Raw genomic sequence first — 44,816 nt, forward strand, 5'->3', positions numbered from 1 at the left:
GGGCGTGCCGGGTTGGTGGCCAGCGAATGCTGAACGCGCCTATTACGAAGACGTGAATGTCTTTCGTCCCAAGCGCGAGACCGTTGCCAAAACCGCGCATGACTTTGCCTAGTTTTCGTGTGGTTTTTAGAAGTCTAGCCATTGAATTGCACGAATTCGCCCCTACCATCCGCCAGAGCGGACTTCTTCATTCCCCGCTGAAAAGGAAATCATGAAACGCATTCTTCTGTTCGTCCTCACCAACCTCGCCGTCATGGTGGTGCTGGGGGTCGTCGCCAGTTTGCTTGGCGTCAATCGCTACCTCACCGCCAACGGTTTGAACCTGTCTGCCTTGCTGGGTTTCTCGCTCATCATGGGTTTTGGCGGCGCCATCATTTCGCTCTTGATGAGCAAGCCCATGGCCAAGTGGAGCACCGGCGCACACGTCATCAACCAACCTAGCAACCAAGACGAAGCTTGGTTGGTCAGCGTGGTGCAACGCTTGTCTGAACGCGCGGGCATTGCCATGCCCGAAGTCGCTATCTATGAAGGCGAGCCCAACGCGTTTGCCACCGGCGCCTTTAAAAACTCGGCCTTGGTGGCGGTGTCCACGGGCTTGCTGCAAGGCATGACCAAAGAAGAAATTGAAGCCGTGTTGGGCCACGAGATTGCCCACGTCGCGAACGGCGACATGGTCACATTGACGCTCATCCAAGGCGTGCTCAACACCTTTGTGGTGTTCTTGAGCCGCGTCATCGGCTACTTTGTCGACAACATGCTGCGCAGCAAAGACGACGAGTCCACCGGCCCTGGCATGGGCTACTACATCACCAGCTTCGTGCTGGACATCGTGCTGGGCTTTGTAGCAAGCATGATCGTGGCGTGGTTCAGCCGCCACCGCGAGTTCCGTGCAGACGAAGGTTCGGCCCAGCTCTTGGGCAACAAGCAACCCATGATCAACGCCTTGGCCCGTTTGAACAGCATGCAAGCCGGCAACTTGCCGCCTAGCGTGGCAGCCATGGGCATCACGGGTGGCTTGGGCAAGTTGTTTGCCTCGCACCCGCCGCTGGAAGAGCGCATTGCCGCGTTGCAAGCGGCGCGCTAATTTTTGAACGCGCCTAACTCCCCCTGGACGGTCGCCCCTGTGCAAGCAGTGGCGACCGTTGCCATTCAGCCTGCTGCTGAACTCACACCTGCGCAAAAACGCTTCAACACCTTGTTGGCGCGTGTGTCGGCGTTGTCGGATTCCATCGCCACGCTAGAGGCTTTGTCTACACAACACCGCAGCAGTCACTTGAGTGCGATGAGCGCTTTGAAGAGCCAAGAAGACGCAGCGCGTAAAAACCTCTTGTTATTTTTAGATGCGCGGTTGCACGAAGCAGAGCTAACCGCCACACACCGACGCAGCGCTATGCAACTCATCCTTGCTTTGTGTGAAGCGCTGGAGCACAAACAAGATCCGCAAGTTCAAGCCGTGTTCAACCAGCACCACAGCGAAGAAGACGCACAAGCCTTGGCCGAAGAAGCCCGCGCCGGTGCCGAGCATGCCAAAGCCGTGTTTGAAGATTTATTCGGCAAGCCCTTGCATGGCGCGGATGACTTACATACGGCAGAGGCCGTGTTTGAAGCCGGCCTGCGCCAATACCGCGAACAGCAACAACGCCTCGAAGACAAGCGCCAAGCCAAGAAGGCCAAGAAGAAACCAGCAGCCCGTCAGCTCAAAGACGCACAACAAAAGATGGATGCCAACACCGCGCTGCGCACCGTGTATCGCCAGCTCGCCAGTGCCTTGCACCCCGACCGCGAGCCCGATGAGGCCGAGCGCTTGCGCAAGACCGCGTTGATGAGCGAAGTCAATGCTGCGTATGACCGCAAGAATTTGTCGGAGTTGCTCAAGCTGCAATTGCAGCTTGCACAGATCGACAGCGCGGCTTTGAGCCGCATCGCCGACGACAAACTCAACGCCATGTGTCTGCTGCTCAAAGAACAAGTGGAAGCGCTGGAAGAAGACGAAGCCCAAGCCCAGTTTGAAATTCGCCACTACCTGGGCGTGAACGAGCTTGACCACATCAGCGCCGAGAGCTTGGCGCGCGCACTGGCCATTCAGTTGCGCGACAAAGAGCACGAGGTAGACACGCTAGAGCGTGACCTGCGCCGCATTCAAAACGAAGCCGAGCTGAAACGCTGGCTCAAAGAGCAAGCGCAGTTGGCCAAAGAAGCGCGGGCTGAGCTGACGGATTTGGACCGCTTGCTGTACCGATAAAAAGAAACAGCGCCCAAGATGGGCGCTGTGAAGCGTTAAGTTGCTGAGTGCTTAACCCGGAATATTGGGCTCAACCAGCCTAGCCAATTGCTCCAGCGACTCCTGCCATCCGAGGTAACACATCTCCAAAGGAATGACATCTGGAATGCCTGCTTGGGTGACGTTCAACGCCGTGCCGCAAATCACGGGTGTCAGCGAAACCGTGACCTCCATGGTGCCTGGCAAGTTGGCATCGTCAAACTTGTCGTTGTAGCGAATGCGTTGGTTGGGCACAAGCTCAAGGTACTCGCCACCAAACGAATGGCCGTTGCCGCTGCCGAAGTTGTGAAACGACATCCGGAATGTGCCACCTACTTTTGCGTCGAGATGATGCACGGTGCAAGTAAAGCCATAGGGTGGCAGCCACTTGGCCAAAGCGCCGCCTTCTAGAAAAGCGCGATAGACCTTGTCGGGTGACGTTTTCAGAACGCGGTGAAGGTGAATGGTGCGGCTGGACATGTCAGACTTTCTTCAAAGATGGATGTATGCGTTCAGCGCTTCAACGCTCAAACAGGCAAATAACCTTCCACCGACAAGTACCGCTCACCCGTGTCGTAGTTAAAGCCAAGCACAGTCGCGCCTGCTGGAATTGCAGGCAGCTTCTGCGCAATCGCGGCCAGCGTCGCGCCCGAAGAAATGCCGACCAACAAACCTTCTTCCGCAGCGCTACGGCGGCCCATTTCGCGGGCAGCGTCAGCCTCCACTTGAATCACGCCGTCAAGCAACGCGGTGTCCAAGTTTTTAGGAATGAAGCCAGCGCCAATGCCTTGGAGGGGTGGGGCGCTGGTGCACCACCTGAGATGACGGGCGAGGCCGTGGGCTCCACCGCATACACCTTCAAGTTAGGCCACTTGGCTTTGAGCACTTTGGCCGCACCTGTTAAGTGGCCGCCCGTGCCCACGCCGGTGATGAGCACGTCTACGCCTTCAGGAAAGTCCGCGATGATTTCTTGTGCGGTGGTGCGTGTGTGCACCTCGATGTTGGCGGGGTTTTCAAACTGTTGTGGAATCCACGCGCCGGGTGTTTGTGCGGCCAGTTCTTCGGCGCGGGCGATGGCACCTTTCATGCCTTTTTCGCGTGGCGTCAAATCAAACGATGCGCCGTAGGCCAGCATCAAGCGGCGGCGCTCGATGCTCATGCTGTCGGGCATGACCAAGATGAGTTTGTAGCCTTTCACAGCAGCCACCATCGCCAAGCCCACGCCTGTGTTGCCCGAGGTGGGCTCGATGATGGTGCCGCCTGCTTTGAGCGCGCCCGATTTTTCAGCGGCTTCGACCATGGCCAACGCGATGCGGTCTTTGATGGAGCCACCGGGGTTGGTGCGCTCGGACTTGATCCACACCTGATGTGTGTTGCCAAACAGGCGGTTGATGCGGATGTGGGGCGTGTTGCCGATGGTGTCTAAAACGCTGTTGGCTTTCATGGGTTGCTCCTAGAAGAAATGAGTTGTCGTGCGACGGCTTCACCGACTTTAATGCCATCCACGCCCGCCGACAAAATGCCGCCCGCATAACCCGCGCCTTCACCAGCTGGGTAAAGGCCAAAGAGCGTTGGGCTTTGCAGTGTGTCGTCTTCACGGGCAATGCGCAGGGGCGATGAGGTGCGTGTTTCCACGCCCGTCATCACCGCGTCGTGCATGTCAAAGCCTTTGATTTTTTGGCCGAACACCGGCAGCGCTTCGCGCATGGCGGTGATGGCGTACTCGGGCAGGGCGCTGTTGAGGCTGACCATCTTCACGCCCGGTTTGTACGAAGGCTCGACGTTGCCCAAGGCGGTGGAGGCGCGGTCGGCCACAAAGTCGCCCACCAACTGCGCGGGCGCTTCGTAGCTGCTGCCACCTAGTGTGTAGGCGTGGGCTTCGAGTTGGCGTTGCAGCACGAGGCCTGCGAGTGGGTGGTAGCCGCCGGGTGCATCGTGTGTGGTGTGGCGCACGGCGTTGCCAAGCTCTTGGCCCAGCTCGGCTTCAAAGGCGGCGGGGTCGGTGGGGTAGTCGCTGGGGTCAATGCCCACCACGATGCCTGCGTTGGCGTTGCGCTCGGCGCGTGAGTATTGGCTCATGCCGTTGGTCACCACGCGGCCTGCTTCGCTGGTGGCGGCCACCACGGTGCCACCGGGGCACATGCAAAAGCTGTACACGGCGCGGCCGTTTTCGGCGTGGTGCACCAGCTTGTAGTCGGCTGCGCCCAGCAGCGGGTGGCCCGCGTGTTGGCCCCAACGTGCGCGGTCAATCACGCCTTGTGGATGCTCAATGCGCACGCCCACTGAGAACGGTTTGGCCTCCATCGCCACCGCATGGCGATGCAGCATGGTGAACGTGTCACGCGAGCTGTGGCCCAGCGCCATCACCACATGGTGGGTGGGTAGGGTGTAAGTCTCGCCGGTGGCGTGGTTGTGAATACGCAGGGCTCGGATGGCTCGGGGTGCAGGCGCGTTGCGTGCGTTGTACGCATGGCTCGGGTTGTCTTCATAGTCGATATCCACCACGCGTTGCTCAAAGCGCACCTCACCACCGAGGCGGATGATTTCTTCGCGCAAGCCTTCCACCACTTTCACCAGCTTGAAGGTGCCGATGTGCGGGTGCGCGGTGAACAAAATTTCTTCGGGCGCGCCAAAGCGCACAAACTCGTGCATCACCTTGCGGCCCAAGTGGCGCGGGTCTTTGATTTGGCTGTACAGCTTGCCGTCCGAGAACGTGCCTGCACCGCCTTCGCCAAACTGCACATTGCTCTCGACGTTCAAAATCTTTTTGCGCCACAAGCCCCACGTGTCTTTGGTGCGTTGACGCACGGTGGTGCCGCGCTCAATCACGATGGGCTTGAAGCCCATTTGCGCCAACACCAGCGCCGCAAAAATACCGCAGGGTCCAAAGCCCACCACCACGGGGCGTTCGCCCTCGTTCTTACCCCAGTCGCCCGGTGCATGGGCAGGCGCGTGCCACGACATGTCAGGCGTGGGTTGGATGTGTGAGTTCTTTTCGTACTTGGCCAGCAGTGCAGCTTCTTGCGATGCGTCAGCCAAGATGATGTCCACGATGTAGACCACCAGCAAGTTTTGCTTGCGTGCGTCAAAGCTGCGTTTGAAAACATCCAGCGTGGCGATGGCGTCTGTTGAAAGCCCCAATGCTTCAGCAGCGAGCGTGCGAAGTGCATCAATCGGGTGAGGTGGAAGCTGGCGGTCTGCCTCGGTTTCAGCGGGCGCATCGGCGGCGCGGCGTTCTTCTACGGGAAGGGCAGACAGCGGGAGTTTGAGTTCGGAGAGTCGAATCACAAGCGTGTGGCCCGTGGTGATCGGGCAAGTTATGTCGAGGGGCTTGATTATCTCTTGATCTCAAAGACGCACAGCCAAAATAAAAACCCCACCACTCTTGCGAGTGATGGGGTCTTAGACTTTTAAATCCTTAACTGGCTAAGCCAGTTTGGGAATTAGAAGTTGTAGCGAACGCCGACAGCTGTACGTGTACGTGTATCGTTACCTGCTGCTTTAGTAAAGTTACCGTTACCTGCGGCAGAGATCACACCTGCTTCGTCTTTGATCGACTCGTAACGAGCGTACAAAGCAGTCATCTTGCTCAAGTTGTAGTCAGCACCCAAACCAGTAATGGTTGACTTCTTGCCATTGAAATCACCAGCTTTGGCTTTCAACGAACCTGTAGTCGCCATCAACACGGTTTGACCCATGGTGTAAGTTGCTGACAACGCTGTGTAAGCTGTGTCGACAGTTGTTGCTGTTGTCGCTGCGCCAGTGTTTTTGTTTGTTTGGTTCAAGAACATGAACTTCGCTGCGCCCATGGTGTAGTTGGCACCCAAAGTGTTAACTGTGGACTCTGTTACGCCAGCGCCGACAGATTTGCTATCTTGCTTCAAGCTGCTGTAAGAAGCGGCCAATGGACCATTTGCATAGTTCACGCCGATTTCTTGCGAACCCAATTTGTCGTAGGCACCCAATGCAGCGTTGAAGTTGGTGTCAGCGGCAACGCCTGTACCTGTTTTAGTTTGCTTGTTCGATTTGTAGAAAGAACCTGTAAAGCCGCTGAATGTCGGTGTCAAGTAGCGGAATGCATTGTCGTCACGAACCAACGATGCCGCAGCGTTCACACGGTAGATGGAGCCGTATCCGCCACCAATCGCTGTGCCGAAAGGTTGGCCTGTGCCTGTTGTCGTCAATGTGTTGAATGCCAAATGACCGATCGTCACAGCACCAAATTTGCCAGACAAACCAGTGCTCAGCTCGCCGTTACCGAAAGTACCAGTAGTAGCAGATGCGTCACCAGCAGTAGTAGCAGTGGCTGCACCAGTGTTTGCAGAACGGCTGACCACGTTCCAGTCTGTACCGACGATGAAGCTAGCTTTCAAGCCGCCGCCTAGGTCTTCTGTGCCCAAGAATTTGAAGCCAGAGGTGCTAGAGCCGTTACCGTTGAAGCCGGTAACTGATGTACCTTTGTAATCGATGGCTTGATAGCCAGCGTCCATAGTACCGATGATCTGAACGGAAGATTGAGCTTGTGCGCCGAATGCGGCCAAAGCGGCGATAGCAACGAGGGTTTTTTTCATTTCAAGGTTCTCCAAGGTTTGAACAGGGGCTCCAGACTTTCCAGAGCCAACCTCCGTTTTCGGGAAGTTGGCGCTATTGAACCAGACAGCTCGGCAAGATTCCACGACAAAGTCTAAAAATAGGGTTTCCATGTTGCTTTGATGCAACAAAGCGGGTCTCTCTACATGGCAAACCCTAGGAAATACGCCACAAATACAGAAACCCTTAAACAACGTCATTAGGTATTGACGGATTTAAACTCAATGACATGGATGCTCTTCTTATTGCCGCTGACAGTGCCCTGCGCACCGTGTTTGCCCACCATCACGCTAAACGCGCAAACCCAAGCCACGCAACAGGCTCACCCTTGAGCGGCGCCATGGCCGCGCTCATGTCTGAAACCGAAAAGCGCGAAGCTGCCGCATTGATGCGGGTCAACCATGTCGGCGAGGTCTGTGCACAAGCCTTGTATACAGCCCAAGCACTGGCCACACGCGATGGCGCGTTGCGCCAGCACCTCACCGAGGCTTGTGATGAAGAAACCGACCATTTGGCGTGGACCGAAGAGCGCCTGAAGGAGCTAGGCGGGCGCACCAGCTGGCTGAACCCGCTTTGGTATTTGGGTGCATTCGGTATTGGCTATGCGGCAGCCAAGCTGGGCGGCGATCGCATTAGCCTTGGTTTTGTGGTCGAAACCGAGCGCCAAGTCGAAGCGCATTTGCAAAGCCATCTGCACCGATTGCCCGAGAAAGACAGCGCCTCACGCGCCATCGTGGCCACCATGAAGGCCGATGAAGCGCGTCACGCACAAGAAGCGCTGGCGGCAGGCGCCGCCGAATTGCCCGCCCCCGTCAAAGGCCTGATGAAGTTGGCCGCCAAAGTGATGACGGGCGTGGCACATCGGGTTTAAAGTAGTGGCATGCGACTCAATAGCGATCAAGTCCAAGCCATCAAACAAGCAGCACAACAGGTGTTGGGTGAGGATGCGCGCGTCACCCTGTTTGGCTCACGCACCAACGACGCACTACGTGGCGGTGACATTGATTTGCTGTTTGAAACATCACGTCAACTTGACAACCGCGTGACCGCTACAGGAAGCCTTTACGTCGCACTGATTCGCCGTTTAGGGGACCGCAAAATTGATGTGGTGCTGAAAGATGGCGCAACGCCAGACGCACCCGTGATGCGCGTTGCACGCGAGACTGGCGTGTTGCTATGAGCTTGTTGTATCTGCCTGAGCACGCCCAAGCAATGAAGAGGGCTTCGCAACGCGCTGGTGCACGAGTACATGCACGATGCGCATATCTTTTTAGAAAACCTGCTGGCCGCCAACCCAGCTTGCGAGTTGTTCTTCAACACCATTGAGCTGATGGACAAAGAACTTCGCCGTCTGGGTTTACTTTCTTCTTAGACCTCCACCACCTCAAAACTGGTGGTGATCTCGGCTGTTTTGCCCAGCATGATGCTGGCGGAGCAGTATTTGTCATGGCTCATGGCGATGGCGCGTTCCACGGCCAAGGCGGGAATGGCTTTACCGGTCACGGTGAAGTGCATGTTAATTTGGGTGAACACCTTGGGGTCGACGTCAGCGCGCTCGCTGCTGATTTTCACGCTACAGCCGCGCACGTCATGGCGACCCCGCTTCAAAATGAGCACCACGTCGTAAGCGGTACAGCCGCCTGTGCCCGCTAACAACATTTCCATGGGGCGCGGTGCCAAGTTTTGGCCACCGTTTTCGGGTTTGACCGCATCAGGCGCGCCATCCATCGCCACAACGTGGCCGCTGCCAGTTTCTGCCACAAAACCCATGCCTGAGCGGGTGCCTGAGTTGCCGGTCCAGCTGACGGTGCATTCCATGTTTTTCTCCTAAAAATTGATGCGCAATTGTCTGACAAATGTTGCACTGCAACAGAAAATGTATACACTAGAGGCTTGTCTCCTCCACCCTCAAAAGTGGATTCAGCCCCGAGTTGCAAAACTCGGGGTTTTTTTTCGCCTGCGTGCATTCGCAAGCCTGATTTTTTCATAAGAGACAATTAGGGCATGTCTACCCGCACCCCCAAGCCCCGCGCCCTGCAGCCCGCCGATTACCTGAAAAAAATCTTGACCGCCCGCGTGTACGACGTGGCCGTTGAGTCAGCGCTGGAAGTGGCGAAAAACCTCAGTCGCCGTTTGCACAACACCGTGCTCCTCAAGCGCGAAGACCAGCAACCTGTGCACAGCTTCAAGCTGCGCGGCGCCTACAACAAGATGGCGCACCTCACGCCCGCCCAGCTGAAGAAAGGCGTCATTTGCGCCTCAGCGGGCAACCACGCCCAAGGCGTGGCGTTGGGGGCCAGCCGCTTGGGCACCAAGGCCGTGATCGTCATGCCCACCACCACGCCCAGCGTGAAGATTGAAGCCGTTAAGGCTTTGGGTGGCGAGGTGGTGTTGGCGGGCGAGAGCTATTCCGACGCCTACCAACACGCGGCCATGTTGGAAAAGAAAAACGGCATGACCTTTGTGCACCCCTTTGACGACCCCGATGTCATCGCCGGCCAAGGCACGATTGCCATGGAAATGCTGCGCCAGCTGCAAGGCTTGAACATTCACAACCTAGATGCCGTGTTTGTCGCCATCGGCGGCGGCGGCCTGATTGCGGGCGTGGCCAACTACATCAAGGCCGTGCGCCCCGAAATCAAAGTGATTGGCGTGCAAATGGACGACTCGTCGGCCATGATGCAGTCGGTGGCCAAAGGCAAGCGCGTCACGCTCAGCGACGTGGGCTTGTTCTCTGACGGCACTGCCGTGAAGTTGGTGGGCGAAGAGACCTTCCGAGTGTCCAAAAACTTGGTCGACAGCTACATCACGGTGGACACCGATGCCGTGTGCGCCGCCATCAAAGACGTGTTTGTGGACACCCGCAGCATCGTCGAGCCGGCAGGCGCGTTGGCCGTCGCCGCGATCAAACAATACGTGGCCGAGCACAAGACCAAGGGCGAAACCTACGCCGCCATTTTGTGCGGCGCGAACATGAACTTCGACCGCCTGCGCTTTGTGGCCGAGCGCGCCGAAGTGGGTGAAGAACGCGAAGCCTTGTTTGCCGTGACCATTCCCGAGCAACCTGGCAGCCTGCGCCGCTTTTGCGAGCTGATTGGCAAGCTGCCCAGCTTTGGCGGCAGCAAATCGCCCCGCAATGTGACCGAGTTCAATTACCGTATGAGCGACCAAGCCAAGGCTCACGTTTTTGTGGGTTTGACGACGGGCGTGAAAGGCGAAAGCAGCAAGATTGCGAGCCATTTCACCAAAAGCGGGTTCGATTCGATTGACCTCACGCACGACGAACTGGCCAAAGAGCACATCCGCCACATGGTGGGCGGCCACTCGTCGCTCGCGCACGAAGAACGCATCTTGCGTTTTGAGTTCCCCGAACGCCCCGGCGCGTTGATGAAGTTCTTGCTGGCCATGCGCCCGGGCTGGAACATCAGCCTCTTCCATTACCGCAACCAAGGCGCGGACTACGGCCGCATCTTGATGGGCTTGCAGGTGCCCAAAGCGGACAACAAGGTATTCACCAAATTCTTGGGCGAATTGGGCTACCCCTTTGTGGAAGAAACCCTCAACCCCGCTTATCGCTTGTTTTTACAGCGCTAGACGCAGTCCCAATTTGGGACTATTATTCACCTATGCGTGTCATTGCTGTCAAAACTTTGCGAGACTTCAGCGTCAAACATCCACAAGCGAAGCAAGCCTTGCTAGCTTGGCACGATGAGGCGAGCAAAGCCAGTTGGCAAACGCCCGCTGACATCAAGCGACATTTCGCCAGCGCCAGTTTTGTGGGCAACAACCGCGTGGTGTTCAACATCAAAGGCAATGACTTTCGATTGATTGTGGCGATGGCCTACAAACTGGGCGTGATTTACATCAAATTCGTTGGCACACACGCGCAATACGACACGGTAGATGCAAATACCGTCGACATGAATTGAAGGAGCACGACATGGACATCAAACCCATTCGCACCGAAGAAGACTACAAGGCAACACTCAAGGAAGTAGCCGCACTGATGGAAAGCGACCCTGCACTGGGAACGCCTGACGGTGACCGCCTTGATGTATTGGTGACGCTCGTTCAAGCATTCGAAGCGCGTCACTACGCCATCGATTTGCCAGATCCCATTGAAGCCATCAAATTTCGAATGGAGCAGCAAGACCTTAAGCCTAAAGATCTTGAGCCCATGATCGGAAGGATCAATCGTGTTTACGAAATTTTGAACCGCAAGCGTCCTTTGACCATGGGCATGGTTCGCAAATTACATGCGGGTTTGGGAATTTCAGCCGAATGCCTGATCGGCTGATTACTTCTTAGCTGGCAAATCCAGTGTCAACGCAGGCGGGCCATCGATCCCCGCACCCAAGCTAACGCGCTTGGCTTCGGTGCGTTGCAACACCAAGCCATCGGCCACCGCAGCCCCCACACGAAAGGGTTTGGCAGGTTTACCGTCGACCGCGATAAGGGCAGCGCCTGCATTGGGTCCGCCATCCAAAACGCCGAGCAACTGAAAACGACTCGCTAAGCTGGGCGCTGCCGCTGCTTGCACAGACACAGCGCCTAAGCTGCGCGCGGCTGCCGTGGTGTCCACCTCAGGCAAAGCTTGCGGGGCGGCCATGGCGGAGCTGTGCACTTGCCCGCCCGCTGACCAGCGCAAGCCCCAGCTCACTGCGCTGAACGCCACACCAGCCCACACGGCGACGGTCAAGGCCTTCAACAGCCAAGCATTGGACAAACCACGCCCGAATGAGCGCGAGGACACAGCAGCAAAGGAGAGGCGTTGGCGAAGCATGCGCGGATTATGATTCATGCTTGACCGTGAACTTGTGAGCCCCTTGATGACCACCCTCCCCCACCCAACACCCACCCAACACCCACGTCAAAGCCAACGCGGCTTCACGCTGATTGAGTTGATGGTGGTGCTCGCCATCATTGGCGTGCTCGCCGCGCTCGTGGTGCCCAACGTGCTCAACCGCGCAGACGACGCCCGCGTGACCGCCGCCAAAACCGACGTGGGCAACCTGATGCAAGCCCTCAAGCTCTACCGCTTGGACAACCAGCGCTACCCCGCCCCCGAACAAGGTTTGCAAGCCCTGGTGGTGCAGCCCACCACCGGCCCAGCGCCGCTGAACTGGAAGCCTTACATCGACAAGCTGCCCAACGACCCTTGGGGCCGTCCTTACCAATACATGAACCCAGGCGTGAAAGGCGAGATCGACGTGCTCTCCTTGGGTGCCGATGGCCAACCCGGCGGCGAAGGCAAAAACGCCGACATCGGCAGCTGGCAATAAAGCACGCGGCCCAGTCCGTCATGCAACGCCAACGCGGCCTGACCCTGTTGGAGCTGTTGGTGGTGCTGGCCATCATCGGTTTCGCCATGGCGGGCGTGAGTTTGGCCATGCGCGACAGCGTCCAAACCCAACTCGAACGTGAGGCGCAACGCCTCACCGCCCAGCTCGAAGCCGCCCGCGCCCAATCGCGCACCAGCGGCGTGGCGCTGATTTGGCGCACCACCGCCGAGGGCTACGACATCACCAGCGCCGTCGCCAGCAGTGGCTTGACCACCCGCCAAGAAACGTGGCTCAGCCCCACCACCCAAGCGCACGTCAACACCAGCGCGTCAAACCTCACGGCCGCAGCAACCGCCGCCCCTCTGGTCGTGCTCGGGCCTGAGCCCATCATCGCGCCTGCGAGCATCACGCTGTCGGTGCTCGCCGAACCTCGCAACACGGCCAAGGTGCAGCAATTGCGGATAGCCACCGACGGGCTGCGCCCCTTCCAGGTGATGCCATGACACCAAGCAGAGCCACGCGACATCAGCAACGCAAACAACCACAGCGCCAAGACCCCCCAACCCATCAAGGTCAACAAGGTTTCACGCTGATTGAAGTCTTGGTCGCCCTCGCCATCGTCGCGCTGGCGTTGATGACCGGCACCAAAGTCAGCGGCGCCCTCACCCGCAATGCACAACGCCAAACGGATGTGTTGCTGGGGCAAATCTGCGCGGACAACGCCATTCAACAACTGCGCTTGGCCCAACAAATGCCGGGGGTGGGCGACACGCGTGTGCCCTGCGTGCAAGCCGAACGCAACTTCGACGTGGCACTGACCGTGCGCACCACGCCCAACCCCGCCTTTCGCCGCGTGGACGCCCAAGTATTCAGCGAAGCCACACCTATTCTTCGGGTCACCACCGTGTTGGGGCGCTACTGATGGCGCGCAACCACCGACCACCTGGCATGGCGCCTGACCGCCCGTTTGGCTCGCACCGCCACAACACCAACACACAACGCGGCTTCACGCTGATTGAGTTGCTCATCGCCATCACCTTGATGGCCATCATGGCCGGCATGAGTTGGCGCGGCTTGGATGGGCTTGTGCGCACCCGCAACACCACCCAAACCCATGTGGACCAAATCGCCGTGGTGCAAACCGTGCTGGCCCAATGGCAAGCCGACCTCGACGCCTTGCAGCCTGTGCCCAACCTGAATGAAGCAGGCGTCACTTGGGACGGCCAAACCCTGCGCCTGACCCGCCGCGCCAGCACTTGGCGCGCCGACGGCAGCGACGCAGGCCTGTGGGTGGTCGCTTGGACGCGCCGCGACACCCCACAAGCAGGCACCAACCAAGGCGTGTGGATGCGCTGGCAATCGCCCGCCCTGCAAACCCGCGCCAACCTGCAACAAGCGTGGACCCAAGCCCAGCGCTGGGGCCAAAACCCCAGCAGCGAAGACCAAGCCTTTGAAACCACCTTGTTCCCCTTGAACCTCTGGCAAATCAGCTATTTCAGGGGCAATGCATGGAGCAACCCACTGTCCAGCGGCGACGGTGGCAGCGCATCCACAACCGGCGCTTCGTCCAACGGCGGTGCTTTGCCCAACACCAGTGCGACGCCCGTCACCCCAGACGCCATTCGCCTGATGTTGGAGTTACCCGCCCAAACCGGCCTGCGCGGGCGCCTCACCCTCGACTGGGTTCGCCCCAACTTCAGCAACACCAAAACATGATGCGCACCGTCGGTCAACCCCTTGCTCCTCAGCGCGGCGCCGCCTTGTTAGCCGCCATGCTCACCGTGGCCTTGGTCGCCACCTTGGCAGCAGGCGCCATGTGGCAACAGTGGCGCTCCATCGAAGTTGAAAGTGCGGAACGCCAGCGCTCGCAAGCGCGCTGGTTGCTCACAGGCGCACTCGATTGGGCCCGCGTCATCCTGCGCGAAGATGCCCGCGCCGACAACCCCAACACGCCCACCGACAGCTTGGCCGAGCCGTGGGCGGTGCCACTGCAAGAAGCGCGTTTGTCCAGCTTTTTGGCAGCCCTGCCCGACGGCAGCGTGACCACCGGCAACAGCGGCGAAGACGACAACCTCGCCCAAAACGTGTTCTTGTCCGGCCAAATCAGCGACTTGCAAGGCCGCCTCAACATCACCAACTTGATGAAGGGCGATCAACCCGACCCAACCGCCCTCGCGGCCTTTGGGCGCTTGTTTGACGCCTTGGGCGTGCCGCCCAGCCAGCTCAGCCTGTTGGTGCAAGGCCTGCAAGCCGCGCAACGCAAGCCGTCCGACAGCGGCAACACCAGCACGCCCCTCATGCCACAGCGCGTGGCACAACTGACATGGCTAGGTCTCTCGCCCGCATCCTTGAAAACCTTGGCCCCTCACCTCACGCTGCTGCCCACGCCCACCACGGTCAACGTCAACACCGCCAGCCAACAGGTGCTGTACGCCAGCGTGCCCGGCTTGGGCATGAGCGACGCGCAGCGCTTGGTACAACAACGCGAACGCACGCCGTGGTCCACGTTGGATGACTTTGTCAAAGCCTTAGGACGCCCCGCCGACTTGCAAAACAGCCACAACGTGAACACACAGTTTTTTGAAGTCTTAGGTCGCTTGCGCATGTCGCAAACCACGCTGCAAGAACGCTCGTTGGTCAAGCGCGAGCAGCGTAACTTAACTGTCATATGGCGTGAGTCTGGCTCTCTACAATGACCGTTCTCATGTTGATCATCGCCCTGCCTCACACCTCTGCCCACGCCGCCACCGGTTATGCCCATGTGCACTCCGACGGCCACAGCGTGACGCGCAGCGCCACCGGCGCAGCCGCCACGTTATCGGCACATGCAGGCGAGGTGGTGGCCGTGGTGCCCCACAGCCGACTGTCTTGGCTCAGCGTCCAACTGCCCCCTGCCAGCCACGGCCCCCGTTTGACAAGCGTGCTGCACGGTTTGCTGGAAGACCGTTTGCTGGACGATCCGCAACAACTGCACCTTGTGCTGCCGCACGACAGCCAAGCCTTGGCCCGCACGGGCGGCACCACTTGGGTGGCGGTGTGCGACAAAACCTGGCTGCGCGACGCACTGGCGCCGCTGCAAGCCGCCGGTTTGACCGTGCAACGCTTGGTGCCCGAGTTGCAGCCCACCGACACACCGGCGCTGCACGTCATGGGCGAACCTGACCAAACCTGCAGCGTGTTGACCCAGTCCGAAGGCGTTAGCCTGCTGCCATCCAACGCCGCGTCTTGGCGCGCTTTTCACGCACTGAATGACGTGCAAAACGACACCGCGCTGCACATCTACGCCGAACCCGCCATGGTGGCCCGCGTACAAAGCCTGTTGCAGCGCCAACCCGTGCTGCAAAGTGCGGCCCAACGCTGGGTGGCAGCCAGCCAGTCCGCGTGGGATTTGGCCCAAGGCGAATGGGCCCAAGGCCGCAGCCAGCGCCTGCAACGTGGCCTGCAAAGTGCGTGGCAAACCTTGGCGCATGCCCCCTCGTGGCGTGCTGTGCGCATTGGCGTCGCCGCTTTGGCTGTGCTGCAAATCGTGGGGCTGAATGCTTTGGCGTGGCGCGAAAAATCAGCGCTGGATCAACAGCAATTGGCGCTGCAACGTATTTTGAAAACCAGCTTTCCAGCCGTCAGTTTGGTCATCGACGCGCCCTTGCAAATGCAGCGCGAAGTGGATGCCCTGCAACAAAAGTCGGGCCACGTCAGCCGCACCGATTTAGAGCCGTTGTTGGCCACCCTCGCAGCGGCGTTGCCCACGGGCCAAGTGCCCACGCAGCTGCACTTTGCCAACGCGTCTCTGCGCGTGCAAGGCCTCACCTTGGATGACAAAGCCAGCCAAAACGCACAAGCGGCACTGAAAGCCCAACACTTGAGCTTGCGCCAAGACAGCGACAACACATGGGTGTTGCAAGCGGAGGCCACCCCATGAGCTCGGCCTTCAAGCACTTCAAAGCCTCGACGGCATCGCGCTGGCAAGCCTTGTCCTCGCGCGAACAACGCGGCTTGGCTTGGCTGGGTCTGCTGCTCGCCGGCGCGCTGATCTGGAGCCTGGCCATCGCGCCCGCGCTGCACACCTTGCGCGACAGCGAAACACGCCGCGCCCAAATCAGCGTGCAGCAAGGCCACATGCTGGCCTTGCAAGCGCAGGCGAAAGCACTGCAGCAGCGCACGCCGCTGTCACGCGATGAGGCCTTGCGCACGCTGCAAAGCCTCAGCACCCCTTCCTCCTTTCAACTGACGGTGCAAGGCGAACGCGTGTCGGTGCAACTCAAAGCCGTGCCCGCACAAACCTTGGCCAATTGGCTGGCCCAAGTGCGCAGCCAAGCTCAAACCCTGCCCATCGAAGCGCACTTGACGCGCGGCAATGGCAACGGCAGCGAGGCCAACAAAAACAACACCACGTGGGACGGCAGTTTGGTTCTGCGCTTGCCCGACAACACGGCGAGGGCGCAGTGAACACCCGCCGCTGGGCATGGACGGGCGCGGCCATCGGCGCCGTGCTGGCTTTGGTCACCCAAGCACCGGCCTATTGGTTAGCCAAAATCGTGGCCCAAGCCAGTGGCGAACATGTGCTGCTGCAAGATGCACAAGGCACCGTTTGGCACGGCTCGGCGCAAGCGGTGCTGAGCGCCGGACCGCAATCTGACGCCTCCAACACCGCCCTGCCCACCCGCCTGCAATGGCAGTTGGGGCCGCATCTGGATATCTCGGCTGTGCGCTTGGGGTTGCGCCTCAGCCTGTCGTCCGCGTGCTGCACCACACAGCCCATGTCGCTCGATGTCACGCCGCAATGGCGCGGGGTGCGCGTGCAGCTCAACGACCAACGCTCGACATGGCCCGCCTCTTGGTTGACCGGCTTAGGTGCCCCGTGGAACACCCTGCAACCCGAAGGCGAGCTGCAACTCAGCACGCAACAATTGGCATGGCAACACCTCGCAGGCCAAGCCCAGTTGCAGGGCCAAGCCCAATTGAACCTGCAGCACATGTCCACCCGCCTGTCCACCCTCAAGCCTTTGGGCAGCTACCGCGTGATGCTGCAGGGCACAGGCGATGTGGCAACGGGCGCTGAGGCGGGTGACACAATGCAGCTCACCCTCGACACCGTGGAAGGCAGCTTGCAGCTGCAAGGCACGGGCCAATGGCGCAACGGGCGCTTGCAATTCAATGGCGAAGCATCGAGCGAACCCGATGCCGAGGCCGCACTCTCTAATTTGTTGAACATCCTCGGCCAACGCCGAGGTGCCAAGTCGATCTTGAAACTGGGTTAACGCGTATGCCAAAGCAACACACATTTTTCAAAGCCAACGCACTGCAAAAGGCACGGCCCAGGGCATTGCCATTCGCTTTGAGCCTTTGCCTCAGTCTCTTGCCAGCTGTCAGCGGTGTGACCCTCACGCATGCCGCCCCACCCACGAAAAAAGCCAACGCGGCAGAGCCCATCACGCTGAACTTTGTGAACGCCGACATCGAATCGGTGGCGCGCACCTTGGCCACGCTGTCAAACCGCAACTTGGTGGTGGACCCCCGCGTCAAAGGCACGATCAACCTCAGCACCGAGTTGCCCGTTTCGCCCAACGAAGCTTGGAACCAATTCTTAGCGGCGTTGCGCTTGCAAGGTTTTGCGATGGTCGAAACCAAAGGGCTTTACAAAATCGTGCCCGAAGCTGACGCGAAGTTGCAAGGCGGCAGCGTGCAGCAAATCGACAACGCGGGCTCGGGCGCAGGCAACGGCCAAATCGTCACCCACATCTTCAAGCTCAACTTTGAGCAAGCCAACAACGTGCTACCCGTGTTGCGCCCGCTCATCAGCCCCAACAACACCATCAACGTCAACCCCGGCAACAACTCGCTGGTCATCACCGATTACGCCGACAACCTGCAGCGCATGGCCCGCATCATTGCGGCGCTCGACGTGTCCAACGCCAGCGACATCGAGGTGATTCAGCTCAAAAACGCCATCGCCATCGACTTGGCGCCGCTGGTGTTGCGCTTGATCGAATCGGGTGGTGCTGGTGCGGCCAGCGCCACACCCGGCCAAACCGGTGCCGAATTCAAAACCACCTTGGTGGCTGAGCCGCGCGGCAACACCCTCATCTTGCGTGCCGCCAACCCCGCCCGCGTGGCGCTGGTGCGCGCCTTGGTCGAGAAGCTCGACCAACCTGGCAGCAGCAGCCCCAGCGGCAACATCCATGTGGTGTATTTGAAAAATGCCGATGCCACCAAACTGGCAGCCACCTTGCGTGCCGCCGTCAGCGGTGAAGTGCGCACCGCCACAGGCGCGGCCAGCACAGGCACCTCGCCCCTCGCCAACTCACCCACCGGCGGCGCCACATCTGGCAGTACCTTGGGCGGCACCAACACCGCCAGCGGCCCCACCACGGGCGGACAAATTCAAGCCGACACGGCCACCAACTCACTCATCATCACCGCGCCCGAGCCGCAATACCGTCAACTGCGCGCCGTGATCGACTTGCTCGACCAACGCCGCGCACAAGTGATGGTGGAGAGTTTGATTGCCGAGGTCAACGCCGACAAAGCGCTGCAAATGGGCATTCAATGGCAAGGCGCGCTGGGCAGCAGCGGCGTGGCAGGCACCAACTTTGGGTCCACCGGCAACATCGTGGGCTTGTCACAAGGCGGCACCGCTGCGGCTAAAGCAGGTATAGGCAGTGGTTTGAACATCGGCACCATTCGCAACGTCAACGGCACCACCATTTTGAGCAGCTTGGCCAACTTCTTAGAAACCAATGGCGACGCCAACATCCTCTCCACGCCCAATTTGCTGACCCTCGACAACGAAGAAGCCAAGATCGTGGTGGGCCAAAACGTGCCGTTTGTCACCGGCCAATACACCAACAACAACACCACAGGCGGCGCAGTGAACCCGTTTCAAACGGTGGAGCGCAAAGACGTCGGCTTGACGCTCAAAGTCAAACCCCAAATCAGCGAGACGGGTACCGTCAAGATGACCGTGTTTCAAGAAGTCTCCAGCGTCGACTATTCACAATCTGCCACCATCGGCTTGATCACCAACAAACGCAGCATCGAATCGAACGTGCTGGTGGACGATGGCTCCATCATCGTGTTGGGCGGCTTGCTATCCGACGAGTACTCGGCCAATGCCAGCAAGGTGCCGGGTTTGGGCGACATCCCCGGATTTGGCTGGTTGTTCAAAAGCGAAAGCCGCACGCGCAGCAAGAAAAACCTGATGGTGTTTTTGCGCCCCGTGGTGGTTCGCGATGCCAAAGCGTCTGACACCTTGAGCATCAACCGTTACGAGCAAATGATGGGCTTGCAACGCAACGCCGTCCCCTCGTTCAACCCCTTGCTCGACACAGGCCCCACCCCCACGCTGCCGCCGCTGACACCAACCAGCCAACCGGCAGCGATGGCGCCCGCCACGCCCCCCACCACGCCTGCCACCCGCTAAACCATGCGCCGCCCGCTGCCCTACGCCTTTGCCCGCACCCACCAGCTGCTGCTGGAGGACGATGACCGCACGCTCACGCTGTGGCACAGCGACGCGCCCGACCTGAGCGCTTGGAGCGAGGTGACGCGTCGCCACGCCGTGCAGAGCTTTGAATACACCGACAAAGCCACGCTGGCCAAACGCATCAGCGAGGCCTATGCACAAGCCGACAGCAACGCCGCCGCCGTGGTGAGCGAGGTCGAGAGCGACGCCGACCTGACCCGCATGATGCAAGAGCTGCCTGCCGTGGAAGACTTGCTCGAAGCCGCCGACGACGCGCCCATCATCCGCATGCTCAACGCGCTGCTGACACAAGCCGCACGCGATGGCGCGAGCGACATTCACATCGAGCCTTACGAGCGCCACAGCAGCGTGCGCTTTCGTGTGGACGGCACGCTGCGCGAAGTGGTGCAGCCCAACCGCGCTTTGCATGCCGCGCTGATTTCGCGCCTCAAAATCATGGCCGAGCTGGACATCGCCGAAAAGCGTTTGCCGCAAGACGGGCGCATTTCGTTGCGCCTCGGCCAACGCGCCATTGACGTGCGCGTGTCCACCTTGCCCAGCGCACATGGCGAACGCGCCGTGCTGCGTTTGCTCGACAAGTCAGAAAGCAAACTCACCCTGCAAGCCGTGGGCATGGAAGGCGACATCCTTCAACGCTTTGAAAGCTTGGTGAAGCAGCCGCACGGCATCATCTTGGTAACCGGGCCTACAGGCTCAGGCAAAACCACTACCCTGTACGCTGCGTTGCAGGGACTGGACGCCACACGCAACAACATCATGACGGTGGAAGACCCGATTGAATACGAGCTGGCTGGCGTGGGTCAAACGCAGGTGAACGCCAAGATCGATTTGGACTTTGCCAAAGCCCTGCGCGCTATTCTGCGCCAAGACCCCGACATCATCATGATTGGTGAAATTCGCGATTTTGAGACGGCGCAAATCGCCATTCAAGCCTCGCTCACCGGCCACTTGGTGCTGGCCACGCTGCACACCAACGATGCCGCCAGCGCCGTGACGCGTTTGACCGACATGGGCGTGGAGCCCTTCTTGCTCAGCTCCTCGCTCTTGGGCGTGTTGGCGCAACGGCTGCTGCGCAAAACCTGCACCCACTGCGCTGGCAAGGGTTGCGACGTCTGCGGCCACAGCGGCTACCAAGGCCGCACCGGCATTTTTGAACTACTCACCACCAACGACGACATGCGCGCCCTCATCCACAACCAAGCCAGCGAAGCGCAGCTGCGCGAGGCTGCGTTACGCAACGGCATGTCGCTGATGCGTGATGACGGCGAACGTTTGGTGCGTTTGGGTGTTTCCACCCGCGAAGAGCTGGTGCGCGTGACCCGCGACTAACGCGGCACTGCCCCAATCGCCATGCCCGCCTATTCCTTCGAAGCCCTAGACCCCCAAGGCCAAACTCGCCGTGGCGTGTTGAAGGCCGACACCGCACGCACCGCGCGCAGCCAATTGCGCGCGCAAGATTTGGTGCCGCTCAAAGTCGAGCCCGTGCAGCGCAGCCAGAACACGGGCATGAACACCGTCATCTGGGAAAGCAAAGTCTTCAGCCGCACGGCACTCACCGTGTGGACACGTCAGCTGGCTGGTTTGGTGGCGGCAGGCTTGCCGTTGGAGCGTGCGTTGAGCGCGCTCAGCGACGAGGCCGAAACGCCGCGCCAGCGTGACTTGGTGTCGGCTCTGCGCACCGAGGTCAACGCGGGTGCGCCGTTTGCCAAAGCGCTGGCCCAGCACCCGCGTGAGTTCTCGCACATTTATGTGGCCGTGATCGGCGCGGGCGAACAAAGCGGGCATTTAGGACTGGTGCTGGAACGCTTGGCCGACGACCAGCAAGAGCAACAAAACCTGCGCGGCAAACTGCTGGCCGCGGGTTTGTACCCCGCCATCGTGTGTGTGGTGGCGCTGGCCATCGTGCTGTTTTTGCTGGCTTTTGTGGTGCCGCAAGTGGCACAAGTATTTGGCAGCAACCAACAGAAATTGCCCTTCCTCACCAGCTTCATGCTGGGCCTGAGCGAGGTGGTGCAAACGTTTTGGTTGTGGGGTTTGTTGCTGGTGGTCGCTTTCATCTTGGCAGCTCGTACAGCGTTGAAGCAACCCGCTTTGCGCCGCCGTTTTGACGCCGCATGGCTGCAACTGCCCGTCATCGGCCGCTTGGCCCGCGGCTACAACGCCGCCCGTTTTGCCAGCACACTGGCCATGTTGGCCACCGCAGGCGTGCCGATTTTGAAAGCGCTGCAAGCCGCTGCCGACACGCTGTCCAACACCGCCTTGCGTCACGATGCGCAAGAGGCTTTGGTGCTGGTGCGCGAAGGCGCCCCGCTGGCCTCGGCTTTGGCGCAGAAAGAACGGTTTCCGCGTTTGTTGGTGATGTTCTCCCGCTTGGGCGAACAGACCGGCACCTTGCCCACCATGCTGCAACGCGCCGCGCAGCAGCTCAGCGAAGAAGTGCAACGCCGCGCCTTGCAACTGGCCACCATCTTGGAGCCATTGCTGATCGTGGCCATGGGCGGTATGGTGATGCTCATCGTGCTGGCCGTGATGCTGCCCATCATCCAGCTCAACCAATGGGTGAAGTGAATGTTTGGAGAACTGCCATGAGTGTGTCGTTAGATGGAAAACTGGTGGTCGCCATTTCGTCCAGAGCGCTGTTTGACTTTGAAGAAGAAAACCAAATCTTCGAACAAGGCGATGACCGTGCGTACATGAAGCTGCAGCTTGACCGCCTTGAATCACCTGCCAAGCCTGGCGTGGCGTTTTCGTTGGTGCAAAAACTGTTGGCCTTCAACACCTCTGAGGCCCAACGCGTGGAGGTGGTCATCCTCTCGCGCAACGACCCCGTGAGCGGCTTGCGCGTCATGAAGTCGGCCGCCCACTACGCGCTGCCCATCATCCGTTGCACCTTCACCCGCGGCGAATCGCCTTGGCGCTATTTGCGCCCGCTCAACGCCAACTTGTTTTTGTCCACCCATTTGTCAGACGTGCGCTCGGCGCTCGATGCGGGCGTGCCCGCTGCACAGGTGTACCCGCACTCGGCCCATGCGTCAGAAGCCAACCCGCACGAAGTGCGCATTGCGTTTGACGGCGACGCCGTGCTGTTCAGCGACGAGGCTGAGCGGGTGTTTCAAGCCGAAGGCTTGGACGCCTTCCAGCAACACGAAAAAACCAATGCGGCACACCCCTTGCCCGCCGGCCCTTTCAAGCCCTTGCTCGCCGCCTTGCAAGTGTTGCAACAAGCCGGCACACCACACATGCGCATTCGCACCGCCTTGGTCACGGCACGCAGCGCGCCCGCCCACGAGCGCGCCATTCGCACGCTGATGAACTGGAACATCGACGTGGACCAAGCCATGTTCTTGGGCGGCTTAGAAAAAGGCGAGTTCTTGCGCGAGTTCGAACCTGACTTTTTCTTTGACGACCAAACCGGGCACATCGAATCTGCTGCCCGCCACGTCCCCGCCGGCCATGTGGCCAGCGGCGTGCGCAACACCGACGTCTAAACACCCATGAACGCTTTCCGTACCGTCGCCCACAACGTGGCCAGCAATTGGCAAAAAAGCCGCTTGCAACTCAGCCGGGTGTGGGCCTTGTCGCTGCCCTACTTTCAGTCTGAAGAAAAGTGGCGTGCCCGCTTGCTGCTGGCAGCCTGCGTGGGCCTGAACCTCGGCATGGTCTACATGATGGTCTTGCTCAACGACTGGAACCGTGTGTTCTACGACGCACTGCAAAACCGCAATGCCGAGGTGTTCTGGAAGCAACTCGGTGTGTTCGCTGGCTTGGCAACGTGCTTCATCATCGTGGCGGTGTACCGCTTCTACCTCACGCAATTGCTGGAAATGCGTTGGCGTGCTTGGATGACGCGCGACTACCTGCAACGCTGGTTGTCGCACCACGTGTTTTACCAACTCGAACTCCAGTCGCAAAACGGCAGCACCGACAACCCTGACCAACGGATTCAAGAAGACGTGCAGCAGTTCACCGCGGACACGGTGGGCCTCTCGCTGGGTTTGCTCGACGCCAGCGTCACGCTGCTGAGCTTCGTCGGTATTTTGTGGACGCTGTCTGGCGGCTTTAGCTTTCAATGGCAAGGCGCGGCCTACGAAATTCCTGGCTTCATGGTGTGGATGGCCTTGGCTTATGCCTTGGGCGGTAGCCTGATTGGTCACTGGATCGGTAAGTCGATGGCCTCGTTGAACTTCGCGCAACAACGCCTAGAAGCCGATTTCCGTCACCACCTAATGCGTGTGCGCGAGTACAGCGAAGCCATTGCACTGGACCGCGGCAACGTCGTGGAGCGTCAATCGCTGCAAGCGCGTTTCAACCAAGTGCTGGACAACTTCATGCGCTTGCTGCGCGTGCAAAAACGCTACACCTGGTTCAACTCCGGCTACGGCCAAGCGGCGGTGGTGTTCCCCATGTTGGTGGCCTCGCCACGCTATTTCAGCGGCGCCATTCAATTGGGCGAGTTGATGCAAATCTCATCGGCGTTTGGGCAAGTGCAAGAGTCGCTGAGTTGGTTCATCAGCAATTACAGCCGCTTGGCCTCATGGCAAGCCACCACCCTGCGGTTGACGAGTTTTCAAGATCAGATGCAAGCCATTGCAGGGCCTGCACAAACCAACGCTGTGCCCACCGTGCCCGCCGAGGGCGTGAACAGTTTGCACACCGCCCCGCTCACCGTGTGGCTGCCCAACGGCCAAGTGCTGTTGGTCAACACCACGCTCACCGTGAATGCGGGCGACAGCGTGCTGATTCGCGGCCCCTCAGGCTGCGGCAAATCGACCCTGCTGCGCGTGTTGGCTGGCATTTGGCCTTATGCCGCACAAGCCTCTGTGAATGGCGCACTGGGTGAGACATTGCACAGCACAGCCGCTGAAACATCCGAATCGCCTATCGCCACCTTGCCTTTGGTCACGCTGCCCGAGGGCAGCGTGTTCATGCCGCAGCGCCCGTACTTCCCAGAAGGCAGCTTGCGCCAAGCCTTGGCCTACCCCGACAACGCCGAGCCCTATAGCGACGCCCAGCTGCAACACGCTTTGGAAGAAGCGCTGTTGCCGCACTTGGTGTCGCAACTCGATGTCGAAGGCCATTGGACGCAACAACTCTCAGGCGGCGAACAACAACGCTTGGCCTTGGCACGCGTGCTTCTCAAACGCCCACGCTGGGTGTTTGCCGACGAAGCCACCAGCGCACTCGACGAAGCCAGCGAAAAGGCGTTGTACGAGAAACTAGGCGCCTTGGTGCAGGCCCAAGGCGGCGCCTTGGTGTCTATCGCGCATCGTCCAGGGGTAGCGGCCTATCACGCGAAGCAGTGGGTGTTTGAGGCGGCGGCACCTGGCAGTGCCGCTCAATTCACGCTCAACGTATCCTAAAAACGCGTCAAGCCTTCCAGCGTTGCCAGCCTTTGGCGCGCAGATCGCAAGCCGGGCAAGTGCCGCAGCCGTAGCCCCAATCGTGGCGATGCTCGCGGTCGCCCAAATAGCAGGTGTGGGTGTGTTCCACGATGAGGTCCACCAACTGCTGACCGCCTTGCGGGTGGTCGCGTTGGCCGAGGTCGTAAGCCAACTGCCACGTCTGCGCTTTGTCGATCCACATCAAAGGCGTCTCGATCAGCAAGCGTCGGTCCATGCCCAAGGACAACGCAATTTGCATGGCCTTCATGGTGTCGTCGCGGCAATCGGGGTAGCCCGAAAAATCGGTTTCGCACACGCCCGTCACGATGACGTCTAAATCTCGGCGATAGGCCAAGGCGGCGGCCAAGGTCAAGAACAACAAATTGCGACCAGGCACAAAGGTGTTGGGCAGCCCCGAGGCCTCCATCTTGAAACTCATGTCGCGGGTCAGCGAGGTTTCACTCACTTGGCCCAACACGGCCAAGTCGAGCAAATGGTCTTCGCCCAACTTAGACGCCCATTGCGGAAACTGTTGACGCACTTGCGCCAGCACTTGAATGCGGGCATCGAGCTCCACGTGGTGACGCTGGCGGTAATCAAAGGCCAAGGTTTCCACGCGCTCGTATTGCGACAGCGCATGGGCCAAACAGGTGGTGGAGTCTTGCCCGCCTGAGAACAGCACGAGCGCATTGCGATGGATCACGTTTTTCATTTGAGCGTCTTGGCCTTCTCGGGCCATTGAAAAAACACAGGGTGCAGGCGTTCGACCAACGGGCTGTTAAAGCCCCAGGTCATGCAACGCCCCAAATGGGGTGGCGGGGTGTCCGCGCTTTGGGTGGCAAAGGTGCCGGTGACCGACTGAAAAGCGGCCGTGGCCATGTTAAACAGCAACTCGCGCAAATGGGTGCAACCTTTGTCGTTGCCCAAGTTTTCTTCGATGGCGCGACGCCAGCCTGCACCCAAGGTGCAGCCAATCATTTTGTGCATGGGCGGCGCAGCTTCTGGGCAGCCATCGTGGGGCACTTTGTGCATGGCCACCGCAATGTCGCGAATGACCAACTGGGTGTCCACGGTGAGGCGAATGCTCATGTCGTGAATCGGCTCGTTGGCCGCCCACGTGCGCTCACTCGGGATGGTGAAGGGCTCGGGCTTGGCATCACGCAAGTGGGCCTCGATGTCCCACAAGCCGTCGTCACGGCGGTAGCCGTGGAAGGTGACTTGTCGGGTGTGCGCCAATTGGCGCGGCTGAGCTGGGGGCAAGGAGATAGACACGCGGCCCCTTTCAATGGTCGTCTTTGGGGTAATGCGTCAAACGGTCGGTCAACGCAATGGCCAACGCGCTGAGCAAGAACGTGATGTGGATGATGGTTTGCCACATCAACACCTTGACGTCGTAATTGGCGGCGTTGATGAAGGTTTTGAGCAAATGGATGGACGAAATGCCAATGATCGCGGTGCCCAGCTTGACCTTCAGCACCGAGGCGTTGACGTGGCTGAGCCACTCGGGTTGGTCGGGGTGGTCTTCCAGATACATGCGCGAGACGAAGGTTTCGTAGCCGCCGACGATGACCATGATCAACAAATTCGAGATCATCACCACGTCAATCAAGCCCAGCACCACCAGCATGATGACCGATTCATTGAGGTGCGTGACCACCACATCAGACTTGTAGCCAATGCTGCTGACCAAGGCCTCCAAGGCGGTGTGGCTGCCCATGGCGGCCTCCAGCAAATGCACCAACTCCACCCAAAAATGGAACACATACACAGCCTGCGCCGCAATCAGGCCCACATACAAGGGCAATTGCAACCAACGGCTGGCGAAAATATAACGAGGCAAAGCAGATTGACGTGACATACAAACCATTTCTACAAGAAGATTCAAATTTTGCCTGAGCCCACTAAACTCATCCGCATGCTGTTTCAAATTTTCTCTCTCATTTTGCAAGTCGTGGTTGGCGTGGTGGCGAGCACCTGTTTGTTGCGCATGTACATGCATTTGCAACGCGTGCCGCTCTCGGCGCGCTCCGGCAACCCTTTGGCCCCGTTCATTTTTGCCGCGACCAATTGGATCGTGCTGCCTGTTCGTCGCCATGTGCCCGCCCTCGGCCGCTTGGACACCGCCAGCTTGGTCGCGGCCTACGCGGTGCTGCTGGCGAAATACACCTTGCTGGGACTGATGTCCAGCGCCATGGGCCATTGGCTGAGTTTGCTCACGCAAGCCGGTTTTGAGCTGTTGAGCACCTGCCTTTCCAGCCTCATGTGGCTGGTCATCATTTATGCCGTGTTGTCGTGGCTGAAGTCGGGCACCGATGTGAGTTACTTCTTGGCACAGTTGGTGGAGCCCTTGCTGCGCCCCTTGCGTCGGGTGCTGCCGCAGATGGGCGGCGTCGATTTATCGCCTTTGGCGTTGTTGCTGGTGCTGCAAATTGCAGAGATCGTGCTCAACACCTTGCGCGTTGGCACCCTGTTTTAAGGAGCCGGGCATGAAACGTACCCTTGGCCGTTTGTTCTCGTCGTGGCGATGGGTGGTCGTGCTCGGCGTGTCATGCGGCGCCATGTCACTGGCACAAGCACAGACAACGGAGCGCACCACGACGTCCGCCCCCATTGCCAGCTCGCTGCCTGCGGTGGTCAGCATTGCCAGCTTGGATGTGCCCCGCTACATGGGCACTTGGTACGAGATTGCGAAATTCCCCAACAAGTTTCAACGCAAATGCGCTCGCCACACACGCGCCCAATACTTGGCGCAAGGCGATGGCACTGTGCAGGTACTCAACCGCTGCCTGACCGAGCGTGGCGAAGAAATCAATGCCCTTGGTTTAGCGCGACAAATCGGGCCTAACACCTCGCCACGATTGAAAGTGCGTTTTGCCCCCGCATGGCTGAGTTGGTTGCCCCAAGTCTGGGGCGATTACTGGGTCATCGATTTAGATGACGACTACCAACTGGCCGCCGTCAGCGAGCCCTCACGCGAATACCTGTGGGTGCTGTCGCGCACGCCCACGGTGGACGCCAACACCTACAACGCCTTGCTCAAACGCCTGAGCGCACAAGGCTTTGACATTGGCAAACTGGAACGCTCTCCACAGCCTTGAGAGCGCGGCTGAGGCAAAGCGCAGAGCGGCCCAGTCCCACCTAAAGCGCCAACTTACCCAGTGCCTCAACGCCCCGTAAATCGAGCGTCCCGCTTCTCAACAAACGACTGCACGCCTTCTTTGGCATCGTCGCTGTTGGATAAGCGTTGTTGCGTGTCGATGAACTCGTGCATGGCCACCACAGGGCCGTGCTCCACCGCCTTCAACACATTCAGGCGTGTGGCCACCACCGCCAACGGTGCTTGCGCCGCAATCGCGTTGGCGATAGTCAAGGCAGTCTCCAGCTCTAGCCCCACAGGCACCACTTTTTGCACAAAGTTCAGACGCAGCGCCTCGGCGGCGTCAAACACATCGCCGGTGAGCAAATGCAGCATCGCATTGCCCAAGCCCGCACGCTCTGCCATGCGCAAGGTCGCGCCGCCCGTGGCCATGATGCCGCGCTTGACTTCGAGTTGTGAGAAACGGCAATCGTCGGCGGCCACCACGATGTCGGCGGCCAGCATCAGCTCGATGCCCAAGGTGTAGGTGATGCCTTGCACCGCCACCACCATCGGTTTGACCCGGCGCCGATAACCCGCGATGCCTAAATCGCAAGGATCGACCAGCCCCAAAGGCACCGCTTTTTCGCCACGACGCATCAGCGGCGCGATCGACGGCAAATCCAAACCCGCTGTGAAATGTGCGCCTTTGGCATGCAGCAAGCCCACGCGCAAGGTCGGATCGTCGTCGAGGCGGGTGTAGGCCTCACCCAACTCTCGGTACATCTTGGGCGTGAACCCGTTGCGTTTGTTGGGGCGATTGATGGCAATCAGCAACACATGGCCGCGCACTTCGGTATCAATGCTGCCTTGCGGGTGGATGTTGTTTTCAGCGTGTGTGTCGGTCATAGCAAAAGGTCTTCCAATGTGATGCCCCAAGTTACGTCGCCAGCACGCCGCTGACCAGAGGGCAAGCCCTGCTGCGCTGTCACCTTGGTGATTAAAAAACGCCCAGCTTGCGGCGATAGTGCGCCATCTACAAGGACTCTGTCGATGCTTAAAAAACTCAGGGCGCTGCCCCTCTTCTTGGCCGCGCTCTGCACCTCCCTCGCCCCCGCCGCTCACGCACAAACGGGCGCTGGCAACTATCCCAGCAAACCCATCAAAATCATCGTGCCCTTTCCGGCAGGCGGCACCTCCGATGTGTTGGCTCGCTTGGTCGGACAAAAGTTGACCGAAGCGTGGGGCCAGCCCGTGGTGATCGACAACCGCGCGGGCTCCAACGGCAACTTGGGCGCAGATGCCGCCGCCAAGTCAGCGCCAGACGGCCACACCTTGGTGTTGATGGACGTGGGCAATTTGGTCATCAGCCCCGCGCTCTACAAACTGCCCTTCAACGTCTTGACCGACTTTGCGCCCGTGGCCATGGTGGGCTACTCGCCCCACTTGTTGGTGGTGAGCGACAAAGTGCCTGCCAACACCACGGCCGAACTCATCGCCTACGCCAAAGCGCAAAAAGGCAAGGTCAATTACGCAGCCGCCGCAGGCATGGGCAGCGCCACGCATTTGGCGGGTGTGGTGTTTGCCCAACGCAGCGGCATTGAATGGGGCTATGTGCCGTACAAAGGCGGCGCACAGGCCATGACCGATTTGATCGGTGGCCAAGTGGACGTGACCTTCAACGGCATGGTGGCCACCTACCCGCACGTCAAGTCGGGCAAGATCAAACTCATCGCTGTCTCCAGCGCCAAACGCAACACACAACTGAGCAACGTGCCCACCGTGGCCGAAACCTTGCCTGGCTTTTTGACTGGCAGCTGGCAAGGTTTGTTGGCCCCTGCGGGCACACCCAAAGCCATCGTGGACAAGCTCAATGCCGAACTGATGCGCATCACCGCGCTGCCCGATGTCAAAGAGCGCCTGAGCACCTTGGGCGCAGAGCCCTCCCCCATGACACCCGAGCAATTTGGGCAATGGCTCAAAACCGAAATTCCTGCCATGGCCAAGATAGTGAAAGACGAAAAAATCTCGATCGACTGAGCGCCCACCTACAGCCACACCATGTCTACCTCCAACTCTTCTTGCCATGAGGCCGTCGTTCACGGCCCGCTCAGTCACAAAACGCCACGCACTTGGCCCGCCGAGGGCTACACGCGTGCGCCGTATTGGGTCTACACCGACCCCGACATTTACGCCCAAGAACAGGCCAAAATTTTCAGAGGCAAAGCTTGGCACTACGTCGGCTTAGAGGCCGAAGTGCCCGACGTGGGCAGCTTCAAAACAACCTACATCGGCGAGCAATCGGTGGTGCTGACGCGTGCCGAAGATGGCTCGCTGCATGTGGTGGTCAACCGCTGCGCACACCGAGGCAACATGCTGTGCCGCGACGCGTTTGGCAAAGTCAAAAAGCTCTACTGCGTCTACCACGCGTGGAACTACAACCTCAAGGGCGACCTCACCCATGCTGCGTTCAGCCACGGCCTGCGCGGCGAAGGCGGGCTGCCCAAAGACTTTCAACTGTCAGAGCACGGGCTGCACAAGTTGCGCGTGGCCACCTTGTGCGGCTTGGTGTTCGCAACGTTCTCTGACGAGCTAGAACCGCTCGAAGACTGGCTGGGCGATGTGGCCCAAGGCATCCGCCGCGTGCTGCACAAGCCGCTCAAGGTGTTGGGCTACGACACCCAACGCATTCACGCCAATTGGAAGACGTACCACGAGAACCCACGCGACTCGTACCACGCCAACATCTTGCACACGTTTTACGGCACCTTTGGCTTGTCGCGCCAATCGCAAGAGTCGGGCATGACCTTGGACAAAAGTGGCCGTCACGTTTATTTCTACACCAAGGCGGGCACCGAGAAAAAGTCAGAAGACTTCGACAAAACAAGCGCCGCCTTGCGTTCGGTCAACAACGACATGAAGCTGGAAGACCCCAGCATCTTGAAATGGCGCGACGAGTTTGGCGATGGCGTGAGCGTGCAAGTGCTCACCACCTACCCCTCGTTTGTGTTGCACCAAATTGCCAACAGCTTGGCGACACGCCAGCTCATCCCGCGCGGCGTGGGCGAGTCCGACTTGGTGTGGACCTATTTCGGCTTTGAAGACGACGACGAAGCCACCACCCAAACCCGCTTGGTGCAAGCCAACTTGGCAGGCTCTGCCGGCATGATTTCCGTCGAGGACGCAGCCGTGTGCGAAATGATGCAACGCGCCATGGCCGATGGCCAAAGCGGTGAATCGTTCATTGAAATGGGCGGCAAAACCTTGGAGAGTGGCGGCACCACCAAACTGTCGGAACGCGCCATTCGCAACTTTTGGCACAACTACCGCTTAGACATGGGCATAGATTTGGACTTGGCATGACCCCGCACCACAACACCCACTTCAGAGCCGTCGAAAACTTGATTTACGAATGGGCGCGCGCCATTGACGAAGACCGCGTGGAAGCGATTGCAGATTTGCTGTTGCCCGAAGGGCGTTACACCGTCAAATCGCGCTTCAACCATGACCGTGATTTGCCCATGGCCATCATTGACAGCCGCAGCGCCGCGCAACTGCGTGACCGCATCAAGTCCATGCGGATTGCCAACATTTACGAGCCACACCACTACCGACACATCCTCTCAGGCGTGCAAATCGTGGGCGAAGAAAACGGGGTGTTGCACGTGCGCTCCAACTACTTGGTGGTGCGCACCATGGCCCTGGATGGCGATATGAAGATTTTCTCGACGGGTCAATGTTTGGACGAAGTGGTCATCACGCCCGAAGGCCCCCAATTCAAACAACGTTTGTTTTTGTACGACTCGCGCATCATCGAGACCTTGTTGGTCATTCCCATTTAAACCGCACTACTAACGCCAAGACGCGCCCCATGACACATACCAACCGCCGTGAATTTCTGAGCGCGTCCATCGCGCTCGCCTTGCCTCTCTCTGCCACACACGCCCAGGCGCAAAGCAGCACCACTTGGCCACAAAAAACCATCAAGATCATCGTGCCCAACCCTGCGGGTGGCAGCGCTGACTTGTTCCCGCGCTTGATCTCTGAGGCCTTGATGGCCAAGCTGGGGCAAAGCATCGTGATCGAGAACAAACCGGGCGCTGCGGGCAACATCGCCGCCGAATTTGTTTTCAATGCCGAGCCCGATGGCTACACCCTGATGGCCGCACCACCGCCCCCCTTGTCGATCAACGTGAGTCTGTACCCCAAGCTCAATTACGAGCCGGCGAAGTTTGTGCCCATCACAATTTTGTCGCTGGTTCCCAATGCCTTGATGGTGCATCCCTCGGTGCCCGTGAACACCGTGCAAGAGCTGATCGCCTACGCCAAGGCCAACCCCGACAAGCTCAGCTACGCCTCACAAGGCAACGGCTCTACCGCCCACTTGACGGCCGAGCTGTTCAAGCAAAAAACCGGCGTCAAGATGGTGCATGTGCCCTACAAAGGCGACGCCCCCGCCGTGGCCGATTTGTTGGCCGGCCACGTCAACGTGATGTTTGGCAACGTGGCGCAAGCCTCGGCACATTTGCGCAGCGGCAAACTCAAGGTGCTGGCCGTGACCAGCGCCAAACGCATCACCAGCATGCCCAACATTCCCGCCATGCAAGAAATCGTACCGGGCGTGGTGGCGGTGGCGTGGTTTGCCATGGTGGCGCCGCCCAAAACACCCGCTGCCATCGTCAACCGCTTGTCCGCCCTGATCGGTGAGATTTTGCGCACGCCCGAGATGGCACGTCGCTTCGCCGAAGTCGGCGCTGAACCCGTGGGCAACACCCCCGAAGAAATGGCGCAGTGGATGAAGGAAGACACCGAACGTTGGCGTCAGGTCATCAAGACCGGTGGCGTGACCATCGACTAAGCTTTCGGCCGTTCTTTCAACCCCTTTACTTTTTGACTCTCAAGGAAATTTCATGTCTCTCACCCTCGCACAAGCCAATCAAATTTTGCAAGGTGCCATTCAAAACGCACGCGCAGCCAACTACAAACCCATGGGCGTGGTGGTGCTGGATGCCTCTGGCCAGATGGTGGCCTTTGCACGCGAAGACGGCGCCAGCATGTTCCGCTTTGACATCGCACGCGGCAAGGCCTGGGGCGCAGTGGGCATGGGCACCTCCAGCCGTGCCTTGGCTGAACGCGCCAAAGACAACCCCACCTTCTTCATCTCGCTGGCGGCTTCTGCCGAGGGCAAGTTCTTGGCGCAACCCGGCGCGGTGCTGATCAAAGATGCGCAAGGCCACATCATCGGTGCAGCAGGTGCCAGCGGTGGCACGGGCGATGAAGACGAAGCCATTTGCATGGCGGGCATTCAGGCCGCTGGCTTGGTGGTGGGCTAAAAAGCATGGCGACCTCATCTGCAACGCGCCCCATCGTGGGCGTGATTGGCCTGGGCATCATGGGCGGCACGATGGCCGAAGAGCTGCTCAAAGCGGGTTACACCGTGTGCGGTTTTGATGTGGATGCCAAAGCCCAGAAGCGTTTGAAAAAAGCAGGCGGTCAGCCATTGGCCAACGCGGCAGAAGTGGCCGCGCAAGCGCAAGTTTTGATCGTCTCGCTGTCGACCTCCAAGGCCTTGTCGCTGGTGACCGAGGCCATTGCCTCGGTGCCCAAAGCGGCACGACCCACGCAACAAATCGTGATCGAAACCAGCACCTTGCCCATGGCCGACAAAGACGCTTGCGCTCTACAACTGCGCAAGGTAGGCGTGAGCACACTAGACGCCCCCATCAGCGGCACCGCGGTGCGCATCAAGGAACGGGCGTGGACGGTGTTTGTCAGCGGCACCCAAGCGGCCTACAAAAAGGTGCGGCCTGTGTTGCAGGTGTTCACCGACAACGTACCCTATGTCGGCCCCTACGGCAGCGGCACGAAGATGAAATTTGCAGCCAACCACTTGGTCGCTATTTACAACGTGGCCTATGCCGAGTCGGTCACATTGGCGCGCAAGATGGGCTTGGACCCACGCGAGGTGCTCAAGCTGTTTGGCAACAGCCCCGTCATCGGCACGGGCGTGATGCGTCTGCGCATGGCCATGATGCTCGAGCGCCAATACACACCGCCGACCATGAAGGTGGAGGTCTGGCAAAAAGACATGGAAGTGATTGGCGAGATGGCCAAGTCGGTCGACTGCCCCACGCCCTTGTTTTCTGCGGCGGCCTCGGTCTACACCGCGGCAATGGCGCAAGGTTTGTCGCAACAAGACACCGCGTCCACCGCCGAGGTGATGGGCGCGATGGCAGGCATCCCCTCTATTTTTTAGCCAATTTTTTAGCGACCTTCTCAGCTTCTGCGATCAACGGCAACTCGTCGCGCACGGCCTTGTAGGCGTCCAGCGCGGCAGGGCCGCCGCAGTACAAAAACGAATGCAAGATCAGCTCGCGCAACTCCACCTGCGTGACGCCGTTGCGAATGGCCCCGCGCAAATGAATTTTGATTTCAGCCGGTCGGTTCAAAGCAATGCACATCGACAACGTCGCCAAGCTGCGATCGCGCAGCGACAGCCCCGGGCGCGTCCACACGCTGCCCCATGCAAACTCGGTGGCCAACTCTTGGAATGGCATGTTCAAGTCAGTCGCGTTTTCAAAAGAACGCGCCACATAGTCTTCGCCGAGCACTTTGCTGCGCATGGCCAAGCCCGCTTTGTACGCGGCAGACCGCACCTTTGGAACGGCAGCTTTCTTGGCTTTGCTTGTGGCAGTGGCCTTGGCACCAGATGGGCTGGCTGAAGATTTTTTGAGTGTCATGTGAGTCAATCTGCTTTGATGTTGGCAGAGCGCACCACCGCGCCCCATTTGTCGATTTCGGCTTTGATGTAGGCACCAAACTGTTCTGGCGTGTCGCCCACAGGCAAGGCACCTTGTTGGTTGAGTTTGTCCGCCACATCTTTTTGCTTCAAGATGTCGACGATTTCGGCGTTGAGTTTGTTCACAATGTCTTTGGGCGTTTTGGCAGGCGCCAACATGCCGACCCAAGAGTACGCTTCGTAGCCAGGCACGCCGGACTCTGAAATCGTGGGCACATCGGGCAATGAGGGCAAACGTTTGGCACTGCCCACCGCGATGGCATTGAGCTGGCCTTGTTTGACCTGCGAGATCACCGACGGAATGCTGCTGTAGAGCATTTGCACATGACCCGACAACAAGTCTGACAGCGCAGGGCCTTGGCCTTTGTAAGGCACATGCACCGTTTTCACATGGGCCAAGTTGTTGAACAACTCACCGGCCAAATGCCCCGAGTTACCGCTGCCAGGTGACGCGAAATACAAGCTGCCGGGCTTGGCCTTGGCGAGGTTGATCACGTCTTGCGTGGTCTTGGCGGGCACGGATGGGTGTGTGACCAACAGCAGCGGGTAGTTCACCATGTTGGTGATGGGCGAAAAATCTTTGGTCGGGTCGTACGGCAATTTGTCGTAGAGGCTGGGGTTGACGGCCAATGGACCGGCAGCACCCACGGCCAAGGTGTAGCCATCGGCCGGTGCGGCCATCAAAGCCTGCAAGCCCACGATGCCATTGGCCCCTGCCTTGTTGTCGACCACCACCTGCTGGCCCAAACGCTCACCCAACTTTTGCGCAATCACGCGGGCGATCACATCGTTACCGCCGCCGGGTGGGAACGGCACGATCAAGCGAATCGATTTATTAGGGTACGCCTGCGCCATCAATTGGCCTGCCAAAGTAAGGGCCAAACCGCCCAACACAAGTTTAGAAAACGTGACGAACTTTCTCATCGATGAACTCCTTGGGGTCAAGACGAGCTGCAAAGAATTTGCAACGCTTCGGCGGCAGATCGTCACACAAAGAAGTTTTTAAACTGTTCCATAGGCGACAGTTTTAACGCCTCTTGCCGAGGGGTTGAGGGTTTACGAGCGTGTGGTTCATAGCTTGAATTTGTAGCATGCTAACCATTCAAGACACCCAGTCTTGCCGTGCATCTTTGAAGGATCGTCATGTCCAAAGTCATCATCACCTGTGCCGTCACAGGTGCGATTCATACGCCCTCCATGTCGCCGCATTTACCGGTGACGCCGGAAGAAATCATCGAGGCATCGTTGGGAGCCGCCGACGCGGGCGCGGCCATCATTCACTTGCATGCACGTGACCCGATCACCGGCAAGCCCGATCAAAGCCCCGAAGCGTTTGCCAAGTTTTTGCCGCAAATCAAAGCCAAAACCAATGCGGTGATCAACCTCACCAGTGGGGGCTCACCGTTCATGAAGATCGACGAGCGCATCCAACCTTCTATGCGTTTTTCGCCTGAGGTGGCGTCGCTCAACATGGGCTCGTTCAACTTCGCGCTCTTCCCGATGCTGGAGCGTTTCACTGACTTGAAACACGACTGGGAACGTGAACATTTAGAGAACAGCCGCGACCTGATTTTCCGCAACACCTTCAAAGACATTGAGTTCGCGCTGAAGGCCTGCAACGCCAACCAAACGCGGTTTGAGTTTGAGTGCTACGACATTGGCCACCTCTACAACTTGGCGCACTTTGTGGACAAGGGCTTGATCAAAGCGCCTTTCTTTGTGCAATCGGTGTTCGGCATTTTGGGCGGCATTGGCACACACCCTGAAGACGTGATGCACATGAAGCGCACAGCCGACCGCCTGTTTGGCAAGGACTACCAATGGTCGGTGCTGGGCGCTGGGCGCCACCAAATGCGCATTGCGGCCATGGGCGCTAGCTTGGGTGGCAACGTGCGCGTCGGCCTCGAAGACAGCTTGTGGATTGGCAAGGGCAAGCTCGCCGAGAGCAACGCACAGCAAGTGCGCCAAGCCCGCGCCATCATCGAAGGGCTTGGGCTGGAAGTGGCCACGCCTGACGAAGCCCGCGCCATGCTGCAGCTCAAGGGCGCGGCGAACACCCACATTTAATCAACACCAACGGAGACCATCTCATGCAACGCAGACACCTCTTATCCGCCGCCGCAGCCAGTGCTGCTTCAATCACCATGCCGTCCGCTTGGGCACAAAGCGCGGGCTACCCCAGCCGCCCCATCAAAATGATCGTGCCCTTTGCCGCTGGCATTTCGCCCGATGTGATCGCACGTTTGGTGGGCGACAAACTCAGCCAAGCGCTGGGCCAACCGGTGGTGATCGACAACCGACCAGGCGCGGGCGGCATGATCGGCGCGGAGGCGGCCAGCACCAGCGCAGCGGATGGTTACACCTTGTTTTTTAGCGTCAAGGCCGTGCACGCCATTGCGCCCAATGTGTATCAAAAACCTCAGTTCAACCCTGTGCGCGACTTCAAAGCGGTGAGCCAATTGCTGCTGGTGCCGCATGTGCTGACCGCGTCTCCTAACGCGCCTTACAACACCATGAAAGAGCTGGTTGAGTACGCCAAGCGCAACCCCGGCAAGATCGACTACGCCTCCTTGGGCGTTGGGTCGCAACCGCATGTGGCCATGGAAGCATGGGCGCAACGCTTAGGCATCAAACTCAACCACGTGCCCTACAAAACCAACCCATCGCCCGATGTGATGAGTGGCGTGGTGAGCCTGTCGATTGAAGCATCAACCACCGCGATCCCGTTGATCAAGTCGGGCAAGGTCAAGGGCTTGGCCATCTCGGGCGCTGAGCGCATTCCAAGTTTGCCGGATGTGCCCACCATGACCGAGTTCGGTTCCACGCTCGATGTGAACGGCCAGATCGGTAGCTCGTGGCACGGCATCTTCGCGCCCAAAGGCACGCCCGACGACATCGTGGCCAAGCTCAACACCGAGATTGTGAAGATCGTGAAGATGCCTGACATCCAATCTCGCATGCGCGATTTGGGCCTCACGCCCACCGGTACATCGGCAGAAGCCCTGTCCACCGTCGCGGCCTCGGACTACGCGTTCTGGGGCAAGATCGTCAAAGAGTTTGACATCAAGGTGGAGTAAGGCTTGAGCACCTCACCGAACGCCAACCGCCACACCGTGGGCGTCATTGGGCTGGGCATCATGGGCTCAGTGATGGCGGCCAATTTGGTGAAGGCTGGGTTTGAGGTGTTTGGCTACGACCCCGTTGCAGCCTCACGCCAACGCCTGAAAAAAGCGGGCGGCCACGTCTGCAAAAACGTGGCCGAGGTCGCGCAACATGCCACGCACCTGTTGTTGTCACTGCCCAGCGAAGCCGCACTCGATCTCGTGTGCGCCGAGTTGCTGGCCACCGGCCTCAAGGGCTTGATTGCCGCAGAAACCAGCACCTTGCCCGAGGTGTGCAAGCTGCGCAACAAAACCGCACTGGCCCAACACCGCATCACGCTGCTGGACTGTCCCTTGTCGGGCACTGGTGCCCAAGCGCTGACCCGCGACTTGGCGGTCTACGCCAGCGGCAACGCCAAAGCCATTCGCGCCATGCATGCGGTGTTTGAAGGCTTTGCCCGCGTCCGCTATGACGTGGGCGACTTTGGCAACGGCATGCGCATGAAGCTGGTCGCCAACCTGTTGGTGGCGATTCACAACGTGTCATCCGCCGAAGCCATTTTGATGGGCGCGCGTGCGGGCCTCGACCCCGCCACGATTGTGAAAGTTGTGGCCGATGGCGCAGGCGGCTCGCGTATGCTGCAAGTGCGAGGCCCCATGATGGTGGAACGGTCATGGGAAGACGCGACGATGAAAGTGTCGACATGGCAAAAAGACATGGCGCTGATTCAAGCGCTGCTGCAAGCCACCGACACACCCGCGCCCTTGTTTTCAGCAACCCTGCCCATCTACAACGCCGCGATGGCCATGGGGCACGGCATGAACGACACCGCATCGGTCTATGACGTATTGGAGCGATGGACGCAAACGACGCCACGCGCCAAGAAGCGAAAATAAGCACTTCTTAGCTCTGCACACCGTCAGGCCATGGGCCTGACCCTCTATGGAAAATTATTTAATCTGGGCCAGCATCGCGGCCATGTTGGTGGGCTTGTCCAAAGGTGGCCTGCCAACGGTCGGCATGCTGTCCGTGCCTATTCTTTCGCTGTTCATGTCGCCCGTGAAAGCCGCTGTCATGCTGCTGCCCATTTATGTGATCTCGGACATGGTGGGCATTTGGCTGTATCGCAAAAACTTCAGCGCCATCAATTTGAAAATCCTCATCCCTGCGGGCGTGGGGGGCGTGATCGTTGGTTGGCTCACCGCGTCCATGGTGTCTGATGTGGCTGTGAAGCTGCTGATTGGCTTCATGGGCATTGGGTTTTGTTTGAACACTTGGCTCAAACGCAAAGCCCAACAAGCAGCGCGTCCTGCCGATGTGAAGAAGGGTGTGTTTTGGGGCTTGGTCGCGGGTTTCACCAGCTTTATTTCGCACGCGGGTGCGCCACCTTTTCAGGTGTACATGCTGCCGCAAAAACTCCCAAAGACCGAGTTTTCAGGCACGGCCACGATTTTGTTCGCCATCATCAACGCCGCCAAAATTTGGCCCTACCAACAGTTGCGCCCCTACGGCTACGACGACTTGATGAGTGCCGCGGTGCTGATCCCCTTTGCCTTGATCGGCACGGTGGTGGGCGCGTACCTCACCAAGAAGATTGCTGACGTTTGGTTCTACAAACTCGTGCAGTTCGGGCTGTTTGTGGTGTCGGTGAAGCTCATCGTCGATGCGGTCTCAAGTTTTTAACTCAGACGCCACCGCATGCGGCGGTGCGCGCAACGCCAAACTCAGTTGATCCACCAACTCGGCCCAATCTGAGTTTTGGGCCAAGGCTTCACTTAAAAATTCGGATTGCCCTTGCGTCCAAAACGGCGCGTCGGGCAAGCGAATGGCCTCCGATAGGGGCTGCTTGTCGCGCACGAATTGCGCAATGCTTGTGGGGTCTGACGGCAAGCCCAATTGCGCGAACAAATCTGTGAACCGATGTATCGACTGTTCCATAGGTCACCTGTTTTAAAAGCCATGGAAGACCCGTTTTTACATCAATCGCGTCCACATGTCTGCATGGCAACGACTAGACAAGCGCCTGCGACAAATGCTCAATCAGCACCGACACCCGATGCGGGATGTAGCGATTGCTGGGCAAGACCGCATAAATGCCCAAAGGCTCAGACGCGAACTGGCTCAAGATCTCCACCACCTCGCCACGTGCAATGAAAGGCTGCGCGATGAAATCGGGTTGGCGTGTGATGCCCAAGCCCTCCGCCGCCGCCTTGGTCAACGCCACGCCGTTGTTGGCGGTGATGCGGCCACGGATTGGGAAGTGCGACAACTGCCCCTCCACTTGGTAGTCCCACGAGGTGGGCGTCATGTTGATCGAATAAGCCAAGCATTCATGGTTTTGCAGTTCACGGGGGTGCGTGACTTGGCCGTGTTGCAGCACGTAGTCGGGTGACGCCACCGTCATCAGACGGCAAGTACCCAGCTTTCTCACAATGTCGCTTTGGTCCAGATTGGCCGTGATGCGGATGGACACATCGATGCCCTCTTCAATCAAATTGGCGCGCCGGTCTGAAAAATCCATGGCCAGCTGAATGTGCGGCTGCTGCTTGGCGAACTCTGTCAGCTCAGGCATCAAACGCTGCAATCCAAAACTCAGCGGCAACCCCAACCGAATACGCCCTCGGGCAACAGCCTTTTCGTCCAACAGGCTGGACTCTGCCGCATCCACCATGTTCAAGATGACGCGGCACTTTTCAAGGTAAGCCGCCCCTGCCGTCGTGAGCGTGAGGCTGCGGGTGCTGCGCGTGATGAGCTTGGTTCGGAGCTGAGTCTCCAGCCCCGCAATCTGCCGCGTGATGACGGAACGGGCCACGTTCTCTTGGTTGGCCACGGCCGTGAAGCTGCCCGCTTCGGCCACCCTGACGAACACTTGCATTGCGTTGTATTTATCCATTGTTGCGTATTTTGCAACAAGCATTTGCTGACTAGATACTTTTTCTAATTTCTTTAACAACCTACATTCGCTTCAACACACAAACTTTGAACCATGCAAAACCTTCGCAATGTCCTCTTCGTGCCACATGGCGCCCCCACATTTGCCCTGAATCCAGGCGCAGCGGGTGCAGCCATGACACAGGTGGCCAGCCGCCTGCCAACGCCACGCGCCATCATCGTGGTGAGCCCGCATTGGGAAACCCAGGTCCCCACCGTGGGCACCGCGACTTCGCTGGAAACCATCCACGATTTCTACGGATTCCCAAACGCGTTGTACGCCATGAAATACCCAGCAACGGGCTGCCCTGAGGGCGCGCAAGAAGTGGTCGCTGCGCTGAAAACGCAATTTCCACACGTTGACGTGGACGCCACGCGAGGTCTGGACCATGGCGCGTGGGTGCCATTGCTGCAGATGTTTCCGAACGCCGATGTGCCCATCATTCCCGTCTCCGTGCAAGGCCATGCAGGCCCCGCACACGCCTACAAAGTGGGGCAAGCGCTCGCCGCCTTGGCCGAACACGACTTCTTGGTGATCGCCTCTGGCAATCTGACACACAACTTGGGCGACTACCGCATCGTGGCCAGCCAACAAGGGCAATCGCCCGCTTACGTTCAGGCCTTTTCAGACTGGCTCGAAGAGCACCTGCGCCATCGCGATGTCGACAGCCTGCTTCACTACCGTCAACACGCCACCGATGGCGTGCGCGCACACCCGACCGAAGAGCACCTGTTGCCCCTGTTTGTCGCCCTCGGCGCAGCAGGCCCCTCTGCACAACCCCAGCCGTTTTACCGTGGCATCAGCGATTACGTGCTGGCCATGGACGGCTATGCCTTTGTTTGAAGAAAGCACATGAAAACCTCTTACCACCCCCTCTCCAAAGCCCTGCATTGGCTCATGGCCGTTGCCCTATTTGGCTTGCTCGCCCTCGGTTTCGTGATGAGCGACATGCCGTTGTCGCCTGAGAAATTGCAGTACTTTTCTTGGCACAAATGGGCCGGCGTCAGCGTGTTCTTTTTGGTGTGGTTTCGCCTCTTGTGGCGCGTCCTCACACCACCGCCCGCGTATCCAGCCAGCATGTCGATCCACCTGCAAAGGCTCGCGCATGGCGGACACTTTTTGCTGTACGCCTTGATGATGGTCATACCGCTGTCGGGCTGGTTGATGAGTTCTGCCAAAGGCGTTCAAACGGTTTGGTTTGGCGTGCTGCCGCTGCCCGACTTGCTGAACCGCGACAAAGAACTGGGCCAGCTCTTGGAATTGATTCACGGCAGCTTGAACTGGGTCTTGATGGCCTTGATCGTGGGCCACGTTGGCGCCGCACTGAAACACCACTTCTTCGACCGCGACGACATTCTGACGCGCATGTTGCCGCACAAACATTCACAAGGAAATGACCATGCTTAAATTTTTCAATCTCACACGTTCTACCGTTTTTGCAGCCGTGTTAGCCACAGGGTTGAGCACCGCCGCGCAAGCGCTTGAATACAAGTCGATTCAGGCCGAGAAAAGCAGCGTGACGTTCAACTACAAACAAATGGGCGTCGCCATGGATGGGAAATTTAAAAAATTCTCATCGCAGCTGAGCTTTGATCCAGCCAAAGTCGCGGCGGCCAAAGCCACGATTGAAATTGAACTGGCGTCCATCGACACGGGCTCCTCCGACGCAGACCAAGAAGTGGTTGGCAAAGCGTGGTTCAACACCGCCGCCTTCCCCAAAGCGGTGTTCGTGTCGAACCAGATCAAACAGACGGCGCCCAATCAATACCAAGTGGCGGGCAAGCTGACGATCAAAGGTCAAACCAAGGACATTTCATTTCCGCTGAAACACACACCACAAGGCGCTACCGGCCAATTCACCGGTGGATTCATCTTGCACCGCGCCGACTTCTTGATTGGAGAAGGCATGTGGGCCAAGTTTGATGTGGTGGCCAATGACATCCAAGTCAACTTTCAACTCACCGCACCCGCGGGCAAATAATTTTTAACCAGGAGTCTTTACATGACAAAACTCAACCGTATCGCCGCCGCTTTGGCCTTTGCAACTGTGGCGGCCACATCGGCCATCGCTGCACCTCAGACCTACGTGGTCGAAGGCACGCACACGTTCCCACGTTTTTCGTACTCACACTTTGGCTACTCCACACAGTTGAGCCGCTTCGACAAAACCACGGGCACCGTGGTGTTTGATGCCGAAGGCAAAACAGGCTCGGTGGACATCGTCATCGACATGACCTCGGTCAACACAGGCTTTGCAGACTTCAACGGCCACATCCAAGGCGAAGACTTTTTGGACACTGCCAAGTTCCCGAAAGCCACCTTCAAGTCCACCAAAGTGGTGTACCAAGACGGCAAGCCCACGAGCATTGACGGCCAGTTGACCATCAAAGGCGTGACCAAGCCTGTGACGTTGACGGTCAGCGCGTTCCAAGCCATGCCGCACCCCATGCTGAAGAAAGCCGCCTTGGGCGCCAATGCTTGGACGGTGATCAAACGCTCGGAGTTCAACGCCGGTAAATTCGCCCCCTACGTCGGCGACGACGTGCGCATTGACATTGCCATCGAAGCGATTCAGCAATAAAGCAAACTTGCATGAAAAAAGCACCCTCGCGAGGGTGCTTTTTTTTGTGCTGCTGAGCCGCGCCTTAAGAAGCCTTGACGCGCGCCATGAACTCGTGCGGGACCAGCGCCACTTTGTGCGTGCTGCGGTCAATGAACACAATGCCGATCTTGCCGCGCGCAACTTCGCGGTGCGTGTCTAAACACTCCATGCGATACACCAGATCAAAGCCGTAAGAGTTGTAGTCTTGCGGCACCATGCTGACGCGCATCGTCTCGCCATGAAAGCCCTCCGACTTGTATTGCGCCACGATGTCGCCCACCACGATGGGATGGCCCGCCACGTTGCCTTCGGTGTAACCCAGTGATTTGAAAAACCGCACACGCGCCTCTGACACCAAAGTCAGCAATTGCGCGTTGTCTAAATGACCACCTTGGTTGACATGGCTGATGTAGATCTGAATGTCCGTGGCAAAGATGAAATGGTCAGGGAGTTCGAATTGGATACGGGGCATGGTTTTAAAAATTAAGCGCTAGTTCAGCGCGTCCAACAAATCTTGCGTGTCGCGAATGATGGGCTGCGCCAATTGCGCCAACAAATGGCCATCGCTTGCACGCTGGGCCCACCGGTTTGAAGCCTCCAACACGGGATGGGTGTGCAAGTAGTCGGGCACCTCAAAGTCTGGGGTTTCCACCTTGAAGGCCAACAGCATGCTGAGGTAGCCTGAAAAATACAAGCTGAACATCAAGGCATTGGCCGCTTCTTGCGTGATCTCGCGGCGGCCTACGCGCTGTAAAAACAAAGCCTTGGGGGCGTGTCCTAGATTTTGTGTAAACGGTCTAATGGCAGGAAACTGCCTTCATCTTCAAAGGAAGAGAAATGACCGTAAGCAACGAACTGATAGACCGCCTGTTGGCGGATTACAAAAAGCCTGAAGACCTCATCGGAGAAAACGGGCTTCTCAAACAATTGACCAAACGCTTGGTCGAGCGAGCCCTTGAAGCCGAGATGGCTGAGCACCTTGGGCACGGCAAGAACGAACCCGTTGCCAATCCCAAGGGCAACACCCGAAACGGCAAGAGCCGCAAAACGCTCAAGGGCGAGTTTGGCGAACTGCCCATCGAGATTCCCCGTGATCGCGATGGCAGCTTTGAGCCGCAGATCGTGCCCAAGCACCAAACCCGCTGGACGGGGTTCGATGACAAGATCCTGTCCTTGTATGCCCGTGGCATGACGGTGCGTGAGATCCAAGCGCACCTCGAAGAAATGTACGGCGCAGAAGTCTCACCCACGCTGATCTCAACCGTCACCGATGCCGTGATGGACGAAGTCAAGGCTTGGCAGTCTCGCC

General features: G+C 58.9%; 54 protein-coding genes and 1 pseudogene (1 of these 55 only partly in view). 39 read left to right on the plus strand and 16 right to left on the minus strand.

The window, feature by feature from the left end; genetic code table 11:
- From C5F52_RS19120 to C5F52_RS19130, 3 genes are all read left to right on the plus strand, one after another.
- A protein-coding gene (locus tag C5F52_RS19120; RefSeq protein WP_369953313.1) for a DUF3025 domain-containing protein crosses the window boundary here: on the plus strand, nucleotides 1-112 show its 3' end. 572 nt of this gene lie to the left of the window's left edge; the window shows 112 of its 684 coding nt (coding positions 573-684); its start codon lies beyond the left edge, outside the window; its stop codon occupies nucleotides 110-112.
- A gap of 99 nt (nucleotides 113-211) precedes the next feature.
- Complete coding sequence (gene htpX, locus C5F52_RS19125) at nucleotides 212-1,084, plus strand: protease HtpX (RefSeq protein ID WP_104799950.1); 873 nt, start codon at nucleotides 212-214, stop codon at nucleotides 1,082-1,084.
- 3 nt (nucleotides 1,085-1,087) lie between these two features.
- Nucleotides 1,088-2,242 (plus strand): hypothetical protein, encoded by a 1,155-nt coding sequence (locus C5F52_RS19130; protein ID WP_146100124.1) that lies wholly within the window; start codon nucleotides 1,088-1,090, stop codon nucleotides 2,240-2,242.
- Between the two features lie 51 nt (nucleotides 2,243-2,293).
- On the opposite strand, the gene C5F52_RS19135 is transcribed toward C5F52_RS19130, so the two are convergent.
- The 4 genes and pseudogenes from C5F52_RS19135 to C5F52_RS19150 all read right to left on the minus strand — a co-directional run bounded on the left by C5F52_RS19135 (nucleotide 2,294) and on the right by C5F52_RS19150 (nucleotide 6,831).
- Nucleotides 2,294-2,740: an SRPBCC family protein gene (locus tag C5F52_RS19135; protein WP_104799952.1), complete on the minus strand. Its 447-nt coding sequence runs from the start codon at nucleotides 2,738-2,740 to the stop codon at nucleotides 2,294-2,296.
- A gap of 47 nt (nucleotides 2,741-2,787) precedes the next feature.
- Nucleotides 2,788-3,704 (minus strand): annotated as a pseudogene (cysK, locus tag C5F52_RS19140) (cysteine synthase A).
- Nucleotides 3,701-5,548, minus strand: coding sequence for an NAD(P)/FAD-dependent oxidoreductase (locus tag C5F52_RS19145; RefSeq protein ID WP_104799953.1), 1,848 nt, complete (start codon nucleotides 5,546-5,548; stop codon nucleotides 3,701-3,703). The pseudogene cysK and the gene C5F52_RS19145 overlap by 4 nt, the downstream one beginning before the upstream one ends.
- A gap of 155 nt (nucleotides 5,549-5,703) precedes the next feature.
- Nucleotides 5,704-6,831 (minus strand): porin, encoded by a 1,128-nt coding sequence (locus tag C5F52_RS19150; protein WP_161499736.1) that lies wholly within the window; start codon nucleotides 6,829-6,831, stop codon nucleotides 5,704-5,706.
- Nucleotides 6,832-7,079: 248 nt separating this feature from the next.
- On the opposite strand from C5F52_RS19150, the gene coq7 reads away from it, so the two are divergent.
- The 3 genes from coq7 to C5F52_RS30370 are packed head-to-tail and all read left to right on the plus strand — an operon-like array spanning nucleotide 7,080 to nucleotide 8,222.
- The gene (gene coq7 / locus C5F52_RS19155; protein ID WP_104799955.1) at nucleotides 7,080-7,721 is read left to right on the plus strand and encodes a 2-polyprenyl-3-methyl-6-methoxy-1,4-benzoquinone monooxygenase; all 642 of its coding nucleotides are present in this window, start codon (nucleotides 7,080-7,082) and stop codon (nucleotides 7,719-7,721) included.
- Nucleotides 7,722-7,730: 9 nt separating this feature from the next.
- On the plus strand, nucleotides 7,731-8,030 hold the full coding sequence (locus C5F52_RS19160; protein WP_104799956.1) for a nucleotidyltransferase domain-containing protein: 300 nt from the start codon (nucleotides 7,731-7,733) through the stop codon (nucleotides 8,028-8,030).
- Nucleotides 8,031-8,087: 57 nt separating this feature from the next.
- The gene (locus tag C5F52_RS30370) at nucleotides 8,088-8,222 is read left to right on the plus strand and encodes a hypothetical protein (protein WP_255416383.1); all 135 of its coding nucleotides are present in this window, start codon (nucleotides 8,088-8,090) and stop codon (nucleotides 8,220-8,222) included.
- On the opposite strand, the gene C5F52_RS19165 is transcribed toward C5F52_RS30370, so the two are convergent.
- A complete protein-coding gene (locus tag C5F52_RS19165; RefSeq protein WP_104799957.1) occupies nucleotides 8,219-8,668 on the minus strand; it encodes an OsmC family protein in 450 nt (149 codons plus the stop codon). The two genes, C5F52_RS30370 and C5F52_RS19165, sit on opposite strands and share 4 nt — an antisense overlap.
- Before the next feature lie 186 nt (nucleotides 8,669-8,854).
- Here C5F52_RS19165 and ilvA point away from each other — a divergent pair, with 186 nt between their 5' ends.
- From ilvA to C5F52_RS19180, 3 genes are read left to right on the plus strand one after another with little or no spacing between them, the layout of a single operon-like run.
- Nucleotides 8,855-10,444 (plus strand): threonine ammonia-lyase, biosynthetic, encoded by a 1,590-nt coding sequence (gene ilvA, locus C5F52_RS19170; protein ID WP_104799958.1) that lies wholly within the window; start codon nucleotides 8,855-8,857, stop codon nucleotides 10,442-10,444.
- A gap of 32 nt (nucleotides 10,445-10,476) precedes the next feature.
- Nucleotides 10,477-10,779 (plus strand): type II toxin-antitoxin system HigB family toxin, encoded by a 303-nt coding sequence (locus tag C5F52_RS19175; protein ID WP_104799959.1) that lies wholly within the window; start codon nucleotides 10,477-10,479, stop codon nucleotides 10,777-10,779.
- Between the two features lie 11 nt (nucleotides 10,780-10,790).
- The gene (locus C5F52_RS19180; protein WP_104799960.1) at nucleotides 10,791-11,147 is read left to right on the plus strand and encodes a type II toxin-antitoxin system HigA family antitoxin; all 357 of its coding nucleotides are present in this window, start codon (nucleotides 10,791-10,793) and stop codon (nucleotides 11,145-11,147) included.
- Here C5F52_RS19180 and C5F52_RS19185 read toward each other — a convergent pair whose 3' ends face one another.
- Nucleotides 11,148-11,633, minus strand: coding sequence for a general secretion pathway protein C (locus tag C5F52_RS19185; protein ID WP_236657927.1), 486 nt, complete (start codon nucleotides 11,631-11,633; stop codon nucleotides 11,148-11,150).
- Nucleotides 11,634-11,679: 46 nt separating this feature from the next.
- Between C5F52_RS19185 and gspG the strand changes: the two genes are divergently transcribed.
- From gspG to C5F52_RS19250, 13 genes are all read left to right on the plus strand, one after another.
- On the plus strand, nucleotides 11,680-12,132 hold the full coding sequence (gene gspG / locus C5F52_RS19190; RefSeq protein WP_104800005.1) for a type II secretion system major pseudopilin GspG: 453 nt from the start codon (nucleotides 11,680-11,682) through the stop codon (nucleotides 12,130-12,132).
- Nucleotides 12,133-12,152: 20 nt separating this feature from the next.
- Entirely contained in the window at nucleotides 12,153-12,635 is a 483-nt protein-coding gene (locus tag C5F52_RS19195) for a prepilin-type N-terminal cleavage/methylation domain-containing protein (RefSeq protein WP_104799961.1), read from the plus strand.
- Complete coding sequence (gspI, locus tag C5F52_RS19200) at nucleotides 12,632-13,054, plus strand: type II secretion system minor pseudopilin GspI (RefSeq protein ID WP_104799962.1); 423 nt, start codon at nucleotides 12,632-12,634, stop codon at nucleotides 13,052-13,054. Before C5F52_RS19195 ends, gspI begins: the two co-directional genes overlap by 4 nt.
- Nucleotides 13,054-13,848, plus strand: coding sequence for a type II secretion system protein J (locus C5F52_RS19205; RefSeq protein ID WP_236657928.1), 795 nt, complete (start codon nucleotides 13,054-13,056; stop codon nucleotides 13,846-13,848). The genes gspI and C5F52_RS19205 overlap by 1 nt, the downstream gene beginning before the upstream one ends.
- The gene (gene gspK / locus C5F52_RS19210) at nucleotides 13,845-14,828 is read left to right on the plus strand and encodes a type II secretion system minor pseudopilin GspK (protein WP_104799963.1); all 984 of its coding nucleotides are present in this window, start codon (nucleotides 13,845-13,847) and stop codon (nucleotides 14,826-14,828) included. The genes C5F52_RS19205 and gspK overlap by 4 nt, the downstream gene beginning before the upstream one ends.
- 8 nt (nucleotides 14,829-14,836) lie before the next feature.
- Nucleotides 14,837-16,051 carry a type II secretion system protein GspL gene (gene gspL, locus C5F52_RS19215; RefSeq protein WP_161499737.1) on the plus strand — a complete coding sequence of 405 codons (1,215 nt, stop codon included), beginning with the start codon at nucleotides 14,837-14,839 and terminating at the stop codon, nucleotides 16,049-16,051.
- Nucleotides 16,048-16,578, plus strand: coding sequence for a type II secretion system protein GspM (gene gspM / locus C5F52_RS19220; protein WP_161499738.1), 531 nt, complete (start codon nucleotides 16,048-16,050; stop codon nucleotides 16,576-16,578). Before gspL ends, gspM begins: the two co-directional genes overlap by 4 nt.
- Complete coding sequence (gspN, locus tag C5F52_RS19225; protein ID WP_104799966.1) at nucleotides 16,575-17,390, plus strand: type II secretion system protein N; 816 nt, start codon at nucleotides 16,575-16,577, stop codon at nucleotides 17,388-17,390. The genes gspM and gspN overlap by 4 nt, the downstream gene beginning before the upstream one ends.
- Before the next feature lie 98 nt (nucleotides 17,391-17,488).
- Nucleotides 17,489-19,552 (plus strand): type II secretion system secretin GspD, encoded by a 2,064-nt coding sequence (gene gspD, locus C5F52_RS19230; protein WP_369953325.1) that lies wholly within the window; start codon nucleotides 17,489-17,491, stop codon nucleotides 19,550-19,552.
- A gap of 3 nt (nucleotides 19,553-19,555) precedes the next feature.
- Nucleotides 19,556-20,944 carry a GspE/PulE family protein gene (locus C5F52_RS19235; RefSeq protein ID WP_104799968.1) on the plus strand — a complete coding sequence of 463 codons (1,389 nt, stop codon included), beginning with the start codon at nucleotides 19,556-19,558 and terminating at the stop codon, nucleotides 20,942-20,944.
- A gap of 21 nt (nucleotides 20,945-20,965) precedes the next feature.
- A complete protein-coding gene (gene gspF, locus C5F52_RS19240; protein ID WP_104799969.1) occupies nucleotides 20,966-22,183 on the plus strand; it encodes a type II secretion system inner membrane protein GspF in 1,218 nt (405 codons plus the stop codon).
- A gap of 17 nt (nucleotides 22,184-22,200) precedes the next feature.
- Nucleotides 22,201-23,103 carry a 5'-nucleotidase gene (locus C5F52_RS19245; RefSeq protein ID WP_104799970.1) on the plus strand — a complete coding sequence of 301 codons (903 nt, stop codon included), beginning with the start codon at nucleotides 22,201-22,203 and terminating at the stop codon, nucleotides 23,101-23,103.
- Nucleotides 23,104-23,109: 6 nt separating this feature from the next.
- Nucleotides 23,110-24,975: an ABC transporter ATP-binding protein/permease gene (locus C5F52_RS19250; RefSeq protein ID WP_104799971.1), complete on the plus strand. Its 1,866-nt coding sequence runs from the start codon at nucleotides 23,110-23,112 to the stop codon at nucleotides 24,973-24,975.
- A 7-nt stretch (nucleotides 24,976-24,982) separates the two neighbouring features.
- On the opposite strand, the gene queC is transcribed toward C5F52_RS19250, so the two are convergent.
- Genes queC through C5F52_RS19265 form a run of 3 tightly spaced genes read right to left on the minus strand, consistent with a single transcriptional unit; the run spans nucleotide 24,983 to nucleotide 26,854 of the window.
- The gene (gene queC, locus C5F52_RS19255; protein WP_104800007.1) at nucleotides 24,983-25,696 is read right to left on the minus strand and encodes a 7-cyano-7-deazaguanine synthase QueC; all 714 of its coding nucleotides are present in this window, start codon (nucleotides 25,694-25,696) and stop codon (nucleotides 24,983-24,985) included.
- A gap of 8 nt (nucleotides 25,697-25,704) precedes the next feature.
- Nucleotides 25,705-26,268, minus strand: coding sequence for a DUF2889 domain-containing protein (locus C5F52_RS19260; protein WP_236657929.1), 564 nt, complete (start codon nucleotides 26,266-26,268; stop codon nucleotides 25,705-25,707).
- 10 nt (nucleotides 26,269-26,278) lie between these two features.
- Nucleotides 26,279-26,854: a TIGR00645 family protein gene (locus tag C5F52_RS19265; protein ID WP_236657930.1), complete on the minus strand. Its 576-nt coding sequence runs from the start codon at nucleotides 26,852-26,854 to the stop codon at nucleotides 26,279-26,281.
- Nucleotides 26,855-26,911: 57 nt separating this feature from the next.
- On the opposite strand from C5F52_RS19265, the gene C5F52_RS19270 reads away from it, so the two are divergent.
- Nucleotides 26,912-27,472: a YggT family protein gene (locus tag C5F52_RS19270; RefSeq protein ID WP_104799974.1), complete on the plus strand. Its 561-nt coding sequence runs from the start codon at nucleotides 26,912-26,914 to the stop codon at nucleotides 27,470-27,472.
- Between the two features lie 10 nt (nucleotides 27,473-27,482).
- Nucleotides 27,483-28,094: a lipocalin family protein gene (locus C5F52_RS19275; protein ID WP_236657931.1), complete on the plus strand. Its 612-nt coding sequence runs from the start codon at nucleotides 27,483-27,485 to the stop codon at nucleotides 28,092-28,094.
- Nucleotides 28,095-28,159: 65 nt separating this feature from the next.
- On the opposite strand, the gene C5F52_RS19280 is transcribed toward C5F52_RS19275, so the two are convergent.
- On the minus strand, nucleotides 28,160-28,981 hold the full coding sequence (locus tag C5F52_RS19280) for a crotonase/enoyl-CoA hydratase family protein (RefSeq protein ID WP_104799975.1): 822 nt from the start codon (nucleotides 28,979-28,981) through the stop codon (nucleotides 28,160-28,162).
- Between the two features lie 144 nt (nucleotides 28,982-29,125).
- Here C5F52_RS19280 and C5F52_RS19285 point away from each other — a divergent pair, with 144 nt between their 5' ends.
- The 6 genes from C5F52_RS19285 to C5F52_RS19310 are packed head-to-tail and all read left to right on the plus strand — an operon-like array spanning nucleotide 29,126 to nucleotide 34,328.
- The gene (locus C5F52_RS19285; protein WP_104799976.1) at nucleotides 29,126-30,112 is read left to right on the plus strand and encodes a tripartite tricarboxylate transporter substrate binding protein; all 987 of its coding nucleotides are present in this window, start codon (nucleotides 29,126-29,128) and stop codon (nucleotides 30,110-30,112) included.
- 21 nt (nucleotides 30,113-30,133) lie between these two features.
- Complete coding sequence (locus C5F52_RS19290; RefSeq protein ID WP_104799977.1) at nucleotides 30,134-31,435, plus strand: SRPBCC family protein; 1,302 nt, start codon at nucleotides 30,134-30,136, stop codon at nucleotides 31,433-31,435.
- Complete coding sequence (locus C5F52_RS19295; RefSeq protein ID WP_104799978.1) at nucleotides 31,432-31,914, plus strand: nuclear transport factor 2 family protein; 483 nt, start codon at nucleotides 31,432-31,434, stop codon at nucleotides 31,912-31,914. The genes C5F52_RS19290 and C5F52_RS19295 overlap by 4 nt, the downstream gene beginning before the upstream one ends.
- 29 nt (nucleotides 31,915-31,943) lie before the next feature.
- Complete coding sequence (locus C5F52_RS19300; protein ID WP_161499739.1) at nucleotides 31,944-32,930, plus strand: tripartite tricarboxylate transporter substrate binding protein; 987 nt, start codon at nucleotides 31,944-31,946, stop codon at nucleotides 32,928-32,930.
- 52 nt (nucleotides 32,931-32,982) lie between these two features.
- On the plus strand, nucleotides 32,983-33,405 hold the full coding sequence (locus tag C5F52_RS19305; RefSeq protein WP_104799980.1) for a heme-binding protein: 423 nt from the start codon (nucleotides 32,983-32,985) through the stop codon (nucleotides 33,403-33,405).
- A 5-nt stretch (nucleotides 33,406-33,410) separates the two neighbouring features.
- Nucleotides 33,411-34,328, plus strand: coding sequence for an NAD(P)-dependent oxidoreductase (locus tag C5F52_RS19310; protein ID WP_104799981.1), 918 nt, complete (start codon nucleotides 33,411-33,413; stop codon nucleotides 34,326-34,328).
- On the opposite strand, the gene C5F52_RS19315 is transcribed toward C5F52_RS19310, so the two are convergent.
- Both C5F52_RS19315 and C5F52_RS19320 read right to left on the minus strand, forming a co-directional pair.
- Nucleotides 34,318-34,812: a carboxymuconolactone decarboxylase family protein gene (locus C5F52_RS19315; protein WP_201747050.1), complete on the minus strand. Its 495-nt coding sequence runs from the start codon at nucleotides 34,810-34,812 to the stop codon at nucleotides 34,318-34,320. The genes C5F52_RS19310 and C5F52_RS19315 overlap by 11 nt on opposite strands.
- Nucleotides 34,813-34,817: 5 nt before the next feature.
- The gene (locus C5F52_RS19320; protein WP_104799982.1) at nucleotides 34,818-35,795 is read right to left on the minus strand and encodes a tripartite tricarboxylate transporter substrate binding protein; all 978 of its coding nucleotides are present in this window, start codon (nucleotides 35,793-35,795) and stop codon (nucleotides 34,818-34,820) included.
- A gap of 219 nt (nucleotides 35,796-36,014) precedes the next feature.
- Here C5F52_RS19320 and C5F52_RS19325 point away from each other — a divergent pair, with 219 nt between their 5' ends.
- Genes C5F52_RS19325 through C5F52_RS19340 form a run of 4 tightly spaced genes read left to right on the plus strand, consistent with a single transcriptional unit; the run spans nucleotide 36,015 to nucleotide 39,656 of the window.
- The gene (locus tag C5F52_RS19325; RefSeq protein ID WP_104799983.1) at nucleotides 36,015-36,938 is read left to right on the plus strand and encodes a 3-keto-5-aminohexanoate cleavage protein; all 924 of its coding nucleotides are present in this window, start codon (nucleotides 36,015-36,017) and stop codon (nucleotides 36,936-36,938) included.
- Between the two features lie 23 nt (nucleotides 36,939-36,961).
- On the plus strand, nucleotides 36,962-37,948 hold the full coding sequence (locus tag C5F52_RS19330; RefSeq protein ID WP_104799984.1) for a tripartite tricarboxylate transporter substrate binding protein: 987 nt from the start codon (nucleotides 36,962-36,964) through the stop codon (nucleotides 37,946-37,948).
- A gap of 3 nt (nucleotides 37,949-37,951) precedes the next feature.
- Entirely contained in the window at nucleotides 37,952-38,869 is a 918-nt protein-coding gene (locus tag C5F52_RS19335; RefSeq protein ID WP_104799985.1) for an NAD(P)-dependent oxidoreductase, read from the plus strand.
- A 46-nt stretch (nucleotides 38,870-38,915) separates the two neighbouring features.
- Nucleotides 38,916-39,656: a sulfite exporter TauE/SafE family protein gene (locus C5F52_RS19340; RefSeq protein WP_104799986.1), complete on the plus strand. Its 741-nt coding sequence runs from the start codon at nucleotides 38,916-38,918 to the stop codon at nucleotides 39,654-39,656.
- Here the strand turns inward: C5F52_RS19340 and C5F52_RS19345 are convergent.
- Together C5F52_RS19345 and C5F52_RS19350 are read right to left on the minus strand one after the other, a co-directional pair.
- Nucleotides 39,645-39,911: a DUF2789 domain-containing protein gene (locus tag C5F52_RS19345; protein WP_104799987.1), complete on the minus strand. Its 267-nt coding sequence runs from the start codon at nucleotides 39,909-39,911 to the stop codon at nucleotides 39,645-39,647. The genes C5F52_RS19340 and C5F52_RS19345 overlap by 12 nt on opposite strands.
- 73 nt (nucleotides 39,912-39,984) lie before the next feature.
- The gene (locus C5F52_RS19350) at nucleotides 39,985-40,866 is read right to left on the minus strand and encodes a LysR family transcriptional regulator (protein ID WP_104799988.1); all 882 of its coding nucleotides are present in this window, start codon (nucleotides 40,864-40,866) and stop codon (nucleotides 39,985-39,987) included.
- A gap of 93 nt (nucleotides 40,867-40,959) precedes the next feature.
- Here C5F52_RS19350 and C5F52_RS19355 point away from each other — a divergent pair, with 93 nt between their 5' ends.
- The 4 genes from C5F52_RS19355 to C5F52_RS19370 are packed head-to-tail and all read left to right on the plus strand — an operon-like array spanning nucleotide 40,960 to nucleotide 43,486.
- Nucleotides 40,960-41,748, plus strand: coding sequence for a class III extradiol ring-cleavage dioxygenase (locus C5F52_RS19355; RefSeq protein WP_104799989.1), 789 nt, complete (start codon nucleotides 40,960-40,962; stop codon nucleotides 41,746-41,748).
- Nucleotides 41,749-41,757: 9 nt separating this feature from the next.
- Nucleotides 41,758-42,312, plus strand: a complete 555-nt coding sequence (locus C5F52_RS19360; protein WP_104799990.1) for a cytochrome b — start codon at nucleotides 41,758-41,760, stop codon at nucleotides 42,310-42,312.
- Nucleotides 42,305-42,886, plus strand: a complete 582-nt coding sequence (locus C5F52_RS19365) for a YceI family protein (RefSeq protein ID WP_104800010.1) — start codon at nucleotides 42,305-42,307, stop codon at nucleotides 42,884-42,886. Before C5F52_RS19360 ends, C5F52_RS19365 begins: the two co-directional genes overlap by 8 nt.
- Before the next feature lie 21 nt (nucleotides 42,887-42,907).
- Nucleotides 42,908-43,486, plus strand: coding sequence for a YceI family protein (locus C5F52_RS19370; RefSeq protein ID WP_104799991.1), 579 nt, complete (start codon nucleotides 42,908-42,910; stop codon nucleotides 43,484-43,486).
- A gap of 64 nt (nucleotides 43,487-43,550) precedes the next feature.
- Here the strand turns inward: C5F52_RS19370 and C5F52_RS19375 are convergent, their stop codons facing one another.
- Nucleotides 43,551-43,979: a thioesterase family protein gene (locus C5F52_RS19375; protein ID WP_104799992.1), complete on the minus strand. Its 429-nt coding sequence runs from the start codon at nucleotides 43,977-43,979 to the stop codon at nucleotides 43,551-43,553.
- A gap of 18 nt (nucleotides 43,980-43,997) precedes the next feature.
- A complete protein-coding gene (locus C5F52_RS19380) occupies nucleotides 43,998-44,267 on the minus strand; it encodes a hypothetical protein (RefSeq protein WP_104799993.1) in 270 nt (89 codons plus the stop codon).
- A gap of 77 nt (nucleotides 44,268-44,344) precedes the next feature.
- Here C5F52_RS19380 and C5F52_RS19385 point away from each other — a divergent pair.
- Nucleotides 44,345-44,816 (plus strand): transposase (locus tag C5F52_RS19385; protein WP_146100125.1); only part of this gene is annotated, 472 nt, incomplete at its 3' end.

It is taken from the genome of Limnohabitans sp. TS-CS-82 (genome assembly GCF_002943475.1).

What these genes read in the sequence shown, in the direction of transcription:
- htpX (WP_104799950.1), top strand. Translation starts at nt 212, where the DNA reads ATGAAACGCATTCTTCTGTTCGTCCTCACCAACCTCGCCGTCATGGTG.
- C5F52_RS19135 (WP_104799952.1), bottom strand. Translation starts at nt 2,740, where the DNA reads ATGTCCAGCCGCACCATTCACCTTCACCGCGTTCTGAAAACGTCACCC.
- C5F52_RS19150 (WP_161499736.1), bottom strand. Translation starts at nt 6,831, where the DNA reads ATGAAAAAAACCCTCGTTGCTATCGCCGCTTTGGCCGCATTCGGCGCA.
- coq7 (WP_104799955.1), top strand. Translation starts at nt 7,080, where the DNA reads ATGGATGCTCTTCTTATTGCCGCTGACAGTGCCCTGCGCACCGTGTTT.
- C5F52_RS19160 (WP_104799956.1), top strand. Translation starts at nt 7,731, where the DNA reads ATGCGACTCAATAGCGATCAAGTCCAAGCCATCAAACAAGCAGCACAA.
- C5F52_RS19165 (WP_104799957.1), bottom strand. Translation starts at nt 8,668, where the DNA reads ATGGAATGCACCGTCAGCTGGACCGGCAACTCAGGCACCCGCTCAGGC.
- ilvA (WP_104799958.1), top strand. Translation starts at nt 8,855, where the DNA reads ATGTCTACCCGCACCCCCAAGCCCCGCGCCCTGCAGCCCGCCGATTAC.
- C5F52_RS19175 (WP_104799959.1), top strand. Translation starts at nt 10,477, where the DNA reads ATGCGTGTCATTGCTGTCAAAACTTTGCGAGACTTCAGCGTCAAACAT.
- C5F52_RS19180 (WP_104799960.1), top strand. Translation starts at nt 10,791, where the DNA reads ATGGACATCAAACCCATTCGCACCGAAGAAGACTACAAGGCAACACTC.
- C5F52_RS19185 (WP_236657927.1), bottom strand. Translation starts at nt 11,633, where the DNA reads ATGCTTCGCCAACGCCTCTCCTTTGCTGCTGTGTCCTCGCGCTCATTC.
- gspG (WP_104800005.1), top strand. Translation starts at nt 11,680, where the DNA reads ATGACCACCCTCCCCCACCCAACACCCACCCAACACCCACGTCAAAGC.
- C5F52_RS19195 (WP_104799961.1), top strand. Translation starts at nt 12,153, where the DNA reads ATGCAACGCCAACGCGGCCTGACCCTGTTGGAGCTGTTGGTGGTGCTG.
- gspI (WP_104799962.1), top strand. Translation starts at nt 12,632, where the DNA reads ATGACACCAAGCAGAGCCACGCGACATCAGCAACGCAAACAACCACAG.
- C5F52_RS19205 (WP_236657928.1), top strand. Translation starts at nt 13,054, where the DNA reads ATGGCGCGCAACCACCGACCACCTGGCATGGCGCCTGACCGCCCGTTT.
- gspK (WP_104799963.1), top strand. Translation starts at nt 13,845, where the DNA reads ATGATGCGCACCGTCGGTCAACCCCTTGCTCCTCAGCGCGGCGCCGCC.
- gspL (WP_161499737.1), top strand. Translation starts at nt 14,837, where the DNA reads ATGTTGATCATCGCCCTGCCTCACACCTCTGCCCACGCCGCCACCGGT.
- gspM (WP_161499738.1), top strand. Translation starts at nt 16,048, where the DNA reads ATGAGCTCGGCCTTCAAGCACTTCAAAGCCTCGACGGCATCGCGCTGG.
- C5F52_RS19235 (WP_104799968.1), top strand. Translation starts at nt 19,556, where the DNA reads ATGCGCCGCCCGCTGCCCTACGCCTTTGCCCGCACCCACCAGCTGCTG.
- gspF (WP_104799969.1), top strand. Translation starts at nt 20,966, where the DNA reads ATGCCCGCCTATTCCTTCGAAGCCCTAGACCCCCAAGGCCAAACTCGC.
- C5F52_RS19245 (WP_104799970.1), top strand. Translation starts at nt 22,201, where the DNA reads ATGAGTGTGTCGTTAGATGGAAAACTGGTGGTCGCCATTTCGTCCAGA.
- C5F52_RS19250 (WP_104799971.1), top strand. Translation starts at nt 23,110, where the DNA reads ATGAACGCTTTCCGTACCGTCGCCCACAACGTGGCCAGCAATTGGCAA.
- C5F52_RS19265 (WP_236657930.1), bottom strand. Translation starts at nt 26,854, where the DNA reads ATGTCACGTCAATCTGCTTTGCCTCGTTATATTTTCGCCAGCCGTTGG.
- C5F52_RS19270 (WP_104799974.1), top strand. Translation starts at nt 26,912, where the DNA reads ATGCTGTTTCAAATTTTCTCTCTCATTTTGCAAGTCGTGGTTGGCGTG.
- C5F52_RS19275 (WP_236657931.1), top strand. Translation starts at nt 27,483, where the DNA reads ATGAAACGTACCCTTGGCCGTTTGTTCTCGTCGTGGCGATGGGTGGTC.
- C5F52_RS19280 (WP_104799975.1), bottom strand. Translation starts at nt 28,981, where the DNA reads ATGACCGACACACACGCTGAAAACAACATCCACCCGCAAGGCAGCATT.
- C5F52_RS19285 (WP_104799976.1), top strand. Translation starts at nt 29,126, where the DNA reads ATGCTTAAAAAACTCAGGGCGCTGCCCCTCTTCTTGGCCGCGCTCTGC.
- C5F52_RS19290 (WP_104799977.1), top strand. Translation starts at nt 30,134, where the DNA reads ATGTCTACCTCCAACTCTTCTTGCCATGAGGCCGTCGTTCACGGCCCG.
- C5F52_RS19295 (WP_104799978.1), top strand. Translation starts at nt 31,432, where the DNA reads ATGACCCCGCACCACAACACCCACTTCAGAGCCGTCGAAAACTTGATT.
- C5F52_RS19300 (WP_161499739.1), top strand. Translation starts at nt 31,944, where the DNA reads ATGACACATACCAACCGCCGTGAATTTCTGAGCGCGTCCATCGCGCTC.
- C5F52_RS19305 (WP_104799980.1), top strand. Translation starts at nt 32,983, where the DNA reads ATGTCTCTCACCCTCGCACAAGCCAATCAAATTTTGCAAGGTGCCATT.
- C5F52_RS19310 (WP_104799981.1), top strand. Translation starts at nt 33,411, where the DNA reads ATGGCGACCTCATCTGCAACGCGCCCCATCGTGGGCGTGATTGGCCTG.
- C5F52_RS19315 (WP_201747050.1), bottom strand. Translation starts at nt 34,812, where the DNA reads ATGACACTCAAAAAATCTTCAGCCAGCCCATCTGGTGCCAAGGCCACT.
- C5F52_RS19320 (WP_104799982.1), bottom strand. Translation starts at nt 35,795, where the DNA reads ATGAGAAAGTTCGTCACGTTTTCTAAACTTGTGTTGGGCGGTTTGGCC.
- C5F52_RS19325 (WP_104799983.1), top strand. Translation starts at nt 36,015, where the DNA reads ATGTCCAAAGTCATCATCACCTGTGCCGTCACAGGTGCGATTCATACG.
- C5F52_RS19330 (WP_104799984.1), top strand. Translation starts at nt 36,962, where the DNA reads ATGCAACGCAGACACCTCTTATCCGCCGCCGCAGCCAGTGCTGCTTCA.
- C5F52_RS19340 (WP_104799986.1), top strand. Translation starts at nt 38,916, where the DNA reads ATGGAAAATTATTTAATCTGGGCCAGCATCGCGGCCATGTTGGTGGGC.
- C5F52_RS19345 (WP_104799987.1), bottom strand. Translation starts at nt 39,911, where the DNA reads ATGGAACAGTCGATACATCGGTTCACAGATTTGTTCGCGCAATTGGGC.
- C5F52_RS19350 (WP_104799988.1), bottom strand. Translation starts at nt 40,866, where the DNA reads ATGGATAAATACAACGCAATGCAAGTGTTCGTCAGGGTGGCCGAAGCG.
- C5F52_RS19355 (WP_104799989.1), top strand. Translation starts at nt 40,960, where the DNA reads ATGCAAAACCTTCGCAATGTCCTCTTCGTGCCACATGGCGCCCCCACA.
- C5F52_RS19360 (WP_104799990.1), top strand. Translation starts at nt 41,758, where the DNA reads ATGAAAACCTCTTACCACCCCCTCTCCAAAGCCCTGCATTGGCTCATG.
- C5F52_RS19365 (WP_104800010.1), top strand. Translation starts at nt 42,305, where the DNA reads ATGCTTAAATTTTTCAATCTCACACGTTCTACCGTTTTTGCAGCCGTG.
- C5F52_RS19370 (WP_104799991.1), top strand. Translation starts at nt 42,908, where the DNA reads ATGACAAAACTCAACCGTATCGCCGCCGCTTTGGCCTTTGCAACTGTG.
- C5F52_RS19375 (WP_104799992.1), bottom strand. Translation starts at nt 43,979, where the DNA reads ATGCCCCGTATCCAATTCGAACTCCCTGACCATTTCATCTTTGCCACG.